This is a genomic window from Rhodosalinus sp. K401, assembly GCF_041365735.1.
In the GTDB taxonomy this organism is placed as follows: domain Bacteria; phylum Pseudomonadota; class Alphaproteobacteria; order Rhodobacterales; family Rhodobacteraceae; genus Rhodosalinus.
Genome location: NZ_JBGFSI010000003.1, coordinates 1 through 57671, shown reverse-complemented (window position 1 = coordinate 57671; position 57671 = coordinate 1). Strand labels below are relative to the sequence as shown.

The 57671-nt window shown below is 69.6% G+C and carries 16 protein-coding genes (1 of these 16 running past the window's edge); 11 read left to right on the top strand and 5 right to left on the bottom strand.

Going from position 1 to position 57671, the window contains the following annotated elements; genetic code table 11:
* The 11 genes from AB6A66_RS04530 to AB6A66_RS04480 form a co-directional block, all read left to right on the top strand.
* A protein-coding gene (locus tag AB6A66_RS04530) for a calcium-binding protein (protein WP_371054957.1) crosses the window boundary here: on the top strand, nt 1-1827 show its 3' portion. The gene continues 597 nt to the left of window position 1, outside the view; the window shows 1827 of its 2424 coding nt (coding positions 598-2424); the start codon falls outside the window, past its left edge; it ends in the stop codon at nt 1825-1827.
* 179 nt (nt 1828-2006) lie between these two features.
* Entirely contained in the window at nt 2007-3767 is a 1761-nt protein-coding gene (locus tag AB6A66_RS04525; RefSeq protein ID WP_371054956.1) for a type I secretion system permease/ATPase, read from the top strand.
* Complete coding sequence (locus AB6A66_RS04520) at nt 3764-5146, top strand: HlyD family type I secretion periplasmic adaptor subunit (RefSeq protein WP_371054955.1); 1383 nt, start codon at nt 3764-3766, stop codon at nt 5144-5146. The genes AB6A66_RS04525 and AB6A66_RS04520 overlap by 4 nt, the downstream gene beginning before the upstream one ends.
* 377 nt (nt 5147-5523) lie before the next feature.
* A complete protein-coding gene (locus AB6A66_RS04515; protein WP_371054954.1) occupies nt 5524-11217 on the top strand; it encodes an LEPR-XLL domain-containing protein in 5694 nt (1897 codons plus the stop codon).
* Between the two features lie 2154 nt (nt 11218-13371).
* On the top strand, nt 13372-35328 hold the full coding sequence (locus AB6A66_RS04510; RefSeq protein WP_371055153.1) for a beta strand repeat-containing protein: 21957 nt from the start codon (nt 13372-13374) through the stop codon (nt 35326-35328).
* Nucleotides 35325-43118 (top strand): matrixin family metalloprotease, encoded by a 7794-nt coding sequence (locus tag AB6A66_RS04505; RefSeq protein WP_371054953.1) that lies wholly within the window; start codon nt 35325-35327, stop codon nt 43116-43118. Before AB6A66_RS04510 ends, AB6A66_RS04505 begins: the two co-directional genes overlap by 4 nt.
* 31 nt (nt 43119-43149) lie before the next feature.
* On the top strand, nt 43150-45015 hold the full coding sequence (locus tag AB6A66_RS04500; RefSeq protein WP_371054952.1) for an HlyD family efflux transporter periplasmic adaptor subunit: 1866 nt from the start codon (nt 43150-43152) through the stop codon (nt 45013-45015).
* 13 nt (nt 45016-45028) lie between these two features.
* Complete coding sequence (locus AB6A66_RS04495) at nt 45029-47167, top strand: efflux RND transporter periplasmic adaptor subunit (protein ID WP_371054951.1); 2139 nt, start codon at nt 45029-45031, stop codon at nt 47165-47167.
* A gap of 136 nt (nt 47168-47303) precedes the next feature.
* Entirely contained in the window at nt 47304-48137 is an 834-nt protein-coding gene (locus AB6A66_RS04490) for a SapC family protein (protein WP_371037306.1), read from the top strand.
* A gap of 17 nt (nt 48138-48154) precedes the next feature.
* On the top strand, nt 48155-50155 hold the full coding sequence (locus tag AB6A66_RS04485; RefSeq protein WP_371054950.1) for a hypothetical protein: 2001 nt from the start codon (nt 48155-48157) through the stop codon (nt 50153-50155).
* A 19-nt stretch (nt 50156-50174) separates the two neighbouring features.
* On the top strand, nt 50175-51017 hold the full coding sequence (locus tag AB6A66_RS04480; RefSeq protein WP_371054949.1) for an efflux RND transporter periplasmic adaptor subunit: 843 nt from the start codon (nt 50175-50177) through the stop codon (nt 51015-51017).
* Nucleotides 51018-51026: 9 nt separating this feature from the next.
* Here AB6A66_RS04480 and AB6A66_RS04475 read toward each other — a convergent pair whose 3' ends face one another.
* The 5 genes from AB6A66_RS04475 to AB6A66_RS04455 form a co-directional block, all read right to left on the bottom strand.
* A complete protein-coding gene (locus tag AB6A66_RS04475; protein ID WP_371054948.1) occupies nt 51027-51920 on the bottom strand; it encodes a hypothetical protein in 894 nt (297 codons plus the stop codon).
* Nucleotides 51921-52071: 151 nt separating this feature from the next.
* Nucleotides 52072-54327 (bottom strand): glycosyltransferase, encoded by a 2256-nt coding sequence (locus tag AB6A66_RS04470; protein ID WP_371037302.1) that lies wholly within the window; start codon nt 54325-54327, stop codon nt 52072-52074.
* Nucleotides 54324-55349 carry a hypothetical protein gene (locus tag AB6A66_RS04465; RefSeq protein ID WP_371054947.1) on the bottom strand — a complete coding sequence of 342 codons (1026 nt, stop codon included), beginning with the start codon at nt 55347-55349 and terminating at the stop codon, nt 54324-54326. Before AB6A66_RS04465 ends, AB6A66_RS04470 begins: the two co-directional genes overlap by 4 nt.
* Complete coding sequence (locus tag AB6A66_RS04460; RefSeq protein ID WP_371037300.1) at nt 55339-56319, bottom strand: hypothetical protein; 981 nt, start codon at nt 56317-56319, stop codon at nt 55339-55341. The genes AB6A66_RS04465 and AB6A66_RS04460 overlap by 11 nt, the downstream gene beginning before the upstream one ends.
* 875 nt (nt 56320-57194) lie before the next feature.
* Nucleotides 57195-57671, bottom strand: a 477-nt coding sequence (locus AB6A66_RS04455; protein ID WP_371054946.1) for a TonB family protein, incomplete at its 5' end; no start/stop codon positions are given.

The window sequence follows — 57671 nt, the reverse complement described above, 5'->3', positions numbered from 1 at the left end:
TACGGCCGCACCGGCAACGACAAGATGTCCGGCGGCCTGGGCAACGACCGCATGGCCGGCGGCCTCGGCGACGATCTCATGCTCGGCAACGAGGGCAACGACGAGATGTTCGGCGATGTCCGCCAGGGCAACGGCGACGACCTCGACTTCGGCTCCGACACCTGGCTCGGCAATCTCGAGCCGGCACCCGGCGGCAACGACGTCATGGCCGGCGGCTCTGGCGACGACATCATGGATGGCGGCGCTGGCGACGACTGGATGGTCGGCGAAAGCGGCGAGGACCTGATGTTCGGCGGCCGCGGCAGCGACATGATGGACGGCGGCGCGGACCGCGACGTTCTTCAGGGCGATGCCGGCGTCGACCGGATCCGCGGCGGGTCCGACAACGACGTCATCGAGGGCGGCGCGCAGGGCGACATCCTGTTCGGCGACTTCGCTAACACGCAGCGCATCGACGAACTCGGCATGATGCATACGCCCGGCAACATCTACTTCGGCTGGCACGTCCGTCATGGCGAGATGGCCGATTTCGTCAACGGCGAAAACGGCGGCTACTTCGGTGGCGAGCATTTCGGCGGTCTGTTCCTCCAGTGCCCCACGCTCGTCGTTGAAGAGGACGACGGCGAAGAAGGTGCCGACCTCATCCGTGGCGGTGGCGGGCATGACACCATTTTCGGCGAAGGCGGGAACGACAAGCTCTTCGGTGACAGTGGCGACGACTTCATCTCCGGCGGTGACGGCAAGGACATCCTCGTCGGCAACTGGGGCGATGACACCCTCTACGGCAACGATGGCATGGACCGTCTCTTCGGGCGTCAGGGCGACGACCTGATGTTCGGCGGTAACGACCGCGACATGATGAAGGGCGGATCCGGCCGTGACACCATGTTCGGCGAGGAAGGCAACGACGTCATGCACGGCGACTCGGGCTGCGATTTCATGTCGGGCGGCACCGGACGCGACTTCATGTATGGCGGCGAAGACGACGACGTCATGCAAGGCAACGCCGACAGCGACGTCATGTGGGGCGACTCCGGCGACGATTACATGGAGGGTAACCAGGGCTTCGACGAGATGTATGGCGGAACCGGCAACGACGTCATGCTCGGCGGGACCGGGAACGACACGATGTCCGGTAACGAAGGCCAGGATCTGCTTTACGGCGAAGAGGGCAGGGATGACCTCTACGGCAACGAGGGCGCAGACTTCCTCGACGGCGGGGCCGGCGACGACAACCTCTATGGCGGTGCTGGCAACGACTTCCTGAAGGGTGGCGAAGGCCAGGACAACCTCTGGGGCGGTGCCGGCAAGGACGTCTTCATCATCGACCTCCAGTGGGACGGCGTCGCCTTCTCGTCGGCCGATGGCGAGACGCCGGGCGACACGATCCACGACTTCAACATCGACGAGGATCAGGACGTCCTGCTCTACCGCGTGACGAACGTGGGCGACGGTCTCGGCACGAGCGCGCAGCAGGCCTTCGAGGCGCTGAACGGCAACGCGCCGAACACCGGCGTTCCGAACGGGCTGGCGCAGGTCAGCGACGACGGCACGGACGTGACCATCGAGATCAACGGCTCGAAGGTGACGATCCTGGGTCTCGGCCTCGAGAACCTGGCGTCGAACTTCACGTCGCTCGGCCAGGACGCGATCCCGATCGGCGGCACCGGCATCAACGCCGTGTCGTCGGGCGATCCGGGCTATTACGAGGCCATCAAGGTCGTCACCAGCGACATGGGCTTCGACGACAGCCACGGCTACTTCGACACCAACGAGTGCTGGTCCGGCTTCAGCATGCCGACCGACGACGGCATGAACGTCTCGTGACGGCTTAAAGAACGAGGGGATCCGGGTTCGCCGCGTGCCGGCGGCGGGCTCGGGTCTCTTCCAGTCCTGGCTTGAGACGCGGAAATGGTCCCCCGGCCACCAAACGACTTGGGCCAGGGCGCCGCTTTTGGGGGAGCATGGCCAGCTTTGAAATCCATGTGTCCGGGGGGACATGAGACATGAAAGCCAAGCGCGTATTTGACGGCCAGCGCGGTCTGATCGGGGCGATCTTCGTCGCGAGCGCCTTCGTCAACATACTGATCCTCACGGCGCCCATCTACATGCTGCAACTGTTTTCCCGGGTCCTGTCCTCGGGAAGCATTCCAACCCTGATCGCCCTCACAATCGGAGCGGCGATCGCGATTTTCTTCTATTTCCTCTTCGACGCGCTCCGGCAACGCCTGGTGGTGCGGCTCGGTACGCGGCTCGAGGCGAAGGTCGGGCCCCAGATCCTGACCGCGCTGATGAACCGGGACATCCCCGACGAAGAGCGCCACGCCCAGCCGGTTCGCGACCTGCAGGAATTGCGGGGCTTCGTGAACAGCCCCGTGCTGATCGCGCTTCTCGATGCGCCGTGGTCCGTGCTCTTCGTGGCGCTGATCTTCGCGTTCCACCCGCTGCTCGGCATCGTGGCGCTGACCGGCCTCCTCATCCTGTTCGTTCTCGGCGGGCTCAACGAGTATTTCGGGCGCGAGCCCAACGCGGCGGCCAACGAGGCGCAGGTCGAGGCGAACCGGTCTGCCGAGGAGATGCTGCACAACGCCGAGGTCGTCCACGCGATGGGCGGGTCGCGCAAGATGGTCGAGCGCTGGACGATCAAGTCCTTCGCCGCGATCGTCTTTTCCACGCTTGCCGCCGACCGCGTGGCGGTGATCGGTTCGCTCGCCAAGATGGTGCGCATGGGCCTTCAGATCGCCGTGCTGGGCACGGGCGTGGTGCTGGTGCTGCAGGGCCAGCTTTCGCCGGGCCTGATGATCGCCGCGTCCATCCTGCTGGGCCGTGCGGCCTCTCCGGTGGAGCAGTCGATCTCGGGCTGGACGGCGCTGCAACGCGCCCGCGGTGCCAAGCAGCGCCTGAACGAGATCCTTGCGCACATGCAGGAGGTCGAACAGCGGATGGAGCTGCCCGAGCCCGAGGGGCGGCTTTCCGTCGAGGACGCCACCGTGGTGCTGCCCGGCCTTCAGGACCCGGTGCTGTTCGGTGTGAGCTTCGATCTTGAACCGGGTCAATCCCTGGGCCTCATCGGACCCTCGGGCGCCGGAAAGACGACGCTGGTGCGCGCGCTCGTCGGGCTTCAGCCCCTCAACCGTGGATATGTCCGGTTCGACGATGCCGCGCTGACCGACTGGCCGGCGGAACAGCTGGGCCGGCACGTCGGCTTCCTGCCGCAGCGCGTCGAGCTTTTCGACGGCACGGTGGCCGAGAACATCGCGCTGATGGATCCCGAGGCGCGCCCCTCGGACGTGGTGGCCGCCGCCAAGCTCGCCCAGGTGCACGATCTCATCCTGAAGCTTCCCGGGGGCTACAACTACCAGGTGGGTCCGCGTGGCGGCCATCTGTCCGCCGGACAGCGCCAGCGCATCGGCCTCGCCCGGGCCTTCTTCGGCGAGCGAAAGCTGATCGTGCTGGACGAGCCCAACGCGAACCTCGACCCCGAGGGCGAGGCAGCGCTTGCAGGCGCCATCGCCGCCGCCACGGACCGTGGCGCGATCGTCGTGGTGGTGACGCACCGCATGAACCTGCTGCGCGAGGTGAGCCACGCCGCGGTGATGCGCGCGGGCCGTATCGAGAAGATCGGCGAGGCGAGGGGGATCCTCGAACTAGAAAGCTCGCTGGCGGGACGGCCCGCGGCGAGCGAGGACAAGAAGGTGACGTTCCTGCGCAACCGCGGCGACGCCGCGGGACAGGGCGGCGCACAGGCCATGGGAGATCCGGCATGAAGACGCCAGTTCCGCTGGAAGCCCGGGACGCCGTGGAGCGTGCGGGCTTCGCCGACCGCATGCCCGACGTGAAGCTGCCGAAAGCACCCCCGACCGGCGTGCGCAAGCTGGTGATCTGGCTGCTCGTTCTGGGTATCGGGGTGTTCGGCGGGCTGGGCTCTTGGGCCGCCATTGCCCCGATGAAGAGCGCGATCGTGGCCACGGGTGCGTTCCGCGTGGTGGGCGACCGGCTTGCGGTGCAGCACTACGAGGGAGGCATCGTCCGCGAGATCGCGGTGAAGGAGGGTGAACTGGTGGAGGAGGGTGCGGTCATCGTACGCCTCGACGAGACCCGGGCCAACGCGCAGATATCGATCCTGAGCAGCCAGCTCGCCAGCGCGCTCGCGCGCGAGGCGCGGCTCGCCGCGGAGCAGCGCGAGGCCGACAGCATCGAGGTGCCCGAGGAACTCGCCGCGCTCGTCGCGGAAGACCCGGATCTTGCGCATCTTCTCGAGGCGCAGCGCGACGTATTCGACTCCAACCGGGACATGATCGACGGACAGGTGACGATCCTGCGCGGCCGAATAGAGCAGTTGCTCGAAGATCTCGAAGGTAACGAGGCGCGCCGCACGTCGCTCGATGACCAGCTCGCGCTCGTTCGCGACGAGATCGAGGGCCTTCAGCCGCTTTACGAGCAGGGTCTCGTGACGAAGTCGCGGCTGGTGAGCCGCCAGCAGGACGAGGCGGCGATCCTGGGCGATTTGGGGACGGTCAGCAGCGACCGCAACATGACCCTGCAGCAGGTGACCGAGATGCAGGAGCGCATCCTCCAGATCCGCCGAAACCGGCTTCTGGAGATCAACGACCAGCGCCAGGAGGTGCAGGCGGACATCCTCGATCTGCGCCAGCGGCTGGCGGCCACGCGCGAGGTGCGCGAGCGCCTGACCATTCGCGCGCCGCGCACCGGCCGGGTGGTCAACCTTGCGATCAACACGATCGGCGGGGTGGTGGACCCGAGCCAGAAAATCCTGGAGATCGTTCCGTCGAACGCCGACTTCGTCGTGGAGACAAAGGTGAGGCCCGGCGACATCGACGACGTGACGCCGGGGGGCGCGGCGCGGGTGCGCCTGACGGCCTACAGCTTCCGCTCGACGCCCCCGGTGCCGGGCGAGGTCGTCCACGTGTCCGCTGACAGCCTGATCGACCGGGCCACCGGAGAGCCCTATTTCCAGGTCGACGTGAAGGTCTCCCCGGATGCGCTGGCCGAGCTTCCGCATATCCAGACCCTTCCGGGGATGCCTGCCGAGGTGATGATCGAGACCGGCGAGCAGACGCTGGCCGACTACATCCTGAACCCTGTCATGGGTGGCATGGAAAAGGCGCTCATCGAGAAGGAGTGAGTCCGCGACCCCGGGGCCCGCGGGGCTGGGAGTCGCGCGGGCGCTTGGGGGCTCTTGGCGCGTGCCCTCACGGGAGACGCCGGGGCGTGACTGCGTAAAATCTTAAAAGTATTAACTAATATCAAATACTTGACCTCCTGCCACCCGGTTTGGGGCTCGTTCGCTCTGCGTTTCGCTACCGCACGCCCAGAGATTTCCCCGACGGAATGCCCCCAAATGGGTACAGCGCGCCCTCGGTCGCTTTGGCATTCTCACAATCGAGGAAGAGTGCCTTGCGGGATCGCATGGGCCGGCCCGCCAGCTGCGGACGCGTCGCGCTGCGGTGCAGGACGGTTCAAGGATCTCGCACAAGGCGCCAGACCCAGGGGGATTGAGTCATGTCGTTTCCGTTCGGTAGCGCACGAGCCTTTTTCGGCGGCACCACGCCCGATCCCGCCAGCCCCGAGGCAGCCCCGCCCAGCCCGGGCTTTCTGAAGACCCTCTTCCGTCCACGTCGCGCGCGCCGCACCAGAAGTGTGGGAACGGGCTTCCGCGTCGAGGGGCTTGAGCCGCGCTACCTTCTGTCGGCGGACCTCGCGCCCTTCCTCGTGGACATGCAGGACTATGGCGAGGATCTGACGCTGCGCTACGACCAGCTCACCTCCTCCATCCAGATCTACGACCGCTCCTCCGGCACGCAGTTGGGGCAGCAGCTCGTTCAGCAGATGAGCTTGGTGCGCGTCTCCGGCACGGCCGGGGACGACACGCTGGAACTCGACTTCTCCGACAGCTTCGTGATGCCCGTCGAGGTGGCGTTCGATGGCGGCGCCGGCACCGACACCGTGATGCTCACCGGCGGGGCCGGCGACACGATCGCCGTCGAGGCAACGGGCAGCGGCGAGGCCGACCTGCTGCTTGAGGACGGCGGTGCCGAGGGGGCGGTGCGCCTTTCGGGGACCGAGGCCGTCGAGGACCGCCTCGCCGCCGGCGAACGCGTCTTCGCGGACCGTACGGACGCCGGCAACAGCTTTCGGCTGAGCGACAGTGGCGGCGCAAGTGACGGCATGAGTCGGATCACCACGGGCGGCAGCCTGCTCGACTACAGCTTCGAGACGCCGGAGGTCTCGCTCACCGTCGATACCGGCGCGGGCGACGACCGGCTCGAGAACGGCGGCATGGACCAGACCCTGACCGGCAAGGTGGTGATGCAGGGCGGCGCGGGCAGCGACACGCTCGCCGGCCCGCCCGAGGACACGGTCTGGAGGATCACGGGTCACAACGAAGGCAGTGCCGCGGGCATTGCCTTCTCTGCTGTCGAGAACCTGGAGGGCGCGGCCGACAACGAGGACGTGTTCATCGTCGGCGCCGAGGCCAGCATCGATGGCGTGCTCGACGGTGGCGAGGGCGGCTTCGACATCCTGGAGTTCGACGGCGGCACGTTCGAGCGCGTCACCTACGAAGCCTTCGACCTGCATTCCGGCGTGGTGGACCGTGACGGCTCCCTCATCCGTTACGCGGGTCTCGAACCGATCAACGACAGCATGGTCGTGGCCGACCGGACGATCTCGACCGGCACGCTCGCGCTCGGCCCCTCCGACGCAGACGACCGCGCGACGCTGACCGACAACGGCGACGGCACGATGACGCTGGCGCCGGTCTCGCCCTTCCTGACCTTCGAGACGATCAATTTCGCGAAGCCCACGAACAGCCTGACCGTCCAGCTCGCCGGCGATCTGGACGTGCCTTTCGTGTCGAAGGACGTGCTGACGGTGGACGGCAGCGGTACGGCCATCGACCTGGCGGGAATCGACCTGACGATCGACGGCGAGGCCGGCAAGGACGAGGTGGTCTTCCAGGGCACCGTCGCCACCGGCAACCTCACGGTGAACGCCGAGTCGATCACCATCTCCGGCACGCTCGACGCGGGCGACATCACGCTCAACGCCGAGGCCGAGGACGACGGCGCGGTGGACCAGGACGGCGAATACCTGGGCGGCATCTTCCAGGGGCTCTACATCGCCACGCCCGAGGCGCGCATCGACCTCTCCGGCGCGACGATCACCGCCGCGGGCGCCGTCGACATGAACGCCACGGCGACCACGACACTCTCGGCCACGCCGAGCTCGCTCGGCGGCGTCGTGGACGCGACGCTTCTCACGCTGCTTCCCGTCGCCGACATTCTCCTCGATGGCACGACGCTCAGTGCCGCCTCCGTGGCCACCGACGCCACCGTCAACGTGACAGCCGCGTTCGAGGACGAATCCGACTCCTCGGACACCGATTCACAGGCCGACGCTGCCGTTTCCGTCGTGGTCGTCGCCTCCGACGCCAGGGTCACCGCGACCGGCGCGACGGCGATCCAGTCGGGCGGCGCGGTGGCGCTCAACGCCGCCACCAATCTCGACATCACCTCCACCGCGGATGGCGGCGCGGACGGCAGCGCCGTGGGCGCCACCGTCGCCGTCACCCAGATCTCCGCCGACACCGGCGTCGAGGTCTCGGGCAGCACCTCGATCGGCGCGCTGGGCGGCGACACGCCGGACGCGATCACGCTCGGCGCGACGCTCACCTCCGATGTCGAAACGGTCGCCACCTCGACGGCGGGCGGTTCGCAGGAAGGCGACGGCTCGAGCGAGTCGCAGCAGCGCCTCAAGGATCCGAACGACGACGGCGACACGGGCGACCAAGCCCAGAGTTCTGGCGGTGCGGTCAGCTTCGCGGGGGCCGTGGTGGTGTCCGACTACCGTCCCGAAACCACCGTGCTCATCGGCACGACCGGCCTGCTCGAGACGTCGGGCGCGCTCACCCTGTCGGCGCAATCGACCGATAGCGTCCGGGCGAAGGCCGACGGCTCCAACACCGGGTCCGGCTCGGTCGGCGTGGGCGTCGCGGTCGTGGTGGGCGTGGTCGATAGCGTCAACCGGGCCTCGATCCTCGACGCGGGCACGCTCACGGCGGGCGGCGGCGTGGCCGTCAGCGCAGGCATGGCGGCGGCCAACACCTTCTCGGTCGAGGCGGTGTCGGGCGCCGGCGGCGGCGCGCAGACGGGCGTGGCAGGCTCGCTTGCCATCCACACGGTGCTCACCGTGGTGGAAGCGTTGGTGGAGGACGGCACCGGGGCGGGCGTGGCGCTCGGCGCTTCCGGCCTTTCGCTTTCGGCCACGGCGGAGAGCGCGGTTTCCACCGCTGCCGTGCCGGACGAGGACGGCGCGACCGGCGAAAGCCTCGGGATCGGCGCCTCCGTGGCGCTCGCGATCCTCGACCAGGACACGCGCGCGGGCATCGCCGACGGCGCCGACGTCACCGGCGCGGGCGCGATCACGATCTCGGCCACGGGCACCCATGACGCCGAGACGCTCGCCAAGGGCGCGGCGTCGGGCGGCGGAACGGTGGCGACGCCGGTCGTCGCCATCTCTTTGAACTTCAACGACACCTCGGCCTTCGTGGGCACGGGCGGCCTGCTGGAGGCGGGGTCGATCTCGGCCACCGCCACCCATGACGGGCAGACCGTCACCAGGGGCGAGGGCGACGCCGAGGGCAGCAGCGCAGCCGTGGGCGCCTCGCTCGCGCTCACCATCTCCGAAGAGACCTCCTCCGCGTCGCTTCTCCGCGACGCCACGGCCACGGCGGGCGCGGTGTCCTTCGTGGCGCAGGGATCGATGCGCACCCGCAGCGTCGGCGCGGCCTCCGCGGCCGGTGCCGCCGATGGCGGGTCGGAAGGCGACGTGAACGCCGAGAACCAGCAACAGCAGGATTTCGCCAACGCCCAGGCGACGGAGCGGCGGGGCGCCGCGTCTTCCGAAACGACGACGCCCGACGCCTCCACCGGCGACGGCTCGCTCGCGGTGGCCGCGGCCATCGCCATCAACATCCACAACGGCGACGTGACGGCCGGGTTCGCGGACGCGATCACCGTCACCGCCTCCGACGCGGTGACGCTCCGCGCGCTCTCGAACCAGGACGCCCGCGCCGAGGCGACGGGCGAGGCCGCGAACGGCGCGTCGGGCACAGTGGGCGTGGGCGTGGCAGTCAACGTCTCCGACGTGGACGTGACCGCGCGCACCGGCGCCAGCACCATCGACGCGGCCAGCCTAGAGGTCGAGGCCGGCATGATCGAGCGCACGCTCGACCTTTCGGTCGCGGCGACCAAGGTTGCCGATGTCGATCGTGACGCCATCTTCCTCGACACCGCCGCGGAAGAATTGTCGGTGGGCGACGAGGTCACCTACGACAACGGCGGCGGGACGGATGTCGCCGGCCTGGCGAACGGGACCACCTACTTCGTGGTCGCCGTCGAAGGCGGCTACGTCCAGCTTTCCGACACGGATGGCGGCGATCCGGTGGATATCACCGGCACTGGCGCGGGCACCGGCCACGCGCTTCAGCGCGCCGGTGAGGATGATCTGAACTTCGACCCGGATGCCGACGTTTTCAAGCTCGACTCCGGGGCTGCCAAGAGCCTCGTGACAGGCGATGCCGTCGTCTATGCCAGCGGCGCGGGCGACGACATCGGTGGTCTGTCGGACGGCGCGACGTATTACGCCATCGTCGATGGCGACGGCGCCCTCGGGCTTGCCGAAAGCCGCGAGGACGCGCTTGCGGGCAAGGCCGTGCCGATCACCTCCGCCGGCACCGGGACCGAGCAGACGCTGACCGAGAGCCTCCACAGCTCGGGCGCCACGGCGGTGTCCGGCGCCTCGGGCGGGAATGTTGGGATCGCGGGCTCGGTCGCGATCGACGTGGCGGAGACGCGCGCGCTGGCCGAGGTGTCGTCGGGCGCGTCGGTCACGCTTTCGGGCAACGCCTCCGTCAGCGCGGCGGCGGCCAGCCTTTCGGGCGCAAGTGCGGGGGCGGCGCAGGCGAGCGACGACTCCGGCGCCACGGGCGTCGGTGCGAGCTTCGCGCTGACGATCACCGATCACCTGACGCGCGCGGCTGTGGCGAACGGTGCCACCATCTCCGGCGCCGCCGACCTCGGTGTGAACGCCACCGGCAGTTATCACGCCATCACCCGGGCCGACGGTGGCGCGGAAGGCGGAACGGCGGTGAGCCCCGTGGTGGCCCTTTCGGTCGTGCGCAATGTCACGGAAGCGATTGTCGAGGCGGGTGCCGCGCTGGTGATCTCCGGCGATCTGTCGGTCGTGGCCAGCCACGAGGCGGAAACGGTAACGACGGGCAAGGGGGCGGCGACGGGCGCCAACGCCGCGGTCGGCCTCTCGCTCGGCCTCGGCATCGCCGAGGACAGCGCGACCGCGGCCATCGAGCGCGACGTGACGGCCGGCGGCGCCGTGACGCTGGAAGCGACGGGCGAGGCGTCGAGCCGCAGTTCCGCGGCGGCCTCCGCGGCCGGCGCGGCAGGGGACGACGAGACCCCCGCCACCGAGGAAGGCGCGGTCGACCAGGAGAACCAGCGCCAGCTCGACAACGCCAACCAGCAGGCCAGCGAGCGCCGCAGCACGGGCGAAGGCTCCGGCGAGACCGAGACGCCCGAGGCCTCCACCGGCGACGGCGCGCTCTCCGTCGCGGCGGCGGTGGCGATCAATCTCGGTGACGCGATCTTCTCGGCCGAACTCGCCGACGCGGTGACCATCGTGGCCGGCGGCGCCGTCATCCTGCGCGCGCGCGCCAACGCCGACAGCTGGGCCGCCGCCACGGGCGAGGCGGTGGACGCCGGCACGGCCGGCATCGGCGCGGCGGTGGGCCTCAACGTCGCCAACGTGGACGTGCAGGCACTGACGCGCGCCTCCAGCATCACGGCGGACGGGCTCACGCTCCAGGCGGGCATGACGGAGAAGAGCTCCGCGCTTTCGGTGGAGACCGCTGAGGTCGTGGACACCGACGACGACTCGATCTTCCTGGGAGAGGACGCGGGGCTGTCGGTCGGCGACGAGGTGACCTACGCGAACGGCGGGGGCGCGGATATCGGCGGGCTCACCGACGGGAACACCTATTTCGTCGTGAAGGCCGAGGACGGGCGCGTCCAGCTCTCCGAAACGGACGGCGGCGACGCCATCGACCTGACGGNGTGGACACCGACGACGACTCGATCTTCCTGGGAGAGGACGCGGGGCTGTCGGTCGGCGACGAGGTGACCTACGCGAACGGCGGGGGCGCGGATATCGGCGGGCTCACCGACGGGAACACCTATTTCGTCGTGAAGGCCGAGGACGGGCGCGTCCAGCTCTCCGAAACGGACGGCGGCGACGCCATCGACCTGACGGACCAGGGCTCGGGCGACGCGCACACGCTGACGTCCACCGAGCCCGACTCGGAGGCGATCGAGTTCGATCCCGACCAGGAGCTCTTCTCGCTTGCGAGCCCCGACGCGGAGAACCTTCGCACCGGCGACGCGCTCACCTACTCGAACGGCGGCGGCACCGACATCGGCGGTCTTTCCGACGGCACCACCTACTACGCGATCACCGACGGCGAGGGCGGGCTCGAGCTCGCCGAAAGCCGCGACGCGGCCATGGCGGGCGAGGCGATCGAGATCACCTCCGCCGGCGCGGGCGACGCGCATACCCTCTCGGACTCCGTCCACCGCTCGGCGGCGGACGCCGTCTCCGGCGCGGGCGGCGGCAATGTGGGCATCGCCGGCTCCGTGGCGATCAACCTCGGCGAGACGCGGGCGCGCGCCCTCGTGGATGGCGCGGCCACGATCACGCTGGCCGACGGCGCGGCGGACGGCGACACGGATATCGGCGCCTCCGAGATTTCCGCCGAGGCCGCCAACTTCGCCGGCGCCAAGGCCGCCGCGGAGCAGTCCGAGGCGGGATCGGTGGGCGTCGGCGCGAGCTTCGCGCTCAACATCACCGATCATGTCACCCGCGCGGCGATCGAGGACGGCGCGACGATCACCGGCGGCGGCGACATCTCGGTCGCGGCCACGGGCGGCTACGGCGCGCGCACCGACGTGCAGGGCGGCGCGGGCGGCGACATCGCGGTCTCGCCGGTCGTGGGGCTTTCGGTTATCGGCAACACGACCGAGGCCCGCGTGGGCACCGGCGGCGCGCTGGCGCTCGAGGGCGACCTTTCCGTCACCGCCACGCACGAGGCCGACAGCGTCACCGTCGCCAAGGGCGACACGGAGGGCGCGAGCGCGGCGGTCGGCATCTCCTTCGGCCTCACGCTGGCCGACGACGTGGCCACGGCGACCCTGGCCCGCGACGTCACCACGACGGGCGGCGGCGTCGCCGTGGTGGCGCAGGGCATGGCGGCCACGCGGACGGAGGCCGAGGCGTCGGCGGCGGGCGCAGAGGGCGAGGACGGCGATCCGTCGGACGATCCGGACGTCAACGACCAGAACCAGCAGCAGATCGACACCGCGAACAGCCAGGCGGCCGACAGGCGGAGCTCCGGAACCGGAAGCGACCAGACGAGCGCGCCGGACGCCTCGACCTCCGAGGGCGCGATCACCGTGGCGGCGGCCGTCGCGCTCGATCTCGGGGGCTTCGAGGCGACCGCGATCATGGCCGACGGGCTCACCATCTCGGCGACCGGCCCGGTGGAGCTGACCGCCCGGGGCAATGCCGACGGCGCCGCCAAAGCATCGGGCGAAGCGTCGCGTGGCGACAGCGGCGCGGTGGGCGCGGGCGTGGCCATCGTGAAGGCCGACGCCGACGTGACGGCCGATCTCGACAACGCCACCATCACCGGGGGCGGGCTGACCGTCCAGGCGCTCGACTACGAGGCCGGCGGCGACGGTGTCTCGAAGAGCGAGGCGGGCGCCACCTCGGGCGCGTCGGGCGGCGGGCTCGGGCTGGCCGGCTCTTTCGCGCTCAACCTGTCCGAGACGCAGGCCACGGCGCGTGTCGGCGCGGGCNGATCTCGACAACGCCACCATCACCGGGGGCGGGCTGACCGTCCAGGCGCTCGACTACGAGGCCGGCGGCGACGGTGTCTCGAAGAGCGAGGCGGGCGCCACCTCGGGCGCGTCGGGCGGCGGGCTCGGGCTGGCCGGCTCTTTCGCGCTCAACCTGTCCGAGACGCAGGCCACGGCGCGTGTCGGCGCGGGCGTGACCTACACGGGCGACGGCACGGGCGCGGTGACGGTCGCGGCGTCCAACACCACCGAGAGCGGCGCCATCGCGAGCGCCGCGCAGGAATTCACCGGCAGCACGTCGCAGTCCTCGGGCAGCGGGTCGAACGGATCGGGAGGCGGGCAGTCCGGCAGCACCGGCACCAACACCCAGCAGAGCGGTAGCACCGTGGGCGTGGGCGCGAGCTTCGCGCTCAACATCGCCGACATGGGCGCGACCGCCGAGATCGCGGATAACGCCGCGCTCACCGGCGCGGGCGACGTGACCATCTCGGCCGAAGGCGGGCACAGCGCGCGCGCCAAGGCGGTGGGCGGCGCCGAGGGCGGCACGGCGGTGACGCCGGTCGCCGCCATCGCCGCGATCCAGAACGACGTGCGCGCCGAGATCGGGCCGGATGCGACCGTCTCCGGCACCGGCGACGCCGCGGTCACGGCGAGGCTCGTCTCCGACACCACGGCCGATGCCGAAGGCAGCACGGACGGCACCGACGCCGCCGTGGGCGTGAGCGTGGGCGTCACCGTCGCCGAGGACACGGTGCTCGCCGCGATCACCGGCGATCTGACGATGGGCGGCGGCGTCGATGTCGATGCGACCGGCATCGCGGCCTCCCGCGCGGGCGCCGCGGCCAGCGCCACCGGCACGCCGGGAGAGGGCCAGTCGAACCAGGGTCCGAGCGCGCAGCAGAGCGCGGACCAGGGCGTCGGCACCGCCAACAGCCGCGGCGGCACGAGCGGAAGCTCCCCCGACACCTCCACCTCCAAAGGCGCCGTGAGCGTCGCCGCGGCGGTGGCGGTCAACGTCTCGCTCGCTCAGGTCGAGGCCCGGATCGCGGGCGGCGCCGGAGACCCGGCCACGGTGAATGCCGGCGGGCCGGTGCGCGTGCAGAGCGCGGCCAATATCGATTCGGCGGCCGACGGCGACGGCACGGCCGTCACCACGACGGGCGGCACCTCGGTGGGCGCGGCGGTGGCCGTGAACGTGGCCGAGGCGGAGAACCTCGCCACCATCGACAACGCCACCGTCACCGGCGACGGGATCTCGGCCGACGCGGTGATGGCGGAGCGCGAGACCGAGATCGAGGTGACCGAGCGGCAGGTGGTGGACACCGACGCCGACACGCTCTTCCTCGGCGCCCAGGACGACGCCTTCACCACCGGCGAGGAGGTCGTCTACCGCAATGGCGGCGGCGGCGACATCGAGGGCCTCACCGACGGCGACACCTATTACGTGATCGTCAAGGACGGCGGCTTCATCCAGCTCGCGGCCAGCGCGCAGGACGCCACCGACGGCGAAGCGATCGAGCTTGAGAGCGAGGGCACGGGCGACGCCCACGTGATCGAGCGCACCGGCGCCGACGACGTGACCTTCGACCCGGACGAGAGCCGCTTCGAGATCGATCTCGAGAACACGAAGGGCCTCCTGACCGGAGACGAGGTGGTCTACTCCGCCAGCGGCACGGCCATCGGCGGGCTCACCGACGGCGAGACCTACTACGTCATCGCGGATGGCAGCGGGCAGTTGAAGCTCGCTGCAAGCTTCGAGGACGCCTTCGCCGGCGAGGCGATCGAGCTGACCTCCGCGGGCAGCGGCGATCATGTGCTGACCGACGCCACCCATTCCGCGGGCGCCTTCGCCGCCGCGGGCGCGGGCGGCGGCCAGACGGGCGTGGCGGGCTCCGTCGCCATCAACATCGCCCGCGGCACCACCGAGGGCCGGTTCGGCGATACCGCGGTGCTGACCGTGACCGGCACCGGCGGCTCCTCGATCAGGGGCGAGGCGGAGACCTACGTGCTCACCCTGGCGCAGCCCTCCGAGGCGACGACGGGCACCAAGACGGGCGTCGGCGTCTCCTTCGCGCTCGGCATCGCCGGGCACACGGCGGACGCGACCCTCGCCGCCGGCGCCACGCTCGCGGGCGCGGCCGACCTGGAGATGCGGGCACGCGGCGATCACGGGATGATCACGCTCGCCCAGGCCGGCGTCGCCACCGGCGGCGGCGGCACCGCCGTGGGCGGGGCCATCGCGCTGGCCGTGGCCGAGAACGCCACCCGCGCCACCGTCGAGACGAGCGCGAACGCGCTGGACGTGGACGGCAATCTGACCGTCGCCGCGGACCATGCGCTTCGCATGCAGACGGAGGCCGATGCCGACACCAAGGGCGGCAACACGGGCGTGGGCGCGGCGGTCGCGCTGTCCTGGGCCGAGGACGACACCTCGGCGCTTCTCGACCGCGACGTGGCGACCGGCGCGGCCGTGGCGGGCGACGTTTCGGTGACCGCCGACAGCGCAGTGAGCGCGGTGACGCTCTCCACCGGCAGCGCGCAGGGCGCGCGCTCCCAGTCGAGCGGCGGGCAGAGCACCGACCAGCGCACCTCGCAGGAGACGAGCTTCGTCGACACGCGCTCCAACAGCAGCCTGCAGCAGCCGCAGCCCTCCGCGCAGGTGGCGAGCGCCAACAGCACGGCCCAGAACCAGACCTCGAACCCCGGCGGCCAGGGCGGCCAGACTCAAAGCTCTACGACCCAGACCTCGGGCGGCAGCGTGCAGGTCGCCGCGGCCATCGGGGCGAGCGTCCTCACGCCGACGGTCTCGGCGGAGATCGCGGACGGGCGGACCGTGGACGCGGACGGCGCGCTCACCGTCCGCGCGATCAACGACGTGGACGCGGACACCCAGACCACGGGTCTCGCGCTTTCTTCCTCGGGCGGCACCAATGTCGGCGCGGCCGTGTCGCTCAACGTGGCGCTGATGGAGACGACGGCGCGGATCGGCGACGGCACCACCACGGCGGGGTCCGTGGCGGTCGAGGCCGGAACCTCCGCGGGCGAGACGAACGACTTCCGCACCCTCGCGCTGGCCGGCGCGGGCTCCACGCAGAACTCCTCCGGCGGCGGGTCGAGTTCCAGCACCTCGGTGGCGGGCGCGGCGGGCGTCAACGTCGTCACCGGCGACACGCGCGCCGAGATCGCGGACGGCGCGACGGTGCAAGCGCTCTCGGGCGATGCGACGGTCACGGCCCGGCAGGATACCGGGCTTCAGAACGTCGCCGGCGGCGGGGCGATCACCCTTGGCGGCGGCAACTCCGTGGGCGCCGCGGTCGGCGTCAACGTCGTGGACGTGGACACGAACGCGCTGGTGGGCGCGGGCACGGACCTCGACGCGGCGGGCAGCGTGGCCGTCTCGTCGGCGGCGTCCCTTACCCCGCTCGATTTCGAGATCCCGATCGTGGGCGACGCGATCGAGATCGACGCCTTCAACCAGCCGGTCACCAACCTCGCCGTGGGCGCGGGCATCGACGGCGGCACCGGTTCCGGATCGGGCTCGGGCGGTGCGGGCGGCGCAGGCTCGGCGGCGATCAACGTGCTTCTGTCCGACACGGTGGCCCGGATCGGCGCGGGCAGCGACGTGGACGCGGGCGGCGACGTCTCGGTTCTGGCCTCGGACGACAGCACCGTGACCAACATCGTCGGCGCGGTCGGCGTCTCGCTCCAGGGCGAGGGCATCGGTGCGGGCCTCGACGTCACCGTGATCGAGAAAACGACCCATGCCTATGTCCCGTCGCCGGACGCGCCGGGCGAGACGACCTCGATCACCGCGGGCGGCACCATCGCCATCCGCGCTGACAGCAGCGAGGACGTGTTCGGCGTCGTGCTGAACGTGGGCATCGGCGACTCCACCGCCGTCGCCGGCAGCGCCTTCGTCCTCGTCGCCCTCACCGAAACCCACGCCTATGCCGGCCATGACGACGACATCATCCGGGCCGCGGCCGGGAACGTGGCGCTCGACGCCGGCGGCTCGGTGGTGGTGACGGCCGACAGCGTGACGAAGTCCGACGCGCAGACCGGCTCGCTCGCCGTCTCGCTTTCGAATGACAGCATCGGGGCGGCGGTCTCCGTGGTGGTCGACATCGACGATACCATCGCCTTCATCGGCGAGGACGCGGTGGTCACGGCGCTCGGCAACGGCGCGGCGGTGGACGTCAACGACGGGATCTTCGACGGCGACGGCGACGGCAACCAGGGCTCGGAGTCCGTCCACGGCCTCGCCATCGGCGCCACCTCCTTCGAGGATCATTTCCTGCTCGCCATCGGCGGCAGCGCGGCGATCGATTCGAACGCCGTGGGCCTCGCGCTCTCGGTCTCCGTGGGCGTGATCCAGGGCCGGACGCGCGCGACCCTGGGCGCGGGCGCGACCGTGAACGCCGACAACACCGGCGCGAACTCGGGGCAGGGCGCGCTGCTGCGCGCCTCGGATGAGACGAATGTCGAGACTATCGTGGGCGGCCTCGCCATCTCGGGCTCCACCGGCATCGGCGGCGCCGTCTCCGTCGCCATCGTCTCGAACCAGGCCCATGCCGAGGCGCTCGGCGCCAACGCGATCACCACGGCCTCGGGCGGGGTCACGCTCGACGCGAAGTCGAAGACCGACATCGACGCCCTGGCGATCGCGGTCGCCGGCACCGTGTCGACCCAGAGCGGCTCGGGCGGCGGCGGCTCGGCCGCGGGCCTGTCGTCCTCGGCCACGGGCAGCGGCGGCACCGGTGCGGGCGCCTCGGGCAGCGGGCCGGGCAACGGCGGCGGCCAGTCCTCCAACAACTCGATCTCCTTCGCCGGCGCGGGCTCCGCCGCCGGCAACACGGTCGACAACTCGGTGCGCGCGACCATCGGCGCGGGCAGCACCGTGACCACCGACGGCGACGTGGCGCTTTCGGCCACGGATGCGAGCGCCATCACCGCCGACGCGGGCGGCGTCGCGATCGCCATCGACACCAGCGGCGACGATCCGGCCGCACTGGGCGTCTCCGTCGGCATCAACTTCGTGACGCTGGGCATCGAGGCGTCGATCGACGACAGCACCGTGGTTGCGGGCGGTGCGGTGAGCGTCGAGGCCGCGAGCGCGGCCTCCATCGACGTGCTGACGGTCGCGGGCGCGGCGAGCGTCGGCACCGGCGGCAGCGGCGGCAGCGGCACCACCGCCTTCGGCGGCGCGGGCTCCGGCTCGGGCAACAAGATCACCCAGCGCGTCGAGGCGCTCATCACCGACTCCACGGTGAACGCGCAGGGCGGCGACCTGAGCCTTTCCGCCACCGACGACAGTTCGATAAAGGCGGACGCCGGTTCGGGCGCGCTGGCGATCTCCACGGGCTCCGGTTCGGGCACCAACGCCTCCATCGCCGCAGGCGCGGCGGCGGCCACCAACGACGTGCTCGGCACGATTCATGCCCGGGCGCTCGACAGCACGCTTTCGGCGTCCGGCGACTTCGCGGCCGAAGCGATTTCCAACAGCACGATCACGACGGTGGCGATCGCCGTGTCCGGGTCGGTGTCGAATTCCCAGGGCTCCTCCGTGTCGATCGCCGGCGCCGGGGCGGGCAACGGCAACCTGATCAGGAACTCCATTCAGGCCACGCTGGAGCGCAGCGACGTGACGGCCGGTGCGGTCACGCTGACGGCCCGCGACTCCGCGGCGATCACCGCCACGGCGGGGGCCGTCGGACTTTCGGTTACGCTCAGCCAGGGCACCAACGTGGGCGTGGGCCTCGGTATCAACGTCTCGATCAACGAGATCGAGAACGAGGCCATCGCGCTCGTCGACGACAGCACGGTCGTCGCGGGCGGGCCTGTCACCCTGATCGGCAGCTCCACCTCCGAGATCCAGGCGCTGGCCTTCGGCGTCGCGATCTCCGTCGGCGTCAATTCGGGCTCCGGCGTCACGGTGAGCCTGAACGGCGCCGTGGCGGTCACCGAGAACACCATCGCCAACACGACGCGGGCGGCCATCGAGGACAGCGATACCGCGACGGTCGAGACCTTCACCGCGGGCGGTCCGGTAAGCCTGTCGGCCAGCGACAGCGGCATGATCAAGGCCGATGCGGTCTCCGTGGCCGCCGGGCTGAGCGTCGCGTCGGGCGGCGGTTCCTTCACGCTGGAGCCGAGCATCGCGGTGTCCTACGCGGACAACGAGATTTCCAACACGACCGACGCGCGCATCGACGGGGTCGATACCTTCGCGCAGGGCGACCTGTCCGTCACCGCCGCGTCCACGAAGGACATCACGGCCGCCGTCGTCGCGGCGTCCGCCAGCGTGGCCATCGGCAGCGGCTCCTCGGCCACGGTGTCCATCAGCGGCGCCGGCGCCGTTGCCGACAACACGACCGTCAATTCCGTGCTCGCGGTCATCCGGGACGCCGAGGTGGTGGCGGACGGCGGCAACCTGACGCTGGCCGCGACGGATACCGGCGCGATCACCGCGACGGTCGTCGCCGCGTCGCTCAGCGCGGCGGTCAGCTCCAGCACGGCCACCGCGGGCCTGTCGGTGTCGGTGACCACGGCCGACAACTCGATCACGAACGTGACCCGTGCCTCCATCGAGGATGGCGCGACCGTGACGGCGGACGGTTTCGCCGACATCCACGCGATCACGACCGGCGCCATCAACGGGACCGCCGTCGCGGCATCGGTGAACGTTTCGGTCGGCAGCGGCAAGGTGAACCTCGGCGGCGCCGGCGCAGTCGCGCTGGTCGACAACAAGATCGCCAACGAGATCACCGCTAGGGTCCAGAACGGGTCCAGCGTGACGACCACTTCCGGCGGAAACGTCGACATCCTGGCCGAGGATACCGCGGGCATCACCGCGTCGGTGACGACGGCCGCCGTGTCGGTGACCGCCGGGTCGTCCAACGTGACGCTGTCGCTTGCGGGCGCCGTGTCCGTCGCGAACAACGCGATCGAGAACACGGTTCGCGCCGCCATCGACGATTCGACCGTCGTGGCGGATGGGGCGGTGGCCGTTCAGGCCTTCTCGAACAAGACCATCTTCGCGACCGGCATCGCCGCAAGCATCTCGGTCGGAGTCGGCGCGAGCGGAGGTCTGACGCTGTCGGGTGCGGTCGGCGTGGCGCAGGCGATCAACTTCGTCGGCGGCAACGTCGAGGCGGTCATCGTGGACGCCGATGCGCCGGACACGCAATCGGTCGCCGCTGGCGGCGCCCTTTCGATGCGGGCGGACAATTCGAGCGATATCGACGCGGTCCTCGTCGCGGCCTCCGCCTCTGTCTCGGTCAGTGGTGGCGGCCTGTCGCTCTCCCTCGCGGCGGCCGTGGCCCTGACCGAGAACACGATCGAGCAGGCGACGCTCGCGGGCATCCGCAACTCCGAGGTGACGGCCGGCGGCAACATCGACGTTCTGGCCGACACCAACAGCACCATCGACGCGGTCACCGTGGCCGTGGGCATCAGCGTCGCGGCGGGCTCGGGCGTGTCGGTCTCGGGCGCGGCGGCCGCGAGCAGGGCGGACAACCGGATCGGCGGGACGACCTCGGCGCTCATCGACGGCGGCAGCGCGGTCTCCACCCCAGCCGGCCTTCAGGTGCAGCTCACCGACGGCTCGGTCATCAATGCGGACGCCGTCTCCGCGTCCATCTCCTTCGCCGGTGGCACGACGGCCGGCGCCTCCCTGGCGGTTTCCGTAACGCTGGTGCGCAACGACCTCACAGGCACGTCGCGGGCGGCGATAGATGGCTCGACGGTTTCGGCGGATGTCGTCACCGTGCGTGCCGACACGGCCAATGCCATCGACGCCGTCGGCGTTGCCGCGGCGATCAGCATCGGCGCCAGCGGCACGCTGGCCCTGTCGGGTGCCGGCTCGGGCGTGGACGTCAAGAACACGCTCACGAACACGGTCGCAGCGGAGGTGATCGACTCGACCGTCGCGGCAACCGGCAACGTGACGGTCGCGACGGAGGACATGTCCACGATCACCGCGCGGGTCGTGTCCGCCTCCGTCGCGGTATCGATCTCCGGGTCGGCCTCGCTGACCGGCGCGGTCGCGGTCACGAAGGTCGAGAACGATCTGAGCGGAACGCATCGCGCCCGCGTGGCGGGGTCCGATATCGCCTCCGACGATCTTTCCGTAACGGCGCTCTCCGACAACACGATCGACGCGATCGGCGTCGCGGCCAGCATCTCCGTCGCCGGGTCCGGAGGGCTCGGTGCCGCGGGCGCGGGGACGGGCGTGTCCGCGCGCAATGTCCTCGCCAACACGACGTCGGCCACGATCGAGAACGGCTCGACGGTCGCGGCGAACGGCGCCGTGACAGTGTCGGCGACGGATACGTCCACGATCAAGGCCGAACTCATCGCGGCTTCCGCCGCCGTCGCCATCTCGGGCGGGGTCGGCATCTCCGTGGCCGTCAGCGTCACCCTGGCCGAGAACGTCGTCGGCAGCATGACCACGGCCGGCATCTCCGACTCCACCGTCCTGCCAAGCGACAGCGTGAGCGTCACGGCGCGTTCCAACACCGAGATCGATGCCCTGGGCGTCGCCGTCGGCATCTCGGTGTCCGGCGGCGGCGGCGCCGCGGTCGGGATCAGCGCGGCCGGCGTGATCGCAACCAACAAGACGACGAGCCGGACGGAGGCCGGTATAACCGGCAGCACCGTGACGTCCAGCGGCGCGGTGCTCGTGGATACCAGCGACGGCTCACGGATCACCTCCGACATCGCGTCCGCCTCGGTTGGGATCGCCGTGAGCGGCGGCCCGGGCGTGTCCCTTTCGGTGGCCTTCAACGACGCCGAGAACATCATCGCCAACGAGGTCCTGGCGACGGTGGACGCATCGAGCGTGACGGCGTCCGACGTGGACGTGCTCGCCACCAACTCGGCCGAGATCGATGCCCTGGCCGTCACTCTTGCCGTGAGCGTGTCGGCCAGCACGTCGGTCAGCGTCGGCGGCGCCGGCGCCGGCGTGAAGGCCCGCAACGAGATCGCCGGGTCCACCGAGGCAAGCATCCGCAACGGCGCGTCGGTCGTCAGCGGCTCGGACGTCGACGTGATCTCGCTCAACACGAGCCAGATCAAGTCCGATATCGCGACGGTCGCGGCGGCGGTCTCCGTGTCCGTTTCCGGTGCCTCGCTTTCCTTCACCGTGGCGGTGACGCTTGCCGAGAACGTCATCACCAGCGACACGCTGGCGCAGATCGACGACAGTACCGTGACGGCGGACACGGTGACCGTGCGCGCCACCAGCGCGACGACCGTCGACGCCCTAGGCCTTGCCATCGCGTTCTCGGTGGCGGCAAGCGGCGCGGGCGTCTCGGCCGCCGGCGCCGGGGCGGGTGTGGAAGCCAGCAACGAGATCGGAAGCACGACGCGCGCTCTGGTCAGCGGCGGCTCGCAGGTCACCACGACCGGAGCGGTGCTGGTCGATGCCGACGACGCGTCGATGATCAAGGCCGAGAACGTCGCGGCGGCCGCAGCGGTCGGCGTATCCGCGGGAGGCTCGCTGACCCTCACGGTCGCGGTGAACGACGTCACCAACACCCTGACCGGGGCCACCGTTGCCGGTATCACCGACTCCGCCGTGACCGCCGGCTCCGTCACGGTCGATGCCGACAACACGATGAACATCGACGCCATCGGCGCGGCCATCGCGCTGTCGGTCACGGCCGCGGCGGGCGGGGCCTTCGGCGGCGCCGGCGCCGTGGCCTTGTCGCGGAACACGGTCGCCGGAAGCACCGAGGCCATCATCGAGGGCAGCACGGTCGCGGCGACGTCCGGGGCCGTGCTGGTCACCGCGACCGACGCGGCCACGATCGACGCGACGCAGGTCTCGGCGGCGGTTGCCGTGTCGGCCGCGGCCGGAGCGAGCTTCACGCTGACCGTCGCGGTTTCCGTTGCCGACATCGTCATGACCGGCGAGACTCTCGCCCGGATCGACGACAGCGTGGTCACCGCCCCCGGCGCCGTGACCGTGGAAGCCACCAATTCCTCCAGCGTCACCTCCACAGGCGTCGCGGCGGCCGTGGCGATCTCGGGCAGTGGCGGCGTGAGCGCGGCGGGCGCCGGGTCCGGCGCGGACTCGACGATCACGATGACGAACCTCGTGCGGGCCATGGTCGACAACGGCTCCAGCGTCACGGCCGGAACCACCGCGGCCGTGGCGGCGTCGGATGTCTCGACGATCCGGGCCACCAACGTGGCGGCGACGGTGTCGGCGTCCTTCTCGGCGGGGGGCTCCGGCTCGCTGGGAATCGCCGTCTCCCTCGTCGAGGTCAACTACGGCTCCCGCGTTCGGGCGATCGTCGACGACGCGACCGTCCGGGCCCCCGGCAACATCACCGTATCGGCGCTTTCAAGCGGCGTGATCGACGTCGATGGGGTCGGCGTGAGCGTCTCCATCTCGGGTGCGGTCGGTGCTACCCTCGCCGGAAGCGGCGCCGGCGTGCGCAGTTTCGTGAACGGCACGAACGAGGTGCAGGCCCTGATCCGCAACGGAGCGGACGTGGAATCGACCGGCGGGTCGGTCGTCGTGAGCGCTCTCGACGCGCGCCAGGTGACGGTCGATTCGCTCGGCATCTCGGTCGCCGTCTCGGCCGGTACCGGTGTTTCACTCGGGGGCGCGGCGGTCATCACGGAAGCGACGACCGGTCTGGAAGGGCTGGTGCGCGCGCGGATCGCCGACAGCCGCGTGGTGGCCGACGACAACGTCGATCTCGACGCGCTCAGCACCGTCAGCTCGGCACTCGACGCAACGGGCGTTTCGCTCGCCTTCTCCGGCGGCGCGGTCGCGGGCGGCCTCGCCGTCGCGGCGGGCGTCTCCGTCAACGAGATAAGCCAGACTGTCGAGGCCGAGATCACCGGCGCGAGCGGATCTAACCGTCTCGTCGGCGCGGGCGGCGACGTCACGCTGAACGCGGCGGACGACGTCACGATGACCTCCATCGCGCGGGCCATCTCCGTGACGGCGGCGGCCGGCCTGGCCGCTGGCGCGATCTCGGTTTCGGCGGCCGTGGCCTCCAACACACTGGGCGGCACGACCCGGGCGCGGATCGCCGGCAGCACCGTCACCGCCGAGTCCGGCGTCGTCACTGTTGATGCCGATACCCGCAGCGATCTCTCGGCGACGCCGATGGCCCTTGCCATCTCGATCTCCGTGTCGCCGGCCGGCTTCGCCGCCGCGGGCGCCGGGGCGTCCGGCACCAACACGATCACGCGGGCGGTCCTGGCCCGGGTGGAGGGGTCGACGGTCACGGCCAGCCAGGACGTCGACGTTGTCGCCAACGACAACATGACGTCTTTCGTCGACGTGAACGCGGTCGCCGTGTCGGGGGGGCTGACCGGCGTGGCCTTTGGCCTCGCGCTCGGCAGGAATTCTGTCGAGGCGACGATCTCGGCCACCACCGAGGACAGCGCGATCACGTCCGAGACCGGCGATATACGGATCGAGGCGCTTTCTAACCACAGCCGCCCCGTCTTCGTGGATACCGACGCCGACATGGAGGCCGACACGATCGTGCCGGGCACGATCTCGACGGTCATCCGTTCCATCAGCGTGGCCGCCACGCTCGTCGGTGCCGCCGCCGCGGGCGCGTCGGCGACGGTCGATGTCTCGACGGACGTGATCGCGGGGTCGCGCAACTCCGACCTCGATGCCGACGACAGCGTCATCATCAACGCCAACAGCACCCATTACGCCGATCCGTTCGTCTTTGGCCTCGCGGTCGCGAGCGGTATCAGCGTCGCAGTCACGGAAGCCGTCGCCACCATGGAGGGCGCGACGCGCGCCTTCATCGACGGCGGCTCGGTCACGTCCGCCGGCAGCGTTCAGAACATCACCGCGACCAGCCTCGCCCATGCGCGCCCGGACGGCGCGTCCATCGCGGTTGCCGCAGGCGCGGCTGTCGCCGTGGCGAAGTTCGAGGCGACCGTAAACCGCGACACAGAAGCCTATGTCGGTGCCCAGGCGGACGTGGCGGCCCCCACGGACACGACGTTGCTGAACCTCAACGGCAAGACACTCGACCTGACCTCCGACGCGACGCTCATCGCGGATGCGAACGCCACCGCGGTCGGCTTCGCGCTGGGTGCTGCCGGGGCCGGCGCGGTGACCGACGCCACGGTCGAGGGGCGCACGCTGGCATATGTGGGGCAGGGCGCGACCGTAAACGCGGGAGACGTCAACATCACGGCGACGAGCGTCGACGACGCCAACGCCAACAATCTCGTGATCTCGGCCGCGGCCATCGCCGCCCGCTCGGCCGAGGCGAACGCACGCGTCGCCAGCCGGACCGAAGCCTTCATCGGCGCGCTTTCCGGGACCGAGGCCACGAACATCGCAACCTCGGTCGACACCGGCGGCGGTGCGCTCACCATCGACGCGGCCGCCACCCAGACCGCCGATGCGACGTCGAAGGGCGGCGGCGCGGGCTTCGTCAGCCTCTCGATCTTCAAGCCGAGCGCGACGGTGGAGGGCGAGGTTCGCGCCTATGTCCGCGACGGCGTGGGGGTCAACACCGGCACGCTGTCGGTCGCGGCGGACAGCAATGCCGCCGGCGACTCGCCGGTTGTGCAGAAAGCCACCGCGACTGCCTTCGCGCTCGACTTCTCGCTTCTCGGATCGGGTCAGGATCTCGCGCCGACGGCGACCACGAACGGCACGATCGAGGCCTTCCTCGGCACGTCGTTCGACACGGACGCGACCGGCGACCCGGATGCGGAGATCGTCGTGACCCAGGCCAGCCAGGTCGTGGTACAGGCCAAGTCGGACATCGACGCGGTGTCCACCACGACCGGCGGCTCGCTGTCGCTCGGCGTGTCGGTCTCCGTCTACTCGCCCACGGCCGACGCCGGTGGCACGACCCGTGCCTTCGGCAATGGCGGCCTGAACCTCGTCGGGCCGGATCTGCGGCTTCTGGCCGATGGCGATGCTAAGGCGGACGCATCGCTGACAAGCATCTCTCTCGGCCTTCTGGGCGCCGTCTCCGCCCTGCAGCCGGTCTCGCGTGCGAGCGCAGTGACGGAGGCCTATGTTGGGCGCAACAAGGACGCCACAACCGGCAATCTTGCAGAGATCAGCCTCCTGAAGAGCGATCGCGCCACGCGCGCGGATATCGACGCCGACGCCCTGAGCCGGACCGAGGCGATCGCGACCTCGCTCGGCGTCGCGATCGGAGGCGCGTTCTCCGTCTCGATCACGGGCGCCTCGGCGGAACTGTCGGGCGGCACCTACGCCTATCTCGGCAACACCACCGATCTCGAGGCTGGCAACGTCAATCTTTTCGCCGACGAGGTCGAGGCCTCGGCCGTCTCCGACGTGACGAGCGCGAACGTCGGCGGGTTGGTCTCGGTGAGCTCGCTCACCTCTTCCGCGACGGCCGCGCGGGAGACGGAGGCCTTCGTCGGCGATGGTTCCACCATCGACCTGTCCGGAAACCTCGATGCCACGGCGCAGACGCTCCTGCCGGTCGGGGCCCCGTCCGACGCGGACGCAGACGATCCGGCGGCGAACCCCAGGGGTGCGATGGCCTATTCCGAGATCACCAGCGGCTCCGGCTCCCTCGGCGTGAACATTGCGATCCTCAACGCCGATGCGACGATCGGGACCGGAACAGGCCAGGACTCGGCGACGCGGGCCTATATCGGCAACAACACGGTGCTGAGCGCGAACGACGTGACCCTAACGGCCGATGCGAATACGACCGCCCGCGCGCGCGCCTTCGCCGGGGGCGGCGCGGGTCTCGTGAACGTGAGCTCGACCACGGTCACCGGGAAGGCGGCCCACGACACGGAAGCCTATGTCGGCAACGACAGCACCGTGACGCTGGGCGGCGATCTCGTCCTCGACGCCGATGCGACCACCACGGCCGACCCATCGTCCTTCCGCGCGGGCGGCGCGGGCGCCTTCGACATGGGATCTGCGGACATCCGGACGCTTATCGACAGCGACACCAGCGTGGGCGTGGGCGACCGGTCGAGCGTGAGCGCGCGAACGGTCAACATGACGGCGGATGCAACGCATGACGCCGATGCGCAGACCGACTCGATCGGCGGCTCGCTTCTGGTGAGCGTGTCGGATCTCGAGTCGCTTGCGAACGACACCGGGAGCGTCGGCCTGAACGTCGGCAATTCGGCGAGCATCGTCGCCAACGGGACGAACGGGAACGTCACCGGCAGCGCCAGGCTCGTCTCGCAAGTGGATGCGGCCGGGGACGCGAAGGCGTTCGCCCTGGGCGGCGCGGCGCCGCTGACGAAATCGTCGGCGCTCAACAACGCAGAGGCGAACGCCGATATCGGCAACAACGTGAACATCGTCTCCGAGAGCGGATCGGTCGATCTCGGCGTGGAGCTTGACGGGCGCGCCGTGGCGCGGGCGACGAGCGCCGGCGGCGCGATCGTGGCCACCGCGACGTCGCAAGGGGTCGCGGAGTTCAATTCCGGCGTGACCTTCGACATCGGCGACGACGGCCTCATCTCCGGCGCTGACGGCGTGGATATCAGCGCGCGGCTGAACCACGATGGCAGCGGCTTCCTCGACTCCGACGACAATCGCGGCGCGATCGCGGCCGCCCAGACCACGAGCGGCGGCATCGCCAACATCGCGGGCGTCACGATCTCGGCGACGTCGAAGTCCACCCTGTCGTCGGAAATCGGGACGACGAACTTCAACTCGTCGGGCGGCGGCATCAACATCGAGGGCCTCCACGCCACCATGGCGCGCGCCAGCGGCTCCTCGGGCGGCGGCGGCATCGCGGACGTGCAGTCGGGCAATATCCGGGCGACCATCGGTAACGGCTTCAACGAACCGCCGAACGACCCTGTCACGGTCATCTCCCCGCGCATCCAGACAACGACGATGAGCTTCCTGGGCAGCGTCGAGACCGATGGCGGCATCGGCGCCCAGTCGCTTTCCGTGCGGGCCGAGACCGAATCGCTCGCCGACGCGGCGGCCAGCAGCGCGGGCGGCGGCGCGGTGTCCGTCGGCACGGGCACCGTGGCCGCGCGCAACGTCTCCACCCAGAACATGACCTTTACCGGGTCGGACTCCGAGATCTTCGTGAGCGGCGACGTCGATGCGCTCTCCAACATCACGTCGGACGCCGATTCACGCTCGCGCACGGCCGGGGGCGGGTTGGTCCGGATCTCCGACATCAACCCGTCCTCGCGCGCCGACAGCAGCACTGACCTCACGGTTGGTCAGACCAGAGAACTGGTCGCCGGCGGCACGGTCACGATCAGCGTCAACCATGGCGCGGCAGGCCAGCAGGTCTCCGACGGAACCATCGTCGGCATTCAGCCCACCGATGCGGGCAGCGGCGTGAACCCGGGCGGCACGAACTTCATCGACTTCGGCGCCCCGCACCAGGTCACGAGCGGTTCGCGGATCAGCTATTCCGGCCCCAATGCGGGCGGGCTGGAGAATGGCCGCGAATACACCGTCGTAGAGCGGGTCGGCGCCTCCGAGGAAGAGACGAAGCGCACGGTTCATCTCGGTGCCCTGATCCAGCCGACGGCGCAGCCGGGCGTGGCAGTGGATGAGAACAATCCGACGGCATCGCTGAACTCGGCCGTCGATCCGACCCGCGACACGATCGTGATCGAGAGCCACGGCCTCGAGACCGGGGACCGCGTCTTCTACTACTCCGGTGGCGCGTCGACCATCGGCGGGCTGTCCAACGACGACGCCTACGAGGTGTTCGTGGTCGACGAGGACACGATCAAGCTGCGCGCACCGGGCGTCGCACTGCCGGGCCTGCCGAACGTCGCGATCAATGCCGTGAACAACGGTACCGACGCGATCAACGTGGGCAACAACTTCTCCGATCCGAACCAGCCGATTACCTACCGCGTGAAGGCGCCGAGCGAGTTCCAGTCGAACCTGGTGGACGCGAACGTGACGCCGGCGGCCGACGACAGCCTGAATGTCACGGTCGACTTCAGCAACCGCATCTACGTCCCGGATCACGGCTTCCAGGTCGGCGAAGCGGTCGTCTACCGCGCCTTCGACGAGAACGGGAACCCGGCCGCGGGCATCTTCGCCTCGGGCTTCGGCAACCTGGTGGACGGGGCCACCTACTACGTCGCCGGCGGCGGCGCCTTCGTCGGGGCGCCCGGCGGCGTGCCGCAGGGTTTCGCGAGCAATCCGGACTACATCCGACTGGCGGAAACGCCTCAGGACTCGACGGGTTCCTTCCAGGACACCGACAACGACACGAACACACCGGACGTCTATGTCGGCCCGCAGGTCTTCGACCTGGTGAACAACGGCAGCGAAGCCGCGCTGGAGATCGGGCACACCCTGCGCGCGCTCAACGACGAACCGATCGTCGGGCTGGTGGATGGCGGCGTCTACTACGCGGTGGACCGCACGCCGACTTCGTTCAAGCTGGCATCGACGCCTGGCGGCGCGGCGATCGACCTCGACCGCGGTTCGCGCACGGGCGGCACCCACTACTTCGTCGCCGAAAGCCTTGATCTCACCAGCGAGGGACCGCTCGGCACCCAGCGCCTGATCCTCGACATACAGCCCGATACCGACGGCAGCCCGACGACACTGGCCGGCTCCTTCTCCGGGATCGGCGGCGCGGGCGGATTCACCGACCCGAGCGCCGGCGATGGCACCGTCACGTCTTCGGCCACGGGGGCGGGCGGCGGTATCGTCGAGGTCGGCAGCGCGGCGTCGGTCGCCGTGCAGGACGTGCGGACGAGCCTGAACATCGAAGGCGTCGCCGCTGGCGTCGCCGGGGCCAACATCCGGGGCGCGGACGTCATCATCGAGGCCAACAGCACCGGAGGGTCGAGCGCGGTCTCTGACGGCGACGCGGGCGGCCTCGTCTCCGTGGGCGGCGCGCAGGGCACGGCCTCGGGCAACAACCGGGCGACCATCGACATCGGGCGGGACGCCCAGATCACGGCGGACGACGACCTTTCGGTGCGCACCGATCTGATCACCTCGGTGACCTCGCTCGCGGAATCGAGCCGCGGCGGCCTCTTCGCCGGGGCCGGCGGGACGGCCAGCTCTACGCTCCGCTTCGGCACCAACATCACCATCGACGGGGATCTCGTCGCGGGCGACGCGCTAGACGTGGCGACCAACGTGGCCAACAACGCCGACTCCGTGGCGAAATCCTACGCCGGCGGGCTCGGCGCCAGCACCACCGTGCGCGCCACCAGCGACATCGGGCGGATCAACAGCGGCAGCCTGAACGGATCGCGGATCGTCCTCGGCGACGACAGCGACCTCACCGGCGGTGTCGTCACCGTGGCCTCGGTCGTCGACCGGCAGGTCAGCCGCGCCTACACGGACACGACCGCGGGCGGCGCGGGCGGATCGGCATCGGCCTACTCGACCTCCAACATCCGCAGCAACAACACCATCGACATCCTCGACGGCGCCAACATCACCGGCGGCCAGCAGATCAACATCGCGGCGACCTACGAAGACACCGACAACTTCGCGCGCGCCCATGGCCGCCTCTACGCGATCGGCGGCTCCTCGCGCGGCGACGCGACGGCCAACATGACCAACGCGGCCCGCGTCAACGGCGAGTGGGAGGCCGTTCTCAAGACGGCCGACCTGAACGTCTCTGTCAACGACGACATCCGTCCGGGCTCCGAGCATCGGACGGACGGAAACGGCGGGGGCGCTTTCATCGGGCCCAAGCGCGACATCAACAACCGCAACACGCCGACGCTCGGGCGCGACATCTTCTGGGAAAGCCACGTGATCCTGCTCGGCTCGCCCAACCCGGAACTCGTCGTCGACAGCACGGGCACAATCCAGCGGATCGTGAACGTGAACCTGGTGGGCATCCCGCCGAGCGACCAGGAGGTGGGCGACACCCTGACCGGCCCGATCGTGGTCGACGACCTGATCTACGGCGCCGGCGGCACGGCCGATTTCACGGCGACGCAAGTGTCGGGCTTCGCGAGCAACATCTGGGGCAATCGCGGCCTCTTCGAGGTGCAGCAGACCTGGGACTACGTCCGGCTCGTCAACGAATCCGCACTCGAGATGCGCGTGAACGAGATCGATCCGGTCGCGCCGCTGAACGGGGCGGATGCGGGCACCATCACCGTCTCGCTCAACAACATCCCCGGCCCGGTGAACAACCCGGCCAACAACGTGTCGATCCAGAACGACCCCGAACCGGGCGTCACCTTCGAGTTCGACATCCGCAACCGGTTCGCCCGCACCGTGGTCGAGATCCGAAACGTCCAGACCGGCACGACCGGCGACAGCGACGTCATCCTCGACGGGGTGATCTACAACCCGGCGGGCGTGACCCTGATCGAGAACGAGCGCGGCGACATCCGCGTCGACACCAACGACGGGCCCCAGCTGATCCAGACCAACGAACTCTACATGCACGCCGACACGGGCAGCGTCGGCGAGACCTCGATCGCGGGCACGGCGGACGACGACACCCAGCGCCGCGCCATCGCAATCGAGCTGATCCGCTTCACCGGCACCGAGGGTCTTCAGCCCCAGACGCCGAGCGACGCGATCTACGAACTCGAGATCGCGGGCGTCACCGGGCCGGGCGGCGAGCTTGGCCGCGAGACGCTCGACGTCGATCAGGTCTACGACGCGGTGGCCTACGACACGGTGATCCAGCTCGACGCCGGCGTCGATATCGCCGCCGACATCGGCTATACGCTGCGCGACGGCGTGGCGCTGGCGGCCGGCGCGGTCGTTCCCGTCGCGGTCCAGCGGATCAGCGCGAAGGACGACGTGGATGTCGTGATCAACGACACGCGCGAGGGCAACGCGACCGGCGGCGTCGGGGGCGTGCAGGTCACGTTGCTCAGACCGTCGAACGGCAGCGTGATCAACGACCCGCCGGGAACCGACCCGATCACCAAGTCGGGCCGCTACGTCTCGCATTTCTCGCCCGACACGACACCGGCGCCGGATTACACGGACATCCTGCGCGCCTTCGGCACGGACGTTGACAGCGACGACCGCGAAGCGACCTACACCTTCGACCTCGTGCGGGCGGGCGACGATATCGACATCGGGCATGTCGACGGCGATGCCGTGGGCGGGGAGCCGCGCAGCTATGCCAACAACACCACGGACGGCACGCCGTCGCGGATCAACTTCATCGTCAACACCAACGTCGCCTGGGATATCCCCGGCGCCTCGACGGACGGCGTCGAGCAGATCTTCCTCACCACCAATGGAGACATCACGGCGACGGAACTCGTGGGCGACATGCAGGTGGGGCACATCCACTCCACCGAAGGCGACGTGACGCTCACATCACCGCGGCTCATCACGGATGCGGACGGCGCGCCGACGATCGACGTGACGGGCGACAACATAACCATGACCGCTGGCGCCGTGACGGCCGGCACGCCCGCGCCCAGCCGCTCGGGCATCGGCGCCGCCGACGACTTCCTCGAGATCAACGGCGACCGGAACGGCGACGGCGGCGTTGTCAACGCCTTCGACACGAACACCACCGACAACCGCGGCATCTGGCTCGACGAACTCGTGGGCGACCTTCGGGTGGATCAGATCTTCTCGGACGCGGACGTGTCGCTGCGCACCGTCGGCGGCTCGGTGATTGACGCCCGGAACGACACGCTCGTGAACCTGCGCTCCCAGGCGCTCGACATCGACGCGAACGGCGCGGGCGCCGAGATCGGCGACGCGCTTAACCCGCTCGAGGTGGACACGTCGCGCGGCGTGGCGAACCCGGGAACCGGGGCGGGCGGCGTCGATGTGGGCCTCGAGGCCACGGGCGACATCACCTTGACCGAGGTCGCGGAGCATCTCCGCGTCGTGCTCGCGCACAGCTACGAGGGCGACATCGTGCTGCGCGTGCTCGACAGCCTGCCGCAGGGCGAGGACTTCGTGCTCGTCGAGAGCGGCACCGCCCGCTTCGCCGAGAGCGCTACGCGCGATCCGGGCCAGCAGGCCGACGCCCCGCGGGTGATCGACCACGGCACGGTCTTCGCCGAGCAGGGCCAGGTGGCAATCTTCGCGGGCGACGACATCGATCTGGACAGCAACAGCCGGATCCACGCGGCGGAAGACATCCTGCTCGCCGCCGATCTGGGCGTGGCCGATCCCGATTTCGGCGCGACGGTGGACCTGCGTGGCCGGATCATCGCCGGGGGCACCCTGGTCACCCCGGGCAGCCAGTCGGGCGGCGATCCGCTGGGCGTGATGGAGCCCACCTACACCGCGCCACAGCACCGGACGACCGTGCAGACCGGCCTCGACGTGGACGTGATCCGCTTCGGCGACGCGGGCGGCGCGGCGGGCACCACCGGCTGGGGCGACCCGGGCTACATCTTCCTCGGCTCGGAGACCGACGTGGCCGCGGGCGGCAACGAAGACCTCGTGCAGGTCTACTACCTCCAGGACACCGCCACGGTGACCTCGCCCGCCCAGCTCGCGGCGCTCACCGCGCTTGGACGGCAGGACGCGCGCCACACGCTGACCCTCGACGGCGAGGGCGGCACGGACACCTTCGAGGTGTTCACGCTGGGCTCCAACGGTCCCGACCAGCGCAACTACATCGTCAACGTGCTCGACACGGGCGACGAGAACGACGGGGTGGACGAGCTCTTCGTCTACGGCTTCGACGCGGCGCAAAGCGGCACCGACCCCGTGACGGGCGAGCCCTACGCCACCGACGACATCTTCCTGCTGCGCCAGGCGGCCGAACTTCCCGGCGAGACGGCGGACCGCCCGGCCTACGTGGCGATCCTCCACGGGGACGAGGATCCCTACCGCGACGTGACGACGGGCAACGAGCCCTTCGCCGAGGTCCAGCGCATCAGCTACGACCGCGGCATCAACGGGCGGCTGACGGTCGAGGGCCGGGGCGGCAACGACGCCTTCTTCTCCGACGATACCAGCGTGATCACCACACTCGACGGCGGCGCGGGCGACGACCGCTTCCAGTTCGGCCAGATCTTCGGGCTCAAGCGCTCGACGGCCGAGGCCGGCCTGCTGCCCGAGGACCAGTTCCCGAACCTCGTGGCGACCACGCGCGGCTGGCTGTCGGCGGGCACGAACTCGCCGGTGGTGGCCCAGGGCGGCACGGGCTCGGACGAGTTCACCGTCTACTCCAACCAGTCCGAACTTCGCCTCGAGGGCGGCGACGACGACGACATCTTCACCGTGCGCGCCTTCGCGCTCGCCGCCGTCTCCTCGCAGGACTGGGACGGCGACGGCGACATCGACGCCGACGACCTCGACGCGGTGAACGTAGACACCAACGGCGACGGCGTGATCAACCGCGCGGACGCCGACGCGACGCCGGGCGACATCTCCGACGACGTGATCGTGCTCGACGAGGACGGCGTGGCGGTGCCGATCATCGGCTCCGACTTCTCGGTCGGTGTGCCGGTGGACGTGCGCACGGGCGGCGGCAACGACGAGGTGCGCTACAACGTGAACGCGCCGGTCTCGATCGAGGGCGGCACCGGCTTCGACAAGGTGGTGATCCTCGGCACCGAGTTCGCAGACGATTTCGTGATCACCGACAAGGGCATCTTCGGCGCAGGCCTCAACGTCCGCTACAACACCGTCGAGGTGATCGAGATCGACGGCCTCGAGGGCGACGACGAGTTCTTCGTCCAGTCCACCGCCTTCGGCGTGCTCTACCGCGTCATCGGCGGGCTCGGCTCCGACACGATCAACGTGACGGGCGACGTCAACGAGGACATCGTCACGCGCGAGCTCGAGGGCGCCTCGGGCGCGGTGAACCACCTCGTCTCCTCGGACGACCCGTTCTACGACGGGCTCCTCGTGGATGGCTTCGACTACAATGTCGCCGCGGGCGAAGAGGGCCTCGTGGTGATCGAGGAGAGCGGCGGCTTCACCGGTCTCCTGGAAGGCGGCGGCGAGGCCGCGACCGACAGCTACACCGTGCGGCTCGCCAAGGAGCTCGAGGTGGGCGATGTGGTCTACGTCACCGTCTCGGCCGCGCGCTCCACCCAGGAAGAGGAAGACAACAGCTTCCTCAACCCTGCACCGCTTCCGAGCGGCCCGGGCGACAGCATGTGGCTGTCCACCACGGCGCCGGCCGACCCGGCGAACCCGGTGGACGGCGACTTCCAGCGCAGCGTGACGGTGGATGGGGCCGCGGTGCCGGTCGAGAACCGCTCGGTGGTGCTGACCTTCGATCACACCAACTGGGACCAGCTGCAGGAGGTCTTCCTCTACGCGCCCGACGACGCGCGCGCCGAGGGCGACATCCGCGTCGTCTCGCAGCACAGCGTCATCTCCAACGTGGCCGAGTACGACGGCATCGACGTGCGCAACGTCGAGGTGGAGCTCCGGGACAACGACACGCCGGGCGTGCAGATCTTCGAGATCGAGGCCGGCNNATCTTCGAGATCGAGGCCGGCAGCTACGATCCCGTGACCGGCAGCTTCGTGGAGGACGCCGACACCACGGTGATCGAGGGCGACGCGACGACGGGCCTTGCCGACCAGATGCTGGTGCGCCTCTCCAAGGCGCCCACCGATACGGTGGTGGTGAAGCTCGGCCTCGATCTAGAGGCCGACCAGGAGATCAAGCTCTCCAGCACCGACTCCCGCGTCTTCACCGGCGCGGACGGCGAGCTGCGCATCGCGTTCGAGCCGGGCGACTGGGACGACTATGTCGTGATCGACGTCGAGGCGCGGAACGACGCGCGGGTCGAGGACCCGGACGGCGTGGCGATCTCGGTGGAGCGCGACGACGCGCTCACCCTCGACGCGGATTACGTGTTCCCGAACCTCCGCTCCGGCCCGAGCCTCTTCGAGGTCAACGTGCTCGACGACGACACGGCGGGCGCGCTCGTGCAGGAGAGCGGCGGCGACACGCAGCTCATCCGCGACGATCTCGACACGCCGGCCGACGAGACGGTGGGCGACAGCTACACGGTGCGCCTGACCGGCGCGCCCGAAGCGGGCAGTTCCGTGGACGTGGCGGTGGTCACCGACGGGCTGGCCGACGTGGTCTCGATCGACGGCGCCCCGGTGACGCCGGCGGATTACGACGAGATCGGCGGGCTCCGCGCCACCCAGAAGTTCCAGGGCCAGGCGGTCGCCGAGAACCTGGGCGGGCAGGGCGCGTTCACCCGTGACGGCGTGGCGCAATCCTTCGGCTCCTTCGTCGACGAGGGCTTCGAGGCGGGCGACCGGGTCCGCGTGGCCAACCTGGGCGCGGGCTTCGACGGGGATTACACCATCGCCGCCGTGAGCGACCTCACGATCACGCTCGAGGAGGCCTTCGCCGGGGCCGGCCAGGCCAGCGCCGAGGACGCGGTGCTCTCGGATCTCGCGGATGTGGGCATCTTCGAGGGCGTCGTGCGCGCCGACGAGGATCTCGATCCCGATTTCGGCGGCGAGCAGCTCGTGCGCGTGGACGGCACCGGCTGGCTGACCGACGGGTTCCTCGAGGGCCAGTGGGTGCGGATTATCGACCTCGACAACCCGTCGAACGAGATCGAGGTGAAGATCGAACTCATCCGCGGCGACAACGACAGCAAGGACGAGAAGCTCCAGATCACCGAGGGCGCCGCGCTGCCCGGCTGGCTCACCGACGCGGCCGACGACAACGTGCGCGTGGTGCGTATCGCGCCCGTCGTCACCTTCACCGACGCCGATTACTGGGTCGAGCGCGAGATCGGTCTCGAGGCGGATCCCAACTTCGACACGCCGATCACGCGCGCCGGCGCGAAGGTCTTCCCGGCGCAGTCGCATCTTCTCTCGAAGCTGCGCGGGCCTCTCCAGGTGGAGGGCGGCGTCACCGGCGCCGACCGCTCGCTCCAGAACGGCCTCAAGCTGCCCGGCGAGGCGGACGACTTCCTGATCGCCATCGGCCAGCAGCCGCCGGAGAGCCAGCAGATCGACGTGCTCAACATCTTCAACGACTCGAGCCAGGAAGACGGCTCGGGCGTGATGACGGAGACGACGCTCACGGGCTTCGGCATGGCGGAGGAGCTCGATTTCGGCCCCGCCTCGGCCAACGACTTCGGCGAGCCCACGGTGGTGCCGGGCGGCATCAGCTGGGGCAAGATCACGCTCACGGGCGGCGGTTTCTCCACCGACGCGGGCAAGAGCACCATCGAGGTCGTGAACGTCATGCTCGGCGAGGGCAACGACACGATGGACGTGCAGGGGACCCTGAACCCGGCACCCGCCGTGCAGGCCACGGGCGCGTTCACCGCGACGCCCGACGCCGGCGGCAGTGGCGGCACCCTGTCGCGCGAGGGCATCGACTGGCTGGCCCTCGGCTTCCTGCCCGGCCAGTTCGTCGAGATCGAGGGCCTGGCCGGCAGCTGGACGGTCGAGGCCATCGACGACGCCGTGACGCCGGAGGGACAGGATCCGAACGACAACTCGATCCTCGTGCTCTCGGGCGATCCGCTGCCGGCGCTCGCCGGCGAGGTGACGGTGACGGCCACCGACCCGCTCGTGGAGGTGGCGGGCAGCTACGCCGTCGCCACCGCCGGCAACCTGACCCGGGTCACGCGGTCCGACGGCGGCGACTGGGCCGAGGACGGCTTCCTGGAGGGCCATCTCGTCCGCGTCGTGGGCGACGGCCAGGACCAGTCCGTCCGGCTCGTGGCGATCGAGGACGGCGGCGAGACGCTGGTGCTCGAGAACGCCACGCTGTCCGATGCGGCGGCGCTCGATCTCGAGCTCTCGGTGCAGGGGCCGCATGGCGGGCTCACCGTGCTCCACGGCGGCGGCAACCGTCCGCTGTCGCTCTGCGTCGAGATGCTCGGCGAGACCGTGGCCGGCAACGTCGAACTCACCCGCGGCGACGGTCTCTCCTGGGCCGACGACGACTTCGCGGTGGGCGACTACGTGCAGGTCGACGGGGAGGCCGAGACGCGCCAGATCCTCGCCATCGAGAACGCCGACCCGGCGCTCGCGCCTGCCGACGCCTTCGAGGGCTGGGGCACCGGCGCGGTGCTCGTGCTCGACGGGCCGGCGCTGCCCGCCGACGGCACGCTCGGCACCTGCGACATCCACGTCTCCGAGCCGCGCCGCGTGACCGGCGAGGTGGAGCTCGACCTCGACTGCTGCGACAAGGGCGAGGGCACCATCGACCTCGTGCTCGAGACCGGCGGCTGGGAGGAGCGCGGCTTCTTCACGGGCCAGGAGGTCACGATCGAGGGCCTGCCGGGCTTCGCCACCGTGACGTCGATCGACGGCGGCACGATGGTCGTGGCCTATGACCGGGTCGGCCTGCCGATCGAGGGCACCGTCACCGTCGCGGGCTTCAACCCGCGCCTCGACGGCGGCACGCGCATCGGCGGCGACCGCTTCGACATCACCGGCGGGGCCGGCCCCGACAGCCCGCTCGTGGTCTACGGCGACACCAGCCAGGACGGCGTGTGGTATTCGGGCCAGCCCTTCAGCGTGCTCGGGGCCGATTTCGGCGAAAAGCCCTTCGATCCGTTCCCGCTCCTGCCCGACGGCGACAACGAGGACGACGAGTGGGTCTTCCCGCTCGCCAACCCCTACAGCTTCGCGGGCAACGACATCATCGACGCCAGCGCGCTCTTCGCCGGGCTCGACTCGGCGGATCTTCCGAGCGTCGGGATCACCGCCTATGGCGGGGTGGGCGACGACCTGATCATCGGCAGCCAGGCGGGCGACCATCTCGCCGGCGGCTCGGGCAACGACACGATCGAGGGCCAGCGCGGCACCGACCACATCTACGGCGACAGCGGCGTGAACGTCGATATCCTAACCCGCGCGCTCGACATCGCCACGGTGGACCTCAGCCCGCTGCCCACGCTCGACCCGACCGTGGCCTCGGACGGCACCACGCTCCAGCCCGCGCCGTCGCCGGTGCGCGACGACCTGACAGCCGGCGACGACGTGATCTACGGCGACGGACCGGGCAGCGCCGACGGCGGAGCGACCGCGCCCGACGAGATCTTCCGCGACATCCTCTTCGGGGACCATGGCGTGGTGATCCAGACGGTCGAAGATCCGAACCTGCCGCCCGCACCGCTGCAGAAGATCCAGACCACGGATCTGGACACGGTGACCGAGGTGATCGGCGTCGGGCCGCAGAACGGCGGCAACGACCAGATCTTCGGCGGCCAGGGGCAGGACGTGCTGATGGGCGGCGCGGGCGACGACGTGATCGACACCGGGCCGCTGCAGAACCTGCGCGACGTGGTCTTCGGCGACAACGGCCGGGTCACGCTCAACGGCTCCGAGACCTTCGACGGCCCGTCCGGCAACGACGGCTGGGGCGAGGAGTTCACGACGCTGAGCTTCAACTTCGACAACCGTCCCGGACAGGCCGACGTGAACGGCGTCGCCGGCACCAACGACTCGATCTCGGTGAACGGTCTGCCGGCGCCGCGCGAGGAGAACTGGAACAACCTGCGCACGCCGTCGGGCACCCTCGGCGACGAGGCCGGCGAATTCGTCGAAACCGATGCGGGCCTGCACCTGCCCGGCGTCTTCGTCGGCTGGCGCCAGAAGACCCAGAATCTCCCGATCTACGACGACACGGACCGCACGGACGGACTCGGCTACACGGATGCCGACTACGCGGGCGAGGACATCTTCTGGGACGAGGACGACTACCGCGACGACCTGCGCTACTTCGGCGACCAGCGCGCGCGCTTCGACACGCACAACCAGCTCTTCAACGGGGACGATCCGGACAACCGGCTCTTCGAGGGCATGGTCTGGGTGCCGCGCAACCAGACGATCGAGATCGTGGTGGAGGGCCTCGCCGATCACTTCGAGGAATACGACGTCTACATCTACCTCGACAACGACAACGGGACGAGCCCGGCCACGGGTCCCGGCACCCGGATCGTCAAGGTCGGCTCGGACGACACCTTCTACGTCAGCGATCCGCGGCGCGTGCACTTCGACGGCACCTACATCCTGTCGGACAGCCAGGATCCGAACGCGCCCGCGATCGGCAACTACGTCGCGCTCGGCGGGCAGAACGAGGATCGCCTCGTCATCGAGATCAGTCAGCCGCGCGGCGCCGAGGCCCGCACGATCCCGACCATCGCCGGCTTCCAGATCGTGGGCCGTTCGCACCCGATCGACCGTGCCGAAAGTGTGGATCTCGAGGTCGGCGGCAACGACGCGATCTATACCGGCGGCGGGGACGACGTGGTCTTCGGCGGTACCGGCAACGACTGGATCGAGACGCAGGGTGACGCCGATGTCGGGCATCTCGACTACGACGCCGTCTTCGGCGACAACGGCCGCGCCACCTTCCTGCTGACCGAGCCGATCGCCACACCGGCGCAGGACCGCATGGGCGAATTGCGCAACATGCAGGCGCTGACGATCTCGGAGGTCTTCTCCTTCGACGACGTGATCATGACCGGCAACGGCGACGACGCGGTCATCGGCGGGCAGGGCGAGGACTGCATCGAGACCGGCGACACGGGCGCGCACAACGCCGTGGACGATGCCCTCTCGGGTGCCGATGTCCGCTCCATCGGGATCAACTTCGGCTCCGGCGTCTCCGAGGGCTTCGTCGAGGGCCAGCTCGGCTACGTCTCGCACGAGGGCTGGAACAACATCGATACCCAGGACCTCGGCGACTACGACGACCCGACCGACGGGCTGAACGACGAGAACGGCTTCAAGGGCACCGAGGAGGAAACCTACACCCTGGCCGAAGGCGTGCGGGTGACCATCGGCCGTGAACTCGGCACCCTCGAGGCGCGCCGGACGAACGTGGCGGACAGCGTCGATCTCGACCCCGACACCCAGAACGGGCGGCTGTTCAACGGACGTGCGGAAACCGGCAATCAGTTCTTGCTCGGGGTGGATGTCTCCGACCTCGATCAGCACTACGGAGAAGGCGAGGTCTACGATGTCTACCTCTACATCGCGCCCGACCTGAACTGGCGGCGCTTCGCACCGGACGTGCAACTGGTCGCGGCCGACGGCACCGTCTACACGGTCGAGGATTACCGCCCGGCGGCCTTCGACGGCGAGTTCCACCTCTATGACGCGGCCGATCCCCTGGCCAAGTCCAACGTCCTGGTCTTCAAGGACGTGGTCGGCGACGACTTCAGCGTCCGCATCGTCGGACACGAACGGGACGGCAAGCCGGACAACCGGTACCAGCCGCAGATCTCCGCGCTGCAGATCGTGGGCGGCGCGGACAAGGACGCGATCGTGCCGCAGGGCGATTTCGACAGCGACCGCGTGCTTGGCGACCAGGGCGAGATCCGGATCTTCCAGCGCGAGGTCTTCGAGATGACCTCCACCCCGCGCGGCATCCTGGAAGCCGCGGACAAGATCTCAACGGGCGTGGACGGCGACGTGGTCGTCGGTGGCGACGGGGCCGATTTCGTCTATGGCGGGGACGGCGACGACGTGGTGGCCGGCGACAATGCCCGCGTGCGCCTCTTCGACGGAGAGGTCATACAGATCAACATCGAGGACGAGGCCAAGCGCGATCCCTCGGCCCGGCTGGATGCGCCGAACTTCGATCCCTTCGCCGTGACGGGCCTGACGCTGCTCGATCCGGCGACGGGCTTCGGCGACACGATCGATCTGGGTCGCGGCGACGACTGGGCCTATGGCGGCGCGGGCGACGACAACTACGTCTTCGCCGGCGAGCGGCTGGGCGAGAACTTCCTCGTCGAGGCGGGCACCTTCACCGACACCACGAACCCCGACGACGATGGCGACGGCGTGCCGGGCGTGGATGTGCCCGCGGGCCTTCCCAACGATACCGGCGACGCCCTCGACTTCACGAATTTCCACGGGCCGGTCGAGGTGTTCCTCTTCGAGGCGGAGTTGCAGGCCTTCAGCGATCGCACGACGCTCGGCGACAAGGACGGCAGCCTGAAGCTCTGGTCGGGCGACGCGTTCGAGGACATCGCCGGGTCGCAGTTCGCGGACAACCTTCGGGCCAACGATCGCAACAACGCGATCAAGGGCCTCGGGGGCAACGACACGATCAGCTCGGGCTACGGCCATGATTTCGTGGACGCAGGCGATGGCAACGACCTCGTCTGGATGGGCATCGACGCCTCGCTGGGCGACTACGAGTTCCCGGCGGTCTACCCGTCGACCCTGTGGCGGCATGTCGTCCTCGGGGGCGAGGGCAACGATCGGCTGTTCCTCGCCAACGGCATCGACCTCGCGGATGGCGGACCGGGCGACGACGTCATCCTGGGCGGTGGCTACGAGGGCGAGTTCGGCACCAGCCTGCAGCCCGGCGACCTTCTGTTCGGCAATGACGGCTCCGACCGGATCGAAGGCGGCCGCTCGATCTTCGACACGCTGGTGGGCGAAGGCGGCCCCGACTTCCTTCGCGGCGGCACGAACGACGTCGAGGTCGAGGCCAGTCTCGACCCGGCCGACCGGGATGCGCGCATCGCGGACATGCTCGGGCTCTTCCAGAGCGCCGCGGCCCGGAGCGACTTCATCTTCGTGCCGGCGACGGGCGAGCCGCTTCGCGGCAAGGTCCAGCCCTTCATCGACACCATCTGCGCGCCAGTGCCCTGCCCGCCGGAGGCGCCCCAGGTCACGCTGAACCTGACCGCGGCCTATGCGCCGACCGGGCCGGCGCCGGCCGGGACGGACATCGACCAGGCGACCGCCGAGACGGTTCTGGAAGCCGCGCGGGAGACGTGGATCGCCACGGGCCTTCTGGACGCCGAGCAGATCGAGGCTCTGGAGGACGTCTCGGTGACGGTCGCCGATCTCGACGGGCTGCTCCTGGGCGAAACGGCGGGCGAGCTGATCTTTGTGGATGTGGACGGTGCGGGCCATGGCTGGTTCGTGGACGTCTCGCCGGCAGAGGAGGCGGGCTTCGTCGAGGATGGCGAAGGCGTCTGGCGCGCGGAGGCGGGCAGCGCCGCCGAGGATCGCATGGACCTTTTCAGCGTGCTTCTGCACGAGCTCGGCCATACGCTCGGCTTCGACCACATCGAGAGCGTCGACCCCGCGCATGTGATGAACGCCACGCTGGAGCCCGGCACCCGGTTCGACGATCCCGCCACGCTGGTCTTCGACGAGCGCACCGGAACCTTCACCGATCCGGACACGGCGCGCGGCCTCGCCGCCCTCACGCAGGTATCGGAGACGCCGGCCGAACCCGAGCCCGTGGCCGCCCTGCCGCGCGACGCCGGGCAGGGTCGCGTGCAATGGCACGAAGCGGCCAGTTCGCTGATGCAGCGCCTTTCGGGCCTATTCGGACGGTGACGCAGGGTCATCGCGACGGTATGCTGCGGGCATGAGCGGGAGTGCAGAGGCAGAACAGGGCCAGAGCCGGGAAAGCGCCACCTCCAGCGTGGCGGTTCTCGACCAGTCGCTCTGGACCCAGTTCCATGGCGCTGGGTCCGCGCAGGATTTCGTGCGCGCGTGGCTCGGTCTGCAGTGCCGGCACATTCCCGGGGCCGCCGCGGCGGCGGTCGTGCTGGGCGAGCCGGAGACAGGGCCCTTCACCCCGGCCGCCACCTGGCCGCGCAGCGAGGAGGTGAGCGCGGAGGCGCGCCTCGCGGTCGACCGGGCCATCGAACAGGGGCAAGGCGTCGCGATCTCCGGCGCCGGACGAGGTCCCGGTACGGTCGCCCATCCCGTCATGGTGGATGGCCGGCTTTACGGCGCGGTCGCCGTCACCCTTGCCGCGCAGGGCGCCGCCCCGGCCGAGGCGATGCGGCAACTTCAATGGGGCATCGGCTGGCTGGAGGCGCTGCTCCGGCGGGAGCAGGGCGCGTCCGACGCGGCGCTGCATGACCGGACCGAGCGCGCGCTCGCCATCCTCGCGGTGGTTCTGGAACAGCGCCGCTTCCGCAGCGCGGCCTCGGCGCTCGTGACGACCCTTGCCGCGCGCCTGGACTGCGATCAGGTCGCGATCGGCTTCCGCCGGCGAAAGCGCAGCCGCGTGGCGGCCCTCAGCCACGCCTCGGGCTTCGGTCGAAAGATGAACGTGGTGCGTGACATCGGCCATGCCATGGACGAGGCGCTCGACCAGAACGACATCGTCCTTTACCCGCAGCCCGGGCACTGGGACTACCGCGTCACGCGGATGCATGAAGAGCTTGCCGACGCGCAGAAGGCGGGCTCCGTGCTCACCGTGCCGCTTCAGGCCAACGGCGACCTCGTCGGCGCGATCACCTTCGAGCGCCCGAAAGGCCGCCCCTTCGACGAGGAGACCGTGGAACTCGCCGACACGGTCGCCAGCATGGTGGGTCCCGTCATCACGGAAATCCGCAAGAACGACCGGATGCTCCTGACCAAGGCCGCGGAGGTGGTCTGGAACCAGGTGACGGCGATCCTCGGGCCACGCTACATCGGGCGCAAGCTCGCCACCGTCGCGGCCGCCGTGCTGATCTGGCTCGCGCTGACCGTGACGGGGGATTTCGAGGTCGCGGCGCCTGCGAAGCTGGAAGGCGCGATCCAGCGCACCGTGGTCGCCCCGTTCGAGGGCTACATCCAGTCGGCCACCGTCCGCGCCGGCGAGACCGTGGACGAAGGCGAGCTTCTGGCAACGCTGAACGACCAGGATCTTCTGCTCGAGCGCCTGCGCTGGCAGACCTCGCGGCGCCAGCGCGAGATCGAGTTCGACCGCGCGCTGGCCGAGGGCGAACGCGCCGAGGCCAGCATCATCCGCAGCCAGATCGCGCAGGCCGACGCCCAGCTTGCCCTCATCGACGCGCAGGTCGAGCGGACGCGGATCGTCGCGCCCTTCGACGGCATCGTGGTCTCGGGGGATCTTTCACAATCCATCGGCGGTTCGGTGGCGCGGGGCGAGGAACTATTCAAGGTGGCCCCCGTCGGCGACTACCGCGTGGTGATCGAGGTCGACGAGGCGGATCTCGCAGAGATCGCCCCCGGTCAGACCGGCCAGCTGCGCCTCGCGGCGCAGCCCGACGCGCCGCTCGGCTTCACCGTCACGGCGATCACCCCGGTCGCAAGTCAGGCGGACGGCAGGAACTTCTTCCGGGTGGAAGCGGCCCTCGACGGCAGCGACGCCTGGCTGCGCCCGAGCATGGAGGGCGTCGCGCGCGTGTCCATAGACGAGCGCCTCGTGGTCGAGATCTGGACGCGCCGGATGGTGAACTGGCTCCGCCTCGCCACCTGGCAGTGGCGTCCCTGACGGGAAGAGCGCCATGGCCGAGAGTTTTCACAGCAGTTCGTGGTATCGGGTCGCCGAGAAGCGCCCGAGGCTCAGAAGCCATACGCGGTTCTTCCGCACGCTTTACCGCGGCGAACTCTGGTACGTGCTTCAGGACAGGACCTCGGGCCGCTATCACCGTTTCTCGCCGTCGAGCTATTTCGTGGCCTCGCTTCTCGACGGAAAGAGGACGCTGGAGGATGCCTGGCAGATCGCGCAGCGCCAGCTCGACGACGACACGCTGAGCCAGGACAAGATCATCGAGATCCTGGGCCAGCTTCATGGTGCGGACGTCCTGCAGGGCGAAGGCGTTCCCGACATCGCCGAAATGGTGGAGCGGGGCGAGCGCCAGCGCCGGAAGAAGACCGTCAAAAGCGTGATGAACCCGCTCGCGATCCGCCTGCCGCTGATCGACCCGGAGGGCTTTCTTCGCGTGACGATGCCGCTGGCGCGGCCCTTCTTTTCGGTCGCGGGCCTTCTGCTCTATCTTGGACTTCTGGGCTACGGGATCACGCTCGCCGCGGTTCACTGGGACGAACTGACATCGAACGTGCTCGACCGGGTGCTCAGCACCGAGAACATCGTTCTGCTGCTTCTCGTCTACCCGCTCGTCAAGGCGATCCACGAGCTCGGCCACGCCTACGCGATCACCCGCTGGGGCGGCGAGGTCCACGAGATCGGGATCATGTTTCTGGTGTTCATGCCGGTGCCCTACGTGGACGCCTCGGACAGCCTGTCCTTCCCGAGCAAGTGGCGACGGGCCTTCGTGGCGGGCGCCGGCATCCTGGTAGAGATCGGCCTCGCGGCCATCGCGATGATCGTCTGGGTGAACGCCGAAAGCGGCCTTGTCAGCGCCTTCGCCTTCAACGTCATGCTCATCGGGGGCGTGTCCACGCTCTTCTTCAACGGCAACCCGCTTCTGCGGTTCGACGGCTACTACGTCCTGAGCGACATCCTCGAGATCCCCAACCTGGGGCAGCGGTCAAACCGCTACATCGGCTACCTGGTCCAGAAACACATGCTCGGGATCGAGGAGGCGAAGAACCCCGCCACCGCACCGGGGGAGGCGGGCTGGTTCTTCGTCTACGCCCTGGCGGCCTTTGCCTACCGCATCTTCATCACGGTGGTGATCGTTCTGCTGGTGTCCTCGATGTTCTTCTCGCTCGGCATACTGCTCGCCGTCTGGTCGGTGGTGCTGATGTTCGGCGTGCCGCTTGCCAAGCAGGTGTGGTTCCTGTTCGCGAGTCCGAAGCTGCGCCGGCGTCGCGGGCGGGCGCTCGCCATCATGGGCGGCACGCTCGGGGCGGTCATGGCCGCGCTTCTTCTGGTGCCGCTTCCCTATTCGACCATCAGCGAGGGGGTCCTGTGGGTTCCCGGCGAGGCGGCGGTTCACGCAGGTACCGACGGGCTGTTGGAGGAGGTCCTCGTCGCCCAGGGCGAGACCGTGGAGGCGGGTGCGCCGCTCGTGCGGATGGCGGATCCCCTTCTGATGTCGCGGGTGCGCCTTCTCGAAGTGACGGTGGAGGAATTGAACCGGCGCCGCGAGGCGCTGCTCTTCCAGGATCCCGCGGCGGCACGCATCGTGGAGCGCGAACTCGAACACGCCGCCGCCGATCTTGCCCTCGCCCGCGACAGGCTTGCGGCGCTCGACGTGCGTGCGGAGACGGCCGGCCGCGTGGCGCTCGAGCAGACCACGGACCTTCCGGGGCGTTTCGTGCGCAAGGGCGCGATTCTCGGCTACGTCGCCGATCCCGAGGCTCCGCTCGTCCGCGCGGTGGTGAACGAGCGCGACAGCGATCTCGTGCGCCGGGCCAGGCGCATCGACGTGCGGTTCGCGAGCGATCCGGAAAGCGTCTGGTCGGCCCATGTGACCCGGGAGATTCCCTCCCTCGTCGCCGAACTTCCCTCCATGGCGCTCGCCACGATCGGCGGGGGGCGCGTGGCGCTCGATCCCGCCGCCCCGGATCGGGCGTTGGCGAATCTCATGCATCTCGAGCTCGGTCTCGATGCGAAAATGCCCTTCGAAACAATCGGCCAGCGAGCCTATGTCCGTTTCGTGCATGACCCCACCCCGGTGGCCGAGAGGGTCTATCGCCGGGTCCGGCAAGTCTTTCTGCGTCATTTCAAAATATAGGCTTGGCGTGACGCGGTCATTTCTGGTTCACTCTACGTCAACTGGAGCGGACGGGGGTGCGCTCGCGTGTCCCTGGGGACCTGCTGGTGGCCGCTTCCGAGCAAGACCTAGAAGCCTGACCGCATAGGAGAGTGCCATGGCGACGCAACTACTGTTTTATGACAACGCGGTGCCGGTGAGTTTCAAGCGCCACGCCAAGACCAGCGTCAAGACCGGAGACAGCTACGCCTTCGCGAGCAAGGTGAACTCCGTTCCGCTGACCGCGTCGGAGTTCGCCGACGCCGGCGCCGAATACCCCATCGTCTTCGCGGGAGAGGGAGAGAACGTCATCCCGACCGCGATCCTCGGCGTGGCCGGCGAGCGCAACGCCTTCGTGTCGTCCGACGGCGTCTGGGGCGGGCGCTACATTCCCGCCTTCGTGCGTCGTTATCCCTTCGTGTTCGGCCACCAGACGGAAGAGAACCAGCTTGTCTTGCACATCGACGAGACGTTCGAGGGCGTGAACCAGAACGACCGCGGCGAACGTCTTTTCGATTCGGACGGCAACCGGACCCAGTATCTTAAGAACGTCCTGAGCTTCCTTCAGGACTACCAGGCCCGGTTCAACCGAAGCCGCGCCTATTGCAAGCGTCTGGTCGATCTCGATCTGCTGCGCCCGATGCAGGCGCAATTCACCCTGCCCAACGGCGAGCGCCGCTCGCTCACCGGTTTCATGACGGTGGACCGCGAGAAGCTTAAGGCGCTCGACTCGGAAACGCTGTCGCAGATGATGGCCACGGACGAGCTCGAATGCACCTTCCTGCATCTCGCCTCGCTGCGCCACTTCGCGGAGATCGCCGAGAAGTCGGCCGGTGACGGAGCGGGCGACGACTCGGCGCTCACCTTCCAGAGCGCCAAGGGCGGCAACGGCGCTATCGCGGATGCGGCGGAGGCCGGCGAGGAGGCGAAGGCCTCCGAGACAGCCGACTGAGCCGAGCGGCGCGCACCATGTCTCTGGCCGCGCCGCTTGCGGGCGTCGACGCCAGGCCGGCGTCGATGCACGTCTTCCCCGAACGGGAGGATGACCGGCAGAACGGGCTCGAACGCAAGGCGCAGGCGGCACTCGCCTGGGCCTTCGGTCTGGCGGGGCCGGGACGGCGCCTGCGTCTGGCGCGCCGAACGCGGCGCACGCTCCGGCTCGCACAAGAGATCGGCGCCCTCGACGAGCGCGCGCTTCGGCTACGCCTCGTTGCGGCGCGCAACGCCACGATCCGGGACGGGCTACGCAGTGGCGCCATGCCCGAACTTCTGGCCGTCACGCGCGAGGCGGCGCGCAGGTCGCTCGGGATCGTGCCCTACGACGTGCAGGTTCGCGCCGCGTTGACCATGCTGGACGGGTGCCTCGTGGAAATGGCCACGGGAGAGGGCAAGAGCCTGGTCGCCGCGCTGACCGCGGCGACGGCCGCGCTCTCCGGGACGCCGGCCCACGTCGTAACGGTGAATGATTATCTCGCCCGGCGCGACGCCGATCTCATGCGCCCGCTGTTCGACTGGCTGGGTCTCTCGGTCGGTTGCATCGAGCATGAGACGCCGCATGGCGAGCGGCCGGCGATCTATGCGCGCGACATCGTCTACGCCGCGAACAAGGAGATCGCCTTCGACTATCTTCGCGACCGGCTGCGCATGGGGGAGGACGCGTCTCCCACCGCGCTCAAGCTCGAGCGGCTCTGCCGCCGCCCGGGGGGCGGTACGCGGCTGCCGGCCATGCGGGGGTTGCGCTTCGCGATCGTGGACGAGGCCGACAGCGTTCTGATCGACGAGGCGCGCACGCCGCTCATCCTTTCGCAGGAGACGGATGCCGCGGCCGAGCGCGCCTGGGCCGAGATGGCGCACGCGCTTGCCGATCGCTTGCGGGAGGGGACCGACTTCCGCCTGTTTCGGGACGAGCGGCGGATCGAGCTTCTGCCGATGGGCAAGACCCGGCTGGAACAGCTTGGCGCGCGGCTTGACGGGCCATGGCTGATGCGCGTTCAGCGGGAGCAGGCGGTCCGCCAGGCGCTGGCCGCGCGGCTCTTCTACCGCCGGGACGAGCACTACGTCGTGCAGGAGGGCAAGGTGGTGATCGTGGACGAGTACACCGGTCGCCTGATGCCCGAGCGCTCATGGAACGACGGGCTGCACCAACTCGTTGAAATGAAGGAGGGCGTGGAGGTCACGCCGCGCAAGGTGGCCTTGGCGCGCAACACCTACCAGCGCTTCTTCGGGCGCTACCTGCACCTGTCGGGCATGACCGGAACGGCCCGCGAGGTGCGCCGTGAGATCGCGGCGGTCTACCGGATCGGCACGGTGGGCGTGCCCACGCGCCTGCCTGTCCGCCGCCGCGATCTCGGCACGCGGGTCGTGCGCGACGAGGACCGGAAGCTCGACCGGATCGCGTCGCGGGTGCGCGCGCTGCAGGCGGACGGACGCGCGGTGCTGATCGGGACGCGCACGGTCGCCGCGTCGGCGGCGATCTCGGCGCGGCTGGAGGCCGACGGCGTGGTGCACCGGATGCTGAACGCCATGAACGACGACGAGGAGGCCGCCGTGATCGCCGGTGCGGGCCAGCCCGGCCGCGTCACGGTCGCCACCAACATGGCCGGACGCGGCGTGCACATCGAGGTGGCGCCGGAAGTGCTGGAGAAGGGTGGACTGCACGTCATGCTGACCGAGCGTCACGATTCCGCGCGGATCGACCGCCAGCTCCTCGGCCGCACGGCGCGGCAGGGTCAGCCGGGCAGCGCCGAGGCCGTGCTCGCGCTCGACGACGCGCTTCTGCGCACCGTGTCCGCGCCGCTGCTGCGGACGTTCGCCCGATGGGGCGGGCCGTTGGGTCAGGCGCCGGGACGCCTGCTTTTCCGCCGCGCGCAACGGGCGGCCGAGCGACAGAATGCGCGGGCACGTCGCGCGCTGCTGCGCGTGGACGACAGCCTTCATCAACTCCTCGCCTTTGCCGGGCGCCCGGAGTGAGCCCCGAACTGGATACGAGATGACCGTGCCTCCCCCTTCGATCCTTGTCGTGGTCTTCGCCGGCCCGCTCGTCGCGCTGTCGGTCCTTGCCGTTCCCGTCGCCGCTCAGCAGGAGGAGCGGGGTTTCGAGTGCGTTATCGAGCCCGCGGTGGAGGTCTCGATCGCGAGCCCGGCAGGCGGCCTCCTCGCGGAAATCAGCGTCGAGCGCGGCGACGTGGTGCATGCGGGACAACCCATCGCACGCCTCGATTCCGGGCTCGAGGAAACCACCGTTGCGCTTCAGCGCGAAAGGGCGGAGAGCGATGCCGAGATCGAGGCGGCGCGCGCCCGGTTGCGACTGGCGCGCAGCCAGGCCGAGCGGCTCGCCACCCTCGTCGAGCGCAGCATCGCGCCGCTCGGCGACCTGGAGGAGGCCGAGGCAAGCGTCGAGGTGGCGTCGAGAGAGGTCTCCATGGCCGAGATGCGCCAGCGCATCGCGGCACTGGAGCTCGAGCGCGCCGAGGAACTGCTCCGGCAGCGCACGATCCGCAGCCCGCTCGACGGAGAGGTGCTGGAGCGGCGTCTTTTCACGGGCGAATACGCCAGCAGCGACGTGGTGATCGCGCGCATCGCGCAACTCGATCCGCTCCACGTGGAAGCGTATTTGCCGATCGAGATGTATCGCGAACTCGAGCGCGGCATGAGGGCCGTGGTCCGTCCCGGCTCACCGATCTCGGGCCGCCACGAGGGCACGGTGACCGCCATCGACCGCGTCTTCGATCCGGCGAGCGGCACCTTCGGCGTGCGCGTGGAGCTTCCCAATCCCGACCTCGCCATCCCGGCCGGCCTGCGCTGCCTCGTCAGTTTCGCGCCGGAGGGCTGACGAAGGACCCTAGCCGCCCGGGGCGAAGCCGGCGAGCAGCCGGTCGATGAGGGGAACGATCTGGAAATTCCGTTTCACCGCTTCGGACCGTATCAGGTCGATGTCGGCACGGAGCCGGGAAAGATCGGGTGAGGCAGGGCCTTCGATGGCGCCCTTCGGGGGCCGGAGAGCAATATCGAAATCACGCGCCAAGGCGTCCCTGTCCCGGCGCGCGTGACTGCGAAGCCGGGCCACCGTTTCGGCGGAAGCGGGAAAAACCCCGCGAAAGCTTGGGTCCAGCGACGCGAGCGCCAGGCTTTCCGAAAGAACTCGTTCCTGAGATGACTGTTCGCCAAGAGTGATATTCAGCAGAAGTTTCAAGAATAGCAGGTTGCCGGCAAGGCTCGGATTCGCTTCGGCGGGTGCGGATCGGACGATATTCCCGGCGTCCGGCAAGGCGTTCACCGTGAAATCGTTGAAGATATCGCCGTCCGGAAACAGCGTGCGATCGTAGGGACGGGCCACGATGTTGCTTCGTCCGTAAACGTCGGCCCATCGCGAAAGAATTGTGTGAAAGTTCTTGCGGTAGTGACGCGCGAATTCCGCGAAATCCAGGCAGACGGCCCGTGAGTGGATGGCCTGCTGATACCACGACAGCAGGTGCCGTACGTGTTCCCGCACGTAGACGACCACGCGCGTCTCTCCCGGCGGGAAGAGCGTGGCCGCCATTGCGGGGTCCGGCATGGTCGCGAAATCCTCGCTCGACACGAGGCAGGTGGGGCAGCTCTCGGCCTCCGCGAGGAAGGCCTCCCGCCACGCCGCGGGCAGGCCAAGGCGCTCGGCGGGCATTCCCTTCAGCGCGCGCGAGAGGTCGTGATGGGCGGCGCCGCCCCCGCGGCCCGTTTCGGGATAGCAGATGCCCAAGGCCCGAAGCGCGTCGGCGTTCTCCGAGAACGTCTTTTGAAGGCTCGACGTGCCGGTCTTGTTGATCCCGATATGGAGAATGAACCGCATCTGCCTGCCCTGCGTGTGCCTCTGCCGTCATGGCTGCGTGCGGGAGCCGTCGACATGCGTCTCAGGCCAGTGTCACCCGTTCCACGAGCACACCCAGCGCGCGGTGGTCGACCGACCCCATCGTATCGCATGGGCGCACGAGACGGGGCGTGTCGAAGGTGATCTGCAAGGGCCCCGCAAAGCTTTCAAGCGCAATATCCCATGTCCACTGGCACTCCGTGCCGTTGCGTGCCGCCTCTGCCACACGCCCACTGCGCAGTTCCCGCACGCTCAGCATCTGCCCGTCGCCGGCTTCACGAAGGGACGACGCCGTCACGCAGAGCGAATTCGGACCCTGTTCGCCGGCGTTCAGGAAGAGCGCCGCGTGCTTTCGCGCCGTCCAGATTCCGATGGTTTCGGGTCCGTGGAATCCGCAAAGGCGAAGCGCGGGATCGGATTGCGCGCTTCGGATGCGCGCCAGCAGGTCGTCTCCGAGGCAGGCCGGCGCGCAGCGCGAGAGTTCCTCGAGGTCCGGCCGCTCCAGCCAGTCGAACACGTCCTGGGGCAAGGGGAACGCGCGCCCTTCGCGGAGCCATGTCCTCATCGCGGCGCGAAAGCCATGACGGTGGCTGGCCTCGACCAGCCGCGCGACCTCTTCCGGGTCGCCCGGTTGGCCGAGCGAGGCAAGAGCCAGAGGAACGGCGCGCGCGCCGGGAAGCCGGGCGAGGATTTTCCACACGGCCGGGTTGCAGCCCAGCGGGCGGAGCGTATCCGCGAGATGGTCGGGCGCGGCCCCTCCGCTGGCCTCGAGGCGCACGCAGGACACAAGGTCCCCAAGCACGCGGCAGGTATCGACGGCGTCCAGATCGTCGAACACGCGCCCGATCTCGGCCTCCTCCTCGGGCGTCGTGCGCGCGTCCAGAAGGTTCAGCGTGACGTAGCGGCCTTTCGCCTCCGCAGAGAGGCCAGGGAAATCGGCGGGTGTGAGCAAGGTGCCGTCGAAAAGCCCCCCGATCGCGCGGCGCGCCCCCATCGCCGCGCGCAGCCAAGCGGCATCGGCGCGGTCGGGGTCTGGAAGAACGCCGCGCTTGCGCGATCCGAACAGATCGATCCGGCGTTGGAAGACGGGAAGCTGCGACCGCAGGAATTCCATGAACGCGGTCGCGTAACGCTCCGCGGTTCGCTCTTCGACGCTGCGCCGGGCCGCCGCGCCGCGTGCGGCCAGCGTTTGGCGATTGGCATCGATGTTGTTGAGAAGCATGATCAGCGCCTCCGCGCCGGACGACCGGTCGAGATGGAAGACGGCATCCTCGGGGATTTCGGCGAAGCAACCGCTTCGGTAGGCGATCACGGTCCTGCCATGCGCGAGTTGCTCGACAAGCGAGAGCGATGCGCCCTCGGTGTTCGGGAAGCGCAGGTTGTAGAACAGATCGGCGCTTGCCATGATCTGCGCGAACTGGCGCTGGTTCGGCGCGACGCGCAGGTCGATCGTGCTTTCGAGGCCGGCGCGCTCTATCTCCTGTCGGAGCCCGTCAAGGAAGCCCGTATCGCTCGCGAAGCCCGCGATGGTGACCCGGAAACGCTCGGCCAGCGCGGGTGCGAGGTGAAAGGCTTCGACCAGCCGCGAGAGGCCCTTGGTGCGGCCGATGTGGCCCGTCGCGGCGAGGTGCAGCCGCCCGTCCCGCATACCCTCCGTCGGCGCCGGCTCTATCCCGGACGGGCGGGGCATGAAGAGCCGCGACACCGGCCCGGGATAGTCCCGACCAAGCCCGGCCTCGGCGAAACGGGAATGTACCACCGCGCCCAGGGCAAGCCGTGCAACCCTGTCACACAGTGGCGTTTCGGCGGCCCAGCCCGTGTCCCAGGGCGTGAAGCGCACCGCGCCCCGGTCGCAGGCAAGCACGCCGCTTTCGGCAAGATAGGCGAACGCCTCGGGCCCGCCTGCCTCGTGAACCAGCGCCCCGAAGCTCGGGCCGACATGACCGTTTCGCAGCGAGGCGCCGGCCAGGTAGTGCTGGTAGGTGTGGTCATGCATCACCGCCACGCCGGGATGGCGCAACAAGGCGGCGAAGATCGGACCGTGGTTCAGGTCGTTGTTGCCGAGGTGGTAGACGGCGATGTCGAACAGGGCCTCGAAATCCGATCTCAGCAGCCCGTCCGAGATCTCCACCATCGGAAAGGGCATCCGCAGGCAATCGGTGTCCGTCGCGGGGTGGAATACCACGACCGACACCTCGTCGGGTGGATAGAGCCGCGCAATTTCGTGGAGAACCTGTTGCGAGTAGCTCGCGATGCCGGTCTCGGCCGAGATCGGCGTGAACCAGCCGATCCGGATCATGCGATGGCCTCCGCTTCGAAGGCGCCGAGCGCCTGTTCGAGTTCCGCGGCATTGGCGCGGCGGAAATTCTCGAGTTCGGGGTTGCCGGCGCGTGCGCTGTTGCCGAGAGCCGTGATCCGTCGCGCCATGCCGCTGATTGCCGTTGCGAGATCGTCCTGAGGCGAGAGCGTCTGTGCATAGGAGCGTTTGGCGATGATGGCCGTAAGCCGTTGACCGGCAAACTGTCTCGCCCCGTCGCGCGTCGACTGGACGATGGTGTAGAACCCGCTCAGGATGCTGTCTTCGGGCGAGAAACCGAATACAGGCTTCGTGTGCGCGTAGTTGGCGTGCACATGCAGATCCGCTTCCGGAAGATCCCGCGGCGCGGTCGCGTGCGGGGCATCGCGCTGAAGGTCGATGACCTCGAAGCCGGCGCCCAGCCTGCGTGCCAGCGTCTCCGGGATGCAGGCCGCGGCGGTGTCATCGGCCGCGCCGTGATCCACGAGAAGAAGCCGCAACTCGGGTGCGGGCGGCGAGGAGGGCACGGGAATTTTCACTGGAAAGCCGTCGACGAGGCGGAACGACGTCCACGGGGCGAATCCGAGGCTGTCGGCAAGATCGAACCGATCCAGGAAGATGGCGCGCGTGTAAATCCCGACGACGCCTTCGACCCAACGGATGTCGCGGGTCGCCGCCTCTGCGCATCGCCCGGCGAGTGCCTTGAGTTCCGCGCCGAGGGCGCGGGTGCACACGATCAGCGGACGCGTTCGCACGAGGTCCTCATGCGCCACGAGGCCGATCGAGAGCAGGGGCGGACCGTGTCCCGCCGCCGGAAGAAAGGCGAGGTCTCCGATGCGGGACAGCGATGCCGGATCATCCTCGACCACCTCTATCCCCGCGATGCGGTCCGGCGCGAGCAGGGAGAGATGCGCCGCCACCGACGCTCTGAGCAGCCGCTCGCGCAGCGGTCCCTGCGTGGGATCCTCGCGCGGCATCACGGCTTTCCGGTGCAGGCCCGCGCTGTTCTGTTCCCTAAACTGCATGCCAATCCTGCCATCGTTCGGCGTAGCGCAGAAACCGCTTCCCCGTTCCCTCCGCGATCCGCTTGATATCCTGAACGTCCTGCCCGAGCGTGGCGAAATCGGGAACCGCAAGGCCGTCGACCCGGCTTGGCAGCGCGCCAAGCGGCAGGCCGCGCTCTTGCAGCGCGCGGATGTCGTCCCCGAAGATCTTGCGAACGACTGACGCTTCGCGCTCCGTGATGGCGAATCGGCCTCTGAAACCGGGCTTGACGTCGGCGAAGGCGCCGAATTCGTCCGGGATGGGGGGCGCGGTGGCCTCTTCGAGCGTCATGTAGTTGTTGAGCAGGCGCTTGAAGAAGAGCAGGTTTCCCGAGATCGACGGGTTGCTTTCCTTCTCGGGCAGGCGGATCGCTTCGGGATCCACCCCGTCGATCAGCCTGACGAAGTCGCGCCGCACGTCGCCATCGGCGAGCGCTTCGCGCTGGAAAAGTCGCAGCGTCACGTTCTCCGCGCCGAAGACGGCGTCCCAGCGCGCGAGGAACCCGTTGAGCGGCTGCGAGAAGAGGCGGACGTAATCCTCGAAGCAGGCCGTCAGGTTGCGCTCCTGGACAGCCTGAGCATACCAGCTCGACATGTAGGACAGGTGATCGCGCAGGTAGATCGCGATCCTTGTCTCGCCCGGTGGAAACACGCGCGCGACCCGTTCGGGATCGACGAGGCGGAAGAAGACTTCGCTGGAGAAGATGAAGCGCCTGCGCGGGTCGGAAATCAGCGCCTTCAGCTCGCCTTCCCAGTCGTGCTGCAGTCCACGTTTCAGTTCTCCGATCGAGTAGGCGAGCGGGTGGTGGGCGTCGTAGCTCCTGTGAAAATCGGGATACACCCAGCCTGCCGCGGCGAGGGGGCCCGGGTTCGCCGCGAGCATTGTCTGGATCGAGGACGTGCCCGTCTTGTTCGCCCCGATATGCAGGAGAAACCGCTTGTCGTGACCCATTCGACCAACCTTCACGCTTGGTTAACGAATAGTTAACGTTGCGTCATCGCGCAAGTCTCGTCGCACGGCGCGCCATGCTGTCCGGTCCTGAAAAATGGCGCTGAGCCCTTTTGCCGACACTCCATCTCCGATTGCGCGGGATGAAGGATGCGCCGCGCGGGCCTCGGGCTTTCCCGTGAAGACCCAACCGGGCGGACATGTCCGATTTCCGCGATCCGAGTTCGGCCCTTCCGTTCCGCGGAACGGCTTGCATGGTGCCTGACGCTCGGAGACCGGTTCGGGAGGGGCGCGCGTCCACGGTGACGTTCTGGCCGGCAGGCCCCGCATCCAGGCTCCATCACGCACGTTCCGCGACGTGTCACGGTCTGGCCGGGGGCGCGCCGCATTGCGGCCTGCTTCGTCTGTAGTATTGTTCGAAGTGACGAGTGAGATGTCCGCCCTCGGGCGGAGAGGCCGGGGGGCCTCCGCCGCCGCGCCCGCGAAAGGCGCGGCGGCGCAGTATAGGTCCGAACCGGGTCGTGTCGGGACGCCGGTGCGATTGGCCCGATCTTCCGTTCCGCCGGGCAGACACCGTGCCCTGACATCGCGCCGACGGTGCGCTCCGTCGCTTGACGCGCCAGAGCGCGGCTTTCCAACGGTCACGCGCGGCACGGCGGTCCCTTCTCCCATCGCGCCAATCGGCCCGCGACAGGGAAGGCGCGCGCCTTGCCTCGTCATCCAGCGCCCTGTCGTGTTCAGGCGAGGAAGGGGTTGCGACCGTGCTTGCCCGGATGGGCCGCCTCCGCCGTGCCGCGTGTGCCCGCGCAACGAAAGCCCTCCGACACTCGAAGCGTGCACCGCCCATGGCTGACGCCCGGCCCGGTCGCGCCGACGGCTCAGGGCGCGAAGCGCAGCGTCACGGTGAAGGGGTAGCTTTCGGAGGAGAGCCCGTTCGGGGCGCGGGGCAGGCGCGCGCGCTGGACCGCGGCCACCGCGGCCCGGTCGAGTTGCGCGTTGCCCGAGGAGCCCCGAACCGAAACCCCGGCGAGGCGGCCGGCGGGGGCCACCAGGATGGCGAGGCGCACGCGCCCCGCGGCGCGCGTGCCCGACGGGTAGCGTTTCTGGCGTTCGATCGCGGCGACGATCTGCCCGCCCCACCGCGCCACGAGCTTCTGCCCCGACGCGCCCTGGGCGGCCTGTTCCGTCGCGCGTGTCCGGCCCGCGCTTGCGCCGCCGCCCGCGCCTTCGGCCTGCTGGGACTGGGGCGCGGCGCCGCGGCCACCGGTCGGCGCTTCGGGCGGTGCGGGCCGCGCGGCAGGTGCGGGTGACGGCCGCGCGGCGCTGCGTGCGGGTGCGGTCTCCAGCGTTTCGGG

What these genes read in the sequence shown, in the direction of transcription:
- AB6A66_RS04525 (WP_371054956.1), top strand. Translation starts at nt 2,007, where the DNA reads ATGAAAGCCAAGCGCGTATTTGACGGCCAGCGCGGTCTGATCGGGGCG.
- AB6A66_RS04520 (WP_371054955.1), top strand. Translation starts at nt 3,764, where the DNA reads ATGAAGACGCCAGTTCCGCTGGAAGCCCGGGACGCCGTGGAGCGTGCG.
- AB6A66_RS04500 (WP_371054952.1), top strand. Translation starts at nt 43,150, where the DNA reads ATGAGCGGGAGTGCAGAGGCAGAACAGGGCCAGAGCCGGGAAAGCGCC.
- AB6A66_RS04495 (WP_371054951.1), top strand. Translation starts at nt 45,029, where the DNA reads ATGGCCGAGAGTTTTCACAGCAGTTCGTGGTATCGGGTCGCCGAGAAG.
- AB6A66_RS04490 (WP_371037306.1), top strand. Translation starts at nt 47,304, where the DNA reads ATGGCGACGCAACTACTGTTTTATGACAACGCGGTGCCGGTGAGTTTC.
- AB6A66_RS04485 (WP_371054950.1), top strand. Translation starts at nt 48,155, where the DNA reads ATGTCTCTGGCCGCGCCGCTTGCGGGCGTCGACGCCAGGCCGGCGTCG.
- AB6A66_RS04480 (WP_371054949.1), top strand. Translation starts at nt 50,175, where the DNA reads ATGACCGTGCCTCCCCCTTCGATCCTTGTCGTGGTCTTCGCCGGCCCG.
- AB6A66_RS04470 (WP_371037302.1), bottom strand. Translation starts at nt 54,327, where the DNA reads ATGATCCGGATCGGCTGGTTCACGCCGATCTCGGCCGAGACCGGCATC.
- AB6A66_RS04465 (WP_371054947.1), bottom strand. Translation starts at nt 55,349, where the DNA reads ATGCAGTTTAGGGAACAGAACAGCGCGGGCCTGCACCGGAAAGCCGTG.
- AB6A66_RS04460 (WP_371037300.1), bottom strand. Translation starts at nt 56,319, where the DNA reads ATGGGTCACGACAAGCGGTTTCTCCTGCATATCGGGGCGAACAAGACG.